Annotated in this window: 49 protein-coding genes (1 of these 49 running past the window's edge); 20 read left to right on the top strand and 29 right to left on the bottom strand. The window is 36.7% G+C overall.

From position 1 onward, the window contains the following. Positions 1-271 precede the first annotated feature (271 nt). The 8 genes from ACL9RH_RS04980 (at position 272) to ACL9RH_RS04945 (ending at position 9499) form a co-directional block, all read left to right on the top strand. Positions 272-790, top strand: coding sequence for a peptidoglycan-binding protein LysM (locus ACL9RH_RS04980; protein WP_422692240.1), 519 nt, complete (start codon positions 272-274; stop codon positions 788-790). Positions 791-976: 186 nt separating this feature from the next. Further along, complete coding sequence (locus ACL9RH_RS04975) at positions 977-1522, top strand: peptidoglycan-binding protein LysM (protein ID WP_422692239.1); 546 nt, start codon at positions 977-979, stop codon at positions 1520-1522. A 338-nt stretch (positions 1523-1860) separates the two neighbouring features. Continuing rightward, on the top strand, positions 1861-2406 hold the full coding sequence (locus ACL9RH_RS04970) for a peptidoglycan-binding protein LysM (RefSeq protein WP_422692238.1): 546 nt from the start codon (positions 1861-1863) through the stop codon (positions 2404-2406). 80 nt (positions 2407-2486) lie between these two features. Further along, on the top strand, positions 2487-3287 hold the full coding sequence (locus ACL9RH_RS04965) for a hypothetical protein (protein WP_422692237.1): 801 nt from the start codon (positions 2487-2489) through the stop codon (positions 3285-3287). Positions 3288-3296: 9 nt separating this feature from the next. After that, positions 3297-6098, top strand: coding sequence for a hypothetical protein (locus ACL9RH_RS04960; RefSeq protein WP_422692236.1), 2802 nt, complete (start codon positions 3297-3299; stop codon positions 6096-6098). A 10-nt stretch (positions 6099-6108) separates the two neighbouring features. Continuing rightward, on the top strand, positions 6109-7542 hold the full coding sequence (locus ACL9RH_RS04955; protein ID WP_422692235.1) for a hypothetical protein: 1434 nt from the start codon (positions 6109-6111) through the stop codon (positions 7540-7542). Between the two features lie 491 nt (positions 7543-8033). Continuing rightward, positions 8034-8855 carry a sensor histidine kinase gene (locus tag ACL9RH_RS04950; RefSeq protein ID WP_422692234.1) on the top strand — a complete coding sequence of 274 codons (822 nt, stop codon included), beginning with the start codon at positions 8034-8036 and terminating at the stop codon, positions 8853-8855. After that, entirely contained in the window at positions 8852-9499 is a 648-nt protein-coding gene (locus ACL9RH_RS04945) for a response regulator (RefSeq protein WP_422692233.1), read from the top strand. Before ACL9RH_RS04950 ends, ACL9RH_RS04945 begins: the two co-directional genes overlap by 4 nt. Positions 9500-9747: 248 nt before the next feature. Here ACL9RH_RS04945 and ACL9RH_RS04940 read toward each other — a convergent pair whose 3' ends face one another. The 8 genes from ACL9RH_RS04940 to ACL9RH_RS04905 form a co-directional block, all read right to left on the bottom strand. Beyond that, positions 9748-13656, bottom strand: a complete 3909-nt coding sequence (locus tag ACL9RH_RS04940) for a response regulator (protein ID WP_422692232.1) — start codon at positions 13654-13656, stop codon at positions 9748-9750. A gap of 476 nt (positions 13657-14132) precedes the next feature. Then, the gene (locus ACL9RH_RS04935; protein ID WP_422692231.1) at positions 14133-14699 is read right to left on the bottom strand and encodes a glutathione peroxidase; all 567 of its coding nucleotides are present in this window, start codon (positions 14697-14699) and stop codon (positions 14133-14135) included. A gap of 37 nt (positions 14700-14736) precedes the next feature. Beyond that, entirely contained in the window at positions 14737-15408 is a 672-nt protein-coding gene (locus ACL9RH_RS04930; protein WP_422692230.1) for a Crp/Fnr family transcriptional regulator, read from the bottom strand. A gap of 143 nt (positions 15409-15551) precedes the next feature. Continuing rightward, on the bottom strand, positions 15552-16319 hold the full coding sequence (locus ACL9RH_RS04925; RefSeq protein WP_422692229.1) for a LytR/AlgR family response regulator transcription factor: 768 nt from the start codon (positions 16317-16319) through the stop codon (positions 15552-15554). Next, the gene (locus ACL9RH_RS04920) at positions 16294-17346 is read right to left on the bottom strand and encodes a sensor histidine kinase (protein ID WP_422692228.1); all 1053 of its coding nucleotides are present in this window, start codon (positions 17344-17346) and stop codon (positions 16294-16296) included. The genes ACL9RH_RS04925 and ACL9RH_RS04920 overlap by 26 nt, the downstream gene beginning before the upstream one ends. 104 nt (positions 17347-17450) lie before the next feature. Continuing rightward, complete coding sequence (locus ACL9RH_RS04915) at positions 17451-18344, bottom strand: hypothetical protein (protein WP_422692227.1); 894 nt, start codon at positions 18342-18344, stop codon at positions 17451-17453. 60 nt (positions 18345-18404) lie between these two features. Beyond that, positions 18405-18878: a hypothetical protein gene (locus tag ACL9RH_RS04910; protein ID WP_422692226.1), complete on the bottom strand. Its 474-nt coding sequence runs from the start codon at positions 18876-18878 to the stop codon at positions 18405-18407. 2 nt (positions 18879-18880) lie between these two features. Next, positions 18881-19837: a heme-binding domain-containing protein gene (locus tag ACL9RH_RS04905; RefSeq protein WP_422692225.1), complete on the bottom strand. Its 957-nt coding sequence runs from the start codon at positions 19835-19837 to the stop codon at positions 18881-18883. Between the two features lie 345 nt (positions 19838-20182). Between ACL9RH_RS04905 and ACL9RH_RS04900 the strand changes: the two genes are divergently transcribed. Next, on the top strand, positions 20183-21004 hold the full coding sequence (locus tag ACL9RH_RS04900) for an alpha/beta fold hydrolase (protein WP_422692224.1): 822 nt from the start codon (positions 20183-20185) through the stop codon (positions 21002-21004). 60 nt (positions 21005-21064) lie between these two features. Here ACL9RH_RS04900 and ACL9RH_RS04895 read toward each other — a convergent pair whose 3' ends face one another. Continuing rightward, entirely contained in the window at positions 21065-22528 is a 1464-nt protein-coding gene (locus ACL9RH_RS04895) for a PLP-dependent aminotransferase family protein (RefSeq protein WP_422692223.1), read from the bottom strand. A gap of 78 nt (positions 22529-22606) precedes the next feature. Between ACL9RH_RS04895 and ACL9RH_RS04890 the strand changes: the two genes are divergently transcribed. The 5 genes from ACL9RH_RS04890 (at position 22607) to ACL9RH_RS04870 (ending at position 26758) form a co-directional block, all read left to right on the top strand. Then, the gene (locus ACL9RH_RS04890) at positions 22607-23032 is read left to right on the top strand and encodes a DoxX family membrane protein (RefSeq protein WP_422692222.1); all 426 of its coding nucleotides are present in this window, start codon (positions 22607-22609) and stop codon (positions 23030-23032) included. A 57-nt stretch (positions 23033-23089) separates the two neighbouring features. Further along, positions 23090-23995 carry a helix-turn-helix domain-containing protein gene (locus tag ACL9RH_RS04885; RefSeq protein ID WP_422692221.1) on the top strand — a complete coding sequence of 302 codons (906 nt, stop codon included), beginning with the start codon at positions 23090-23092 and terminating at the stop codon, positions 23993-23995. A 75-nt stretch (positions 23996-24070) separates the two neighbouring features. Then, positions 24071-24730 (top strand): FadR/GntR family transcriptional regulator, encoded by a 660-nt coding sequence (locus ACL9RH_RS04880; protein ID WP_422692220.1) that lies wholly within the window; start codon positions 24071-24073, stop codon positions 24728-24730. Between the two features lie 52 nt (positions 24731-24782). Then, complete coding sequence (locus ACL9RH_RS04875; RefSeq protein ID WP_422692219.1) at positions 24783-26021, top strand: MFS transporter; 1239 nt, start codon at positions 24783-24785, stop codon at positions 26019-26021. 101 nt (positions 26022-26122) lie between these two features. After that, positions 26123-26758 (top strand): LysE family translocator, encoded by a 636-nt coding sequence (locus ACL9RH_RS04870; RefSeq protein WP_422692218.1) that lies wholly within the window; start codon positions 26123-26125, stop codon positions 26756-26758. A 69-nt stretch (positions 26759-26827) separates the two neighbouring features. On the opposite strand, the gene ACL9RH_RS04865 is transcribed toward ACL9RH_RS04870, so the two are convergent. Genes ACL9RH_RS04865 through ACL9RH_RS04850 form a run of 4 tightly spaced genes read right to left on the bottom strand, consistent with a single transcriptional unit; the run spans position 26828 to position 31058 of the window. Next, on the bottom strand, positions 26828-28417 hold the full coding sequence (locus tag ACL9RH_RS04865; RefSeq protein WP_422692217.1) for an MFS transporter: 1590 nt from the start codon (positions 28415-28417) through the stop codon (positions 26828-26830). A 2-nt stretch (positions 28418-28419) separates the two neighbouring features. Then, positions 28420-29466 (bottom strand): HlyD family secretion protein, encoded by a 1047-nt coding sequence (locus tag ACL9RH_RS04860; protein WP_422692216.1) that lies wholly within the window; start codon positions 29464-29466, stop codon positions 28420-28422. Between the two features lie 13 nt (positions 29467-29479). Further along, positions 29480-30817, bottom strand: a complete 1338-nt coding sequence (locus tag ACL9RH_RS04855) for a TolC family protein (RefSeq protein ID WP_422692215.1) — start codon at positions 30815-30817, stop codon at positions 29480-29482. Then, the gene (locus ACL9RH_RS04850; RefSeq protein ID WP_422692214.1) at positions 30804-31058 is read right to left on the bottom strand and encodes a hypothetical protein; all 255 of its coding nucleotides are present in this window, start codon (positions 31056-31058) and stop codon (positions 30804-30806) included. The genes ACL9RH_RS04855 and ACL9RH_RS04850 overlap by 14 nt, the downstream gene beginning before the upstream one ends. A gap of 96 nt (positions 31059-31154) precedes the next feature. Here ACL9RH_RS04850 and ACL9RH_RS04845 point away from each other — a divergent pair, with 96 nt between their 5' ends. Together ACL9RH_RS04845 and ACL9RH_RS04840 are read left to right on the top strand one after the other, a co-directional pair. Continuing rightward, positions 31155-31937, top strand: a complete 783-nt coding sequence (locus tag ACL9RH_RS04845; protein WP_422692213.1) for an AraC family transcriptional regulator — start codon at positions 31155-31157, stop codon at positions 31935-31937. 415 nt (positions 31938-32352) lie between these two features. After that, complete coding sequence (locus ACL9RH_RS04840; RefSeq protein WP_422692212.1) at positions 32353-33228, top strand: helix-turn-helix domain-containing protein; 876 nt, start codon at positions 32353-32355, stop codon at positions 33226-33228. A 41-nt stretch (positions 33229-33269) separates the two neighbouring features. Here ACL9RH_RS04840 and ACL9RH_RS04835 read toward each other — a convergent pair whose 3' ends face one another. From ACL9RH_RS04835 to ACL9RH_RS04805, 7 genes are all read right to left on the bottom strand, one after another. Beyond that, a complete protein-coding gene (locus ACL9RH_RS04835) occupies positions 33270-34607 on the bottom strand; it encodes an epoxide hydrolase family protein (protein ID WP_422692211.1) in 1338 nt (445 codons plus the stop codon). A 52-nt stretch (positions 34608-34659) separates the two neighbouring features. Next, entirely contained in the window at positions 34660-35874 is a 1215-nt protein-coding gene (locus ACL9RH_RS04830; RefSeq protein WP_422692210.1) for an epoxide hydrolase family protein, read from the bottom strand. Positions 35875-35965: 91 nt separating this feature from the next. Then, entirely contained in the window at positions 35966-37336 is a 1371-nt protein-coding gene (locus ACL9RH_RS04825) for an aldehyde dehydrogenase family protein (RefSeq protein ID WP_422692209.1), read from the bottom strand. A 50-nt stretch (positions 37337-37386) separates the two neighbouring features. Then, complete coding sequence (locus ACL9RH_RS04820; RefSeq protein WP_422692208.1) at positions 37387-38208, bottom strand: SDR family NAD(P)-dependent oxidoreductase; 822 nt, start codon at positions 38206-38208, stop codon at positions 37387-37389. 262 nt (positions 38209-38470) lie between these two features. Next, positions 38471-40111, bottom strand: a complete 1641-nt coding sequence (gene lepB / locus ACL9RH_RS04815; protein WP_422692207.1) for a signal peptidase I — start codon at positions 40109-40111, stop codon at positions 38471-38473. Between the two features lie 192 nt (positions 40112-40303). Continuing rightward, entirely contained in the window at positions 40304-40732 is a 429-nt protein-coding gene (locus ACL9RH_RS04810) for a DoxX family protein (protein WP_422692206.1), read from the bottom strand. A 420-nt stretch (positions 40733-41152) separates the two neighbouring features. Then, positions 41153-42718: a DHA2 family efflux MFS transporter permease subunit gene (locus ACL9RH_RS04805; RefSeq protein ID WP_422692205.1), complete on the bottom strand. Its 1566-nt coding sequence runs from the start codon at positions 42716-42718 to the stop codon at positions 41153-41155. Between the two features lie 602 nt (positions 42719-43320). Here ACL9RH_RS04805 and ACL9RH_RS04800 point away from each other — a divergent pair. After that, the gene (locus ACL9RH_RS04800; protein WP_422692204.1) at positions 43321-43899 is read left to right on the top strand and encodes an ester cyclase; all 579 of its coding nucleotides are present in this window, start codon (positions 43321-43323) and stop codon (positions 43897-43899) included. A 56-nt stretch (positions 43900-43955) separates the two neighbouring features. On the opposite strand, the gene ACL9RH_RS04795 is transcribed toward ACL9RH_RS04800, so the two are convergent. After that, entirely contained in the window at positions 43956-44495 is a 540-nt protein-coding gene (locus ACL9RH_RS04795; protein WP_422692203.1) for a DUF4468 domain-containing protein, read from the bottom strand. Between the two features lie 144 nt (positions 44496-44639). On the opposite strand from ACL9RH_RS04795, the gene ACL9RH_RS04790 reads away from it, so the two are divergent. After that, on the top strand, positions 44640-45224 hold the full coding sequence (locus tag ACL9RH_RS04790; protein WP_422692202.1) for a hypothetical protein: 585 nt from the start codon (positions 44640-44642) through the stop codon (positions 45222-45224). Positions 45225-45260: 36 nt separating this feature from the next. Here the strand turns inward: ACL9RH_RS04790 and ACL9RH_RS04785 are convergent, their stop codons facing one another. The 4 genes from ACL9RH_RS04785 to ACL9RH_RS04770 form a co-directional block, all read right to left on the bottom strand. Further along, positions 45261-46415, bottom strand: a complete 1155-nt coding sequence (locus ACL9RH_RS04785) for an efflux RND transporter periplasmic adaptor subunit (protein ID WP_422692201.1) — start codon at positions 46413-46415, stop codon at positions 45261-45263. Positions 46416-46419: 4 nt separating this feature from the next. Beyond that, positions 46420-50757: a CusA/CzcA family heavy metal efflux RND transporter gene (locus tag ACL9RH_RS04780; protein ID WP_422692200.1), complete on the bottom strand. Its 4338-nt coding sequence runs from the start codon at positions 50755-50757 to the stop codon at positions 46420-46422. A 305-nt stretch (positions 50758-51062) separates the two neighbouring features. Next, positions 51063-51425 carry a hypothetical protein gene (locus ACL9RH_RS04775; protein WP_422692199.1) on the bottom strand — a complete coding sequence of 121 codons (363 nt, stop codon included), beginning with the start codon at positions 51423-51425 and terminating at the stop codon, positions 51063-51065. 58 nt (positions 51426-51483) lie between these two features. Next, on the bottom strand, positions 51484-52395 hold the full coding sequence (locus ACL9RH_RS04770; protein ID WP_422692198.1) for a LysR family transcriptional regulator: 912 nt from the start codon (positions 52393-52395) through the stop codon (positions 51484-51486). A gap of 82 nt (positions 52396-52477) precedes the next feature. Between ACL9RH_RS04770 and ACL9RH_RS04765 the strand changes: the two genes are divergently transcribed. After that, positions 52478-53071, top strand: a complete 594-nt coding sequence (locus ACL9RH_RS04765; protein ID WP_422692197.1) for a LysE family transporter — start codon at positions 52478-52480, stop codon at positions 53069-53071. A gap of 170 nt (positions 53072-53241) precedes the next feature. Here the strand turns inward: ACL9RH_RS04765 and ACL9RH_RS04760 are convergent, their stop codons facing one another. From ACL9RH_RS04760 to ACL9RH_RS04745, 4 genes are all read right to left on the bottom strand, one after another. Beyond that, complete coding sequence (locus tag ACL9RH_RS04760) at positions 53242-53811, bottom strand: Crp/Fnr family transcriptional regulator (RefSeq protein ID WP_422692196.1); 570 nt, start codon at positions 53809-53811, stop codon at positions 53242-53244. Between the two features lie 54 nt (positions 53812-53865). Beyond that, positions 53866-54600 carry a siderophore-interacting protein gene (locus ACL9RH_RS04755; protein WP_422692195.1) on the bottom strand — a complete coding sequence of 245 codons (735 nt, stop codon included), beginning with the start codon at positions 54598-54600 and terminating at the stop codon, positions 53866-53868. Between the two features lie 13 nt (positions 54601-54613). Next, the gene (locus ACL9RH_RS04750) at positions 54614-55789 is read right to left on the bottom strand and encodes an MFS transporter (RefSeq protein ID WP_422692194.1); all 1176 of its coding nucleotides are present in this window, start codon (positions 55787-55789) and stop codon (positions 54614-54616) included. Between the two features lie 617 nt (positions 55790-56406). Next, positions 56407-57201 carry a helix-turn-helix domain-containing protein gene (locus ACL9RH_RS04745; RefSeq protein ID WP_422692193.1) on the bottom strand — a complete coding sequence of 265 codons (795 nt, stop codon included), beginning with the start codon at positions 57199-57201 and terminating at the stop codon, positions 56407-56409. Between the two features lie 71 nt (positions 57202-57272). Here ACL9RH_RS04745 and ACL9RH_RS04740 point away from each other — a divergent pair, with 71 nt between their 5' ends. After that, positions 57273-57671, top strand: partial view of a CynX/NimT family MFS transporter gene (locus ACL9RH_RS04740; RefSeq protein ID WP_422692192.1) — the 5' end (the start) only. 807 nt of this gene lie beyond the right edge of the window; only the first 399 of its 1206 coding nucleotides appear in the window; it begins with the start codon at positions 57273-57275; the stop codon falls past the right edge of the window.

Here is a 57671-nt window from a genome sequence, read left to right as displayed (position 1 = left end):
ATGTAATCGCAATACATAATCAAAAAAACGATGAAATTTTTAAAAAAAATATTGAGCAAATCAGCAGATATCTACGGACGTTCCATTAGGAAATAAAATATCTACAACGACATAGTCGCAATTAGTTAATTAACAATAAAGGCTTTGGCCATGTCAGATAAAGGTGTTAGATTTGATTTAATGATATTTGTAAAGAGAGCTTAATTTTGAATGACAGCATTCTATTACCCTTTAAATTTATTCTATCATGAAAAAACAAATCATTATCGCAGTGTCGTTTCTAGGAGCAATCGCTTTAGAAACTGAACAAGTTTTGGCACAAAATTCTGAGCAAGTTAGCAGCTCTGTCAATATTGTGTTATCAGATGTTATTTCAATGGATATAGGTTCTGTTGCATCAGGAGGCACTGTAGATTTTAATTATGTGAATACAACAGATTATAATTCTTCAAAAAAGGTGACGGTGCCCAATAGTTTAGTCATTATTTCCTCCAAAAATTTCGATGTAAAAGTAAAATCTGAGGGTTCAAACTTTGTAAGTGGCTCCAATGTAATTCCAGTAGATATATTACAGGTAAAAGCAATGCCGGGCGGAAGTTTAATGGGAACAATGAATGAGGTCACCTTATCTGCAACCGATCAGGTCCTGGTAGGTAACGCAAGTTCAGGAGCAAAGCAATCTTTAAATATTGCATATTCTATTTCGGCAGAAAAAGCTTCTAAGGTACTTCTGGGGAAACCTAAGGGAACTTATACGCAAACGCTAACCTATACTGCGACAGCCTTATAATATAAACAAACAGCAATTTTATAGAAGCCCTCAACACTTCCAAGGTGTTGAGGGCTTTTCTATTTACACCCAATACATAATCCTGTAGTGATTTTACTACATGAACTTCCATCTTCCACTACAAAGAAACTTTTATAGCCACTGTAGATTTGCATTATAAATAAACAACAATTAAACATTTCGATCATGAAAAAACAAATCGTAATCGTGACCTTATCTTTTGGAGCAATTATATTAGGAACTAACAATGTTCAGGCTCAAAATACCACTGCAACCACAACTGTAAACATTACTCTGAATGATGTGATCTCCATCGATGCGGGAAGTACTGCCATCGGTAATACGGTTGACTTTAACTATGCTACTGCAGCAGATTATAACTCTGATCAAACAGTTACTAAAGCCAATTCTTTAAAAGTTACTTCAACGAAGAACTTTAATGTAAAAGTAAAAGCAGGAGGTGCTAATTTTCTGAATGGAACCAACTTAATACCTGTTAATGTTTTGACCATCAAAGCAGCTACAGCTTCCGGAACAATGGGCGGAACAAAAAGCGCTGTTGTTTTATCTGCAACAGATCAAACGCTGGTATCAAACGCTCCACTTGGAAGCGCATTAACACTGAATTTGGACTACACTATTCCAGCAGCAAAATCATCATCTTCTGATATTTTAGGTAAACCAGCGGGAACTTATACGCAAACAGTAACTTATACCGCGACTGCTTTATAAATTAATTTTTTCATATTAATATTTTGTGATTTGGTGTTTCGAAGGCTTCCTCAGGAGGCCTTTGATTTTGTATGTATTGTACCGATATAGATAAAATTCAAAATCCGGGAATTTATATTACGACAGCTTTATAATAGAAATAACAGCAATTTATATACGCCCTCAACACTTAGAAAGTCTTGAGGGCTTTACTGTTTATATCAAAATGATAAACCGTGTAGTGATTTTACTACATGAACTTCCTTTTTCCACTACAAAGAAACTTTTAGCACCACTATAAATTTGCAGTATACAAAAGATAACAATTAAGTAAAAAATAAAATTTAAATAGTACGATCATGAAAAAACAAATCGCCATCGCAGCCTTAACTATCGGAGCCGTTATACTTGGAACTAACAATGTTCAGGCTCAAAATACTACGGCAACCACAACTGTAAATATCACCCTGAACGATGTAATCTCTATTGATGCGGGAAGCACTGCCATCGGTAATACGGTTGACTTTAACTATGCTACTGCAGCAGATTATAACTCTGATCAAACGGTTACTAAAGCCAATTCTTTAAAAGTTACTTCAACGAAGAACTTTAATGTAAAAGTAAAAGCAGGAGGTGCTAATTTCATGAATGGAACCAATGTAATCCCTGTCAATGTTTTGACCATTAAAGCAGCTACAGCTTCCGGAACAATGGGCGGAACAAAAAGCGCTGTTGTTTTATCTGCAACAGATCAAACACTGGTATCAAACGCTCCGCTTGGAAGCGCATTAACACTGAATTTGGACTACACTATTCCTGCAGCGAAATCATCTTCGTCTGATATTTTAGGTAAACCAGCCGGAACTTACACGCAAACAGTAACTTATACCGCGACTGCTTTATAATATTTTTTTTAGTTTATAAAGGTTCCTTTTGTGACGTTTTCAGTAGTTTTAGGAATCTTTTATTTTAAACAATTTACAACATGCGCAAGTTTATCCATCTCTTCATTTTCGTTATCCTCACGGGGTCTTCTTCAATACTGGCACAGAGTATTTCTATGTCTCCTACACGTTTGTTTTTTACCGGTAATCCAGGTGAAAAAGTGTCACAGACCGTTACGCTTCAAAACAGTTCGGATAAGGATTATGTTTTTAATCTCAACTATAAAGATTGGGTGAGAGAAGAAGATGGAAATAAGGTGTATCTTGATGCAGGCAGTTCAAAAACATCCAATGCCTCCTGGATATCTACCTTAGAAAACGCTGTTACAGTTCCTGCAAAAAGTACGAAGGAGATTGTAGTGACCATGCAGATTCCTGCAAACGCATCCAGATCTGCCGTTACAAACAGCATGTTGTTTTTCACCCAGCTTCCTCAGCAGGCAGATAAGGCACGTATTCAGAATGGCATTGGTATTATTACTTTATTTGAGGTAGGACTTCACATCTTTTATACACCACCGGGGAACCATGTGAAAAGTCTGGATATTACCAATATTTCAGAGGTGAATAATGACAAGGCAGCGAACAGAAAAGTAGCAGTAAGCATCCACAATGATGGAAACACCATCAATGATGCTACCGTTGCGTTTGAACTTACTGACACCGATAGTGGTAAGGAAATAAAATTACCTTCAATTTCCATCTCCATGCTTCCGGATACCAACCAAACCGTTCAATTTTCTTTACCAGACAACATTTCAGGGAACTTTCTTGGTGTGGCTATTATTAAAATGGCAGAATCCAATGATTTACGTGTAGGCGAAAAAAACTTTAAATTTTAAAATTAAGTCTTGAAAAAGTGTGACATATCGATATCAATCCTAAGAAGAACCATCTTATTTTTTGCATTGGCTCTCCTGCATTTTTCGTTCGCATTTGCGCAGGAAAAGAAGGATATCCAAATTCATTTTGAAAATGAAAATGTAGCTGTTGAGAAAGGTTCTACTTTTACTAATTTTCTGGTTATTGAGAATAAAAGTTCCGAAGAGATTACCATTAAGAATATCATACCTGGGGAACAATATCCGGGATTGCTTTTTTATCCCAAAAATGACTTTACCTTAGGTGCGGGTCAGTCTAAAAACCTTCCTGTGAAACTGATCGCCAATTTGGATTTTATGAAGCTGAGATCTAATGAGATCAAATTCAAGGTTTCGTACACCACCCCAACGGTCACCGCCACTGAAAACGCGTCATTCTTCGTTAAAAAAGACGAGAACAAAAACATCGCAATTTATACAGCCACCTACGAAAATTTTATTAATCCTGGTACTCCTGACTCCTCAATTCTGCTGATTGTAGAAAACCAGGGCTATAGCAAACGAACGGTTAAGATTGATTTGCAGTCAATTCCCGATGGCTTGGAAATGATGCCCAGGCAACAAACCGTATCGCTGGAGGGTTTAGAAAAACAAACGGTTGAGATCAAAATTGCGGTCAGAAAACAGAATACGCTTTATCCTGAATTTAATATCAATGCAACTGCTACAGACCTGCTTGATAATAAAATAGTGGGGAGCAATACGCTCTACCTGGTTATTTTATCACACAACAGACAAATTGCCCGGGGAAACGAAGCGATGAACGGAAGTAATTTTGCGGAAATCAGCTATAATGAAAACAGTTCTGGTTTCGATTATCTTCAATTGAGAGGAAATACAGCTTTTCAGATCAACGAAAATTTGAAATCGCGCTTCAATATAGGTGCCGATTACTATCTTGACGGCCGTTATAACCTGTATGACACCTGGCTGGAAGTAGAGAGAAAAAAGACGGTATTACGGGTAGGAAATGTTAATAGCAACGATTACGATTATCCGGTTTTCGGAAGAGGTGGAAAAGTTTCTACCCAATTTGGTAAAAATAACCAGATTGAAGTTCTTGCGCTGGAAAATAATTATAACCTGTATGGTACTTACTTTCAACAGACGAAAGGATCTACCATGGCGGGAGCAAAATACAGTTTCGGGAATGCCAAATCTTTCAATGGGAAAGTATCTTATATATTCGACCATGATCCTCGCTTCAACGTAGATACACAGGTGGCGAACGGAACAACATCATTTTTAATTAACGATAAACATATCATCCGCACAGAGGTAGGATTAAGCCAAGAAAAAGGTCTTTCGAACAAAGATGAGAACGCAGGTGCTTTAATGGGAGCCAATTACGAAGGAAAAATAGGAAAATGGGATATCCAATCTATTAATTCCTTTGCTACCAAAAGTTATGCAGGGATTAAAAGGGGATCTTTTATCTCAAATCAGCGAATCGGCATCCAATTGTCTAATTCTCAGCGTGCTTTCATACAATATCAGGATTCGCAGGTAGATCCTGAGTTCCTGAGTTTCCAGAATGCTCCCATACAACCTGGGAATACCGCTAATCTGCGTTATTATTTCAATAGTACAGAAGCTTTGGGATTAGGTTACCAGTTTGCTTTAAAGAAGTGGAATTTTCTACTGGCTCCAAAGGTTGAAAAGCAGAAAACAGCCAATTTTTATACTTCGCAGGAACTTTTTTCTTACCGTTTGGAGACCAGCATAAGCGCTGTATTGGGTTCTCACGGATTGAACTGGACAGCGGAATATTCTTATTCAAAAGCCAATAACAGGGAAGAATGGTTCAACAGCCTGAAAACAACTTTGTCTTACAGGTATAAATCTTTCTCCCTTAACGGAACTGCCCAATGGAATGCAACGAGTGTTTTTGATTTAAATTCTTATTACAACGCTGAAGACCGTAATTTCGCCAACTATAATTTATATGCTTCGTATAATTTCCAGATGATGAATAATCATCTGAGCGGATCTTTTTCAGCCGGAGCTTCTTATTCGGAACTTTATAAAAACTTAAATAGTAACGTGAGTGGTAATCTGGAATATAAGATTTCACCTTCCTGGTCCAACACGGGTTATTTTAATTTTTCCGGTTATAAATCTACGGCTGATTATATAAGCAGTGGCGGTTATTATCAGTTTAGAATCGGAATTAAAAAATACTTTACAGCAGCGACCTCCCTGGGAAATCATAAAGTGACATTACAGTTATTTGAAGATAAAAATTTCAATGGACTTTTGGAGACTGGTGAATCGGTATTGGCAAATGAAATAGTAAAACTGGACAATTTTGTTGCATTAACCGATAAAAATGGAAAAGTAGTTTTTCAGAATGTGCCTGAAGGTATGTACACCCTGAAAGTAAACGAAAGTACAGGGGCTCAATTGATGATGGATCCTGTAATTATGGTGAATAAAAACATCAACCGCAAAGTAGGCTTGGTAAAAAATATCAGGATCAAAGGGAAATTAACAGAGATCAGACAAGCATATGATGTGGTGGAAACTGATGTAACGGGAATCCAGGTGTACGCAAAAGGAGAAGATGGTAAGATCTATACCGCAGTGGTTAACCAAAAAAATGAGTTTGAGTTTTTCCTGAAAGACGGAAAATACGATCTCTATATTGAAAATGATAAATATAGCTATACAAAACCCATCCAAACTATTAAGGTAACAAAAGACGGTTATTCAGAAACCGTTATTTTTGAATACAAAAAGAAAGACACAACCATTAAGGTGAAAAAGTTTTAAATTTAGACGTATGAAAAAGATGAAGGCTTTTTTAACAGGAATTTTCATGGTGCTATGCGGGTCTACAGCCACGAAAGCTCAGGATCTGTACCTGTCGATTCCTGAAAATAATATTTTTAACAGAAGTGAATTTACCTCAGTACCTACCAGAGTAATGGTGAACGCCAACAGGACCAACTGGGATTATACTTTTTTCGGATTGGTGCCAACAGCTCCCACATTTACCTCAGTGTCCGGATCCACTTTTACACATACCACTTCCTCATCTACTTTACCCAGTTCCATTCTTCTGTGGCAGTTGGAAAGTATGGGCGGCCAGCTGCCAGCTACTGGATTTTCAGGTTCTTTGCCCGGCTTTCAGTCGTTCAGTACAAGCGCTGTAAAATGGTTTGAACCACCATCGATCAGTATTGCGGGAGGATTTAACAGGGGAAATATTAATTTTACATTTAAAATTCCAGCCGCACAGTTTGCTGCCAATGCTTACCGGGCCGGGAATTACTCCATGGATATCAGTCAAAATTATAATGATTTCACGCCACGTAATTTTAAAACAATTTTAACTATTCCTTCATCAATCAAATGGAATACAACCTCTTTAACAAAATACATAGAAATATCGTCTTTAAATGACTACAGAATTGCAGGCACACGAGTGTTGAGTCTGGATAATGCGGAAATTGCGCATACCGTTGATTTTAGTGTATGGGCGAAAACTGCTGCCGCCAATATTCAGTTCACTTCTTCTAAAGGTGTTCCTGGAACCAGAAATGTATCAGCTATTAAATTGGGCAGCAATGGATCTACACTCACGACCAAAGCTTTATCTGCTGATTTTCAGAATTTTTCCGCTACTAACTTCAGTGTTGTTGCGGGAAACAGAAACAACTTCAGTCCAGAGCTTTATGTGTCTGCCGAAGATTTCAAAACCCTTTTTTTTGAAGCCGGAACTTATACATTTGAATTGAACTTCAATGCCAGAAGTACTGATAACTCCATTAATAGTCTGCAAAATACGGCTGTTCAGCTAAAGGTTCTTCCTCTGTCGGAAATCACCATCCCCAGCTCCGGGCGAAATGTCAATTTCAATTTTAATACAGCTGCTCAGTACACGAATGGTCAGTCACAAATGATTCCTAATCAGATTGTATTGTCCAATAATGAAAATTTTGAACTGTATGTAAAATCGGACGAAAATTATTTCAAGAAAGGCGGCTTGCAGACCGACATCAATTCCAACTTATTACAAATTGGCATAGATGGAAGCTCTGTAAATGCTCCCTTATCCAAAACTCCCCAAAAAATACTTTTTAATGGAACACCAGTTTTGGACCGTGGATTGAACATCAGATATACCATACCAGCGGCGGGTGCTCAAAGTTTGGTAGGTAAGGAAAATACCACCTACTCTATCAATGTATATTATAGCTTTACAGCAATTTAACAATACTCCTCAGAACCATTAGAAAATGAAGATATTATTCACGGCGCTCACCATGTAGCGCCGTGAATTGTTCCTTATCGTTCTTCCGATGGCATTAATTGGCAGGATGCATGTGAACAAATGGAAATAGAGAATCAAATTGTAAAACCATTTGTACATCATAAATATACCAGATGTTGTCTACCTTAAAGAGTTCAGAAAAAGACAAACTGAACCCAAAGTAAAACTTAGCACCTCAAGTGAGTAAGCACTAATAAAAATTTTAATTACTTCTTACAATAATGTTAATTTTACTTCTTCACAAAATATATTCAAATAATATTATTACTAAAAATTTGGTATTCGAAGCAAATTATGGCATTAAAACGACTGAAAAATGCAAAAAAGGAGTCATGATCTTATGACTTCGGAGATTTACAGTCTTATCTAAAAAAGCATGGAAGCAACCAAAACAATAAGAGTTTTGGAAAAATGTACTGAAATACCTATTATTGCAGTGCCAGAAGGGATTCTTACTGGCAAGAGCAGTTTCTGCAAGCCAGAAGGCCGGATTTTTTTTAAGTATTAATACAGAATGTATGAATGACGTGATCAACGAACTACAATTAAAAATCGAAAGACTGGAAAACGAAATCAGTTTTAAGAACGGTCTGATCTCTATATTGTCTCATGATTCAAAAGAAATGTTTGGAAATTTTCTTTGGCTTATAGAAGCGCTGGAAGATAAGATGATCAATGAAGAAGATTTTTCCAACTTGTTGCCGCAGGTAAAAGGCGATGCACGAAAGAATATGCAAACCATTCAGGACAGCACGGCCTGGTTAAAAACACAATACGGAGACTTTAAGATTAAGCCTGTGAAAATGCTGGTGATTGATCTTTTTCACCATTTGGAAGAAAAATATGCCACTCAATTAAAAGAAAAGAATATTAAATTTCATTTTAAAGGCGATCCCAATACCTCTCTTGCTACCGATCGCGTATTACTCGAATATGTTCTAGACAAAATTTTTAATAATGCGGTGAAATACTCTTTTCCCGGGCAAGACATCTATCTCCAGGAAGCTACAGAAGGGGACCAGATCGTAATTTCTGTCATCGATTTTGGAACGGGAATGGCTGAAAAATATGTATCTGCGATTTTCTCTTTTGACAACCCTATATTCCAGGGAACTTCTGGCGAGAAAGGCGTTGGATTAAGTTTGAAAATTGTTAAAAATTTTGTATCCTTGATGCGTGGAAACATCCAAATCATTTCCGCTGAAAATAAAGGCACTACAGTTTCCCTTTTTTTACATAAATTAATAGAATGATGGGTTTAAAAGTAAACGTTCGTATTATTGTCGCAGACGATCATGGCATCGTCCGAATGGGATTGGTACAAGCCATCAAACGCCTCCAGCCTGATGCTGTCATTTCAGAAGTAGAGGATTACAGGTCGCTGTACAAAGAAATTTCGAAAGAAAAATGGGATCTGGCCATTATGGACGTTAATATGCCGAATGGTTCTGTTCAAGAAGCGATCGATTACATAAAAATTCACCAGCCCGACTTAAAAATTCTCATATTCTCTTCTCAGGATGAAGAGCTGTATGCAGTGCGATATTTAAGGATGGGCGCCGGTGGCTATCTAAGCAAACAAAGCTCCACTGCAGTAATTGAAACGGCTTTAACGAAGATGCTAAGTACAGGCCGATATGCAAGTGAGAGCATAAAAGAAGCACTGTTTTTAGAATCATTGAATGGTGAGACAAAAAATTCACCCTTTGAAACACTGTCAGACCGCGAACTGCAAATTGCCAATAAGATTGCAGAAGGTCTGCCCCTCAAAGAAATTTCTAATCAGCTTAATCTCCATTCATCGACAGTCAGCACTTATAAAAACAGACTGTTTGAGAAGCTTAAAATACGATCTGTACCTGAATTGGTGGAGATTCTTAGGCTGTACAATCAGTAAACATTCTATTATTTCCGGCTTTATCATCCCGGGGAATTATGGGATCTTATCTCTCACAACAAGATAGATGATTCACTCCGCTACCTTCAGCGAATTTTTCGTACAATCACTTTATACTGGCAGAACCGAAGGTCGGGAGATTGGCAGAAACCAGACTCACGAAGCTCCTGTGCTATCAAAAATATAATCTCCTCGAATTTGCTTATCGCAACATCAAGGAGATTATATTTTTACATAAATTTTTGATTTTATTTTAGTACACTTTTTATCAGATCCAATCCTATTGTTATTTCTTCTTTTATTTCTTTTTCCATCGCTGAAAAATCTATATTTTCATCAGCTTTTTTCTCCCATTTCAAAGCACAATCTGAAAGTCTGAAAAGGCCAGCAGTTCCGGCGGTTCCTTTAAGCTTATGAAGAATTATTTTGGCATAGGCTGCATCTTTTGCTGCTGCTGTGGCCACAATATTATTCTCAGTCTGTGTAAGCTCGTTAATTACAAGATTTAAAAAGATTTCTTTGAATTCATCATCACCACCAATCTGCTCATTCAGCATATCCATATTGATATATTTTTCGGGTAATATTTCAGCTTCTGCTTCAACATCTTTATCTTTTTTAATAACAATATATTTTTTGAGCATTTCCAAAAGATCTCCCTGTCGCAAAGGTTTAGGCAGAAAATCGGTCATCCCCGATTCCAGACACTTTTCTTTCTCCCCCAAAACGTTTCCGGCTGTTACCCCAATAATAGGTACATTTTTGTATGCAGGCAGGAGACGGATCTGTTGTGTAGCTTCTATACCGTTCATTATCGGCATCTGTACATCCATAAGAATAATTGAGAAATCTTTTTTCTTACATTCTTCCAAAGCTTCGAGGCCATTGACTGCTTCTGTAAGATGCACGCCAGGTATAAGTGATTTCATCATTCTATTATTCAGAACCATATTCACCGGGTTATCATCTACCAGGAGAACTTCCAGCTCATTCATAAAAGAAAACTGATCTTTTTCAGAATGTTGCGAAACAGTTGCTTCTGTCACGGTATTTTGAACTACACGTCTAAGCGTTTTATAAAGATCAGCAGACTTAATAGGCTTCAGAAGAAAATAAGAATTATCTTCTTTACGGAAAGAATTAAGGACATCATGCTCCTCCGAAGAAGTGTGAAGAATGACCAATGGTGAAGTCTCATTCCGTTGACTAAATAACTCTTTGATCTTATCAATTGTTTCCAAACCGGAAATGACCGGCATATGATAATCCATTAAGATCACATCGAAACGTTCCCCTTTAAGCAATATCTGCAAAGCCTCCATTCCGTTGGCAGCCAGCGTAGATTCTATATTTTTATAGGTAAGCATGTGTTGAAGAATGATTCTGTTTGCCTCATTATCATCTACCACAAGCACTTTTTTTATACTGAGATCACCTTCTTCTCTCAATTCAGATATTTCGTAAGGAATTTCAATATCGAAGAAAAAAACAGAACCTTTTTCAGGTATACTGGTCAGCGATAAATGACTTCCCATATATCCAAGAATATTGTTTGAAATGGTAAGACCGAGACCGGTTCCTCCGTAACGCTTACTGATAGAGCTATTTTCCTGAGTAAAAGCATCAAAAATATGTTTCTGCTTTTCCACAGGTATACCAATTCCTGTATCTCTTACAGAAAATCGCAGCACAATGTTTCTATCATCCATGCGGAGTTTTTCCACTTTCAGCTCAATTTCACCCTGCTCGGTGAACTTTACTGCATTACCAAGGAGGTTAATAAGGATTTGCTTTAATCTGGATTCATCAAGTAATAAAGTTTTTGGAAGTCCCTGCTCAATATTAAGAAGAAGTTCAATATCTTTTTTCTGAGACTGATACAGAATCACATTAATAACCTGACTTACCATATCATAAACATCACTTTTCTCTATCAGAAGCTCCATCTTACCTGATTCTATTTTGGAAAAATCCAGAATATCATTAATAATGTTCAAGAGATTTTCCCCCGATTCATTAATATAATTAAGATATTGAGTCTGAATATCGTTAAGAGGCGTTCGCAAAAGAAGATCAGAGAAACCAATCACTCCATTTAAAGGGGTGCGTATCTCATGACTCATATTAGCAAGAAACTCTGATTTTGCCTTGCTTGCGATGTCAGCCATTTTTTTTGCATTTTTAAGCTCTTCATTGATGTGTACAGAATGGGTAATATTCTGTACAGAAACAATTACTCCTCCAATTTCATGATCTGAAAGATACCATGGGCCCACCTTAAGGTCGAAATGCTGAATTTCCTCTTTGCCATCAACACTAATCGCAAAATCTTCATTAATATAAGTTTTACCCTGCAAAGCGGCACGATAAATTTCTTTTCGTTCTTCAGGAACGTTTGGTGATACAACAAAAAGATTCTTTCCGATCATATCAGTCTCTTCCATTCTGAATTCATCTCTCCATCTGCTGCTTACAGAAATATAATTAAGATCTTTATCAAACATCGCCACGGCAACCGGAACATAAGTGACGAACGACTGCATCATTGCCTCCTTTTTAGCAATATCAAGAAACATATTTTTGAATACATCAATATCCTGAATGATCCCATACACCCTGTTGCAAACTCCATTTTCAAATTCCGGGATTCCTTTTACCCTTACCCAGATCGTAACACCATCATTACGTACCAGTTGGAATTCGTCATCATACGGAATTCCTTCTGTTACCGCTCTGTCGAATAAAAATTTTATTCTTTCTCTGCTATCTTCTTTATAAAAACTGATTGTATTTTCTAAATCAGGTTGAAAATCATTACTTATTTTGTGAATTTCTCTGGTACTTTGAGACCATAATACGGTATCTTTTTTCAAATTGACTTCCCAACCTCCAACTTGAGCTACAGAGCTTGTCTGCTCCAGCATTTTTTTGGTATGAATCAGATCTTTCTCTAAAATCATTCTTTCGGTGACATTCAATGCTGTGCTTATGACATAAGATTTTCCTTCTTTATCGATCTCAACAAGATTGTGGTACATCCAGATCTGCTCTACCCCATTCTTTCCCTTAAGAATCATCGTTCCGAAATCTTCCTTGTTTCTATTAATCCTATCAAGGTACTGATATAAAGAAGGCCAATTATGCTCAGGAACAAGATCTTTAAGGTTTAATTTTTTTACCTCATCTGCAGAATAATGAAGTGTTTCTCTTCCTTTTTCGTTAACAGCGATAATATTTCCCTCCATGTCATGCATACTCATCAAACCGATGGCATTTTCAAAGAAACTCCTGAAACGTCTCTCTGAGCTTTCCAGTTGACGTTTTTCTTCAGTCTGCGCAGTAATGTTGATTCCGAAGCAAAAAATTTCAGAAAGTTCGTGATTAGGTTTCAAAACCCATTCTACAATCACAGAACTGCCATCTTGAATTATGGTAGAGGTTGTAAAAGATACTTCCTGGTGAATTTTTGTAAGATTTTTAAGCTTTGAAAGTTCCTCACTCCCTTCACCGAAAACCTGATTGAAACCCAATCCAACGGCTTCTTCTTTCTTTAATGAAAACAATTTTCCGACTACTGGATTGAAATCTTTAAAGTTTAATTCGTCATCTAAAACACAGATCAGATTATTCGATATATTGAAGAGTTGTTGAAAATATTCTGCATAAATTGTTTTTCTCTTTACCATGAGAAGGTTAGAAATAACATCTGAAAGTTTTTTGAGTGCTGCAATCTGCCTGTCTGATATGGTTCGGGGTTCATAATCAATCACACAGATTGTTGCTAATGCAAAACCTTCGTCATCAATAACAGGTATGCCCGCATAGAATCTTATTCCGCCTTCCAAAATTAGGGGATTGTTCATGGTTCTATCATCCAAAAGCGTATCATTAATAACCACTACTTCTCCACTTGCTATTGCATACTGGCAAACCGTATTCTTGCGTTCTACAGAATCGATCTCAAGACCTATACAGCTTTGGATGGTCTGCGTTTCACTTTTCATAATCGCAATTAAAGATGCAGGACAATCGGAAATGAGACATGCAGTCTCTGCAAAAACATCAAATTGAGGATCTTTGCCTAAGTTCAGGAGATCAAAAAATTCTATCTTTTTTAGTCTTCCTGACTCATTATCAGGAATGATATTGTTCATCATATTAATCGCTAAATTATTTAAAAATAAACAAATATCATTATAATATGTATTTAAATAAATTTTCACAAAAGGTTTAGTTAAATACCATAATCCCTACTTACTCAAAAGTAATAATAGAATGATAAAAATCTTGCTCTGAAGTTTATCGATGATAAAATATCATCTGCTTTCATTGGCTCATTTTGCCTATTCAACAAAAAAATTGATGAATTCCAGATTTAAGACAAAACTTTTCCGGATCTAAAATCTACCCTGTAATTTTTTCTGATCTTTTTCATGCTCTTTTTTACCATCAATCTCAAATTCAGATGCATTATGCCAATTAATGGATCATGAAGTACATGAAAACCTCAGAATACTACATTTTCCAAAAGGCTTAATGTTAGGATAACAACAGTTTCCATCATTCTATTCCACAAAAAAATCCAGTAAGTTTACTGGATTTACATTTTTACATGGTATAGATTATTTTCAAACTATTTGAAATAGTGAGTGATTTTTTCACTTTCCGGAACTATTTTAGAATCGAAATGTTCTAATAATTTTCCTTCAGGACTGATTAGAAATTTATTGAAGTTCCAACTTATTTCAGCATCCAATACTCCATTTTTAGATTTGTGAGTAAGGAAATCAAATACTGGGGTTACTTTTGCACCTTTTACGTTAACAGAGGTTGTAAGAGGAAAAGTTACTCCATAATTTTTCTCACAGAAAGACTTAATTTCTACATTATCATGAAATTCCTGGTCTGCAAAATTGTCGGATGGGAAACCTACCACAACCAGTTTATCACCATAATCTTTATACAGCTTCTCCAATCCTTTGTATTGAGGCGTGTATCCGCACTTTGATGCTGTGTTTACGATAAGGATATATTTCCCTTTGTAATCAGAAAAATCAATTTTTCCTCCATCGATGGATTCAATCTTAAAATCATAAATTGATTTCGGAGGTTTTGCATCGGTAGAAGCTTCTGATTTGATAAATGACGAAAGGCTTATAATTCCTACAAGCACCATTCCGATAAAAAGTATTTTTTTCATTTGAAAAAGATTTTAATATTAATTTTATACATATTATTTATTTGTTCAACGACATCATTATCTGATCTGCAGCAAATATTCTGCCTTCTTCATCTTTAAGGATCTTTCCTTCGTTTTCAAGTTTTTTCAGCACTCTACTGATCACTTCCCGCGATGATCCTAAGCTCCCCGCAATTTCTCTGTGTTTACATTTTATAGGTTGATTTCCTGCTACGGTTACTTTCCTTTTGATATAATTCAGAACCCGTGTATCCAAATGATGGAACATGGCTTCGTTGATCATGTCCATCACCGCAGAAAATCTCATTTCATATTCATGAAAAAACATTTTATTAATTTCCGGAAATTCAACCAGCCATCTGCTCATTACGGTTAAGGGAACTAAAAACACTTCAGAATCTTCTTCTGTAACCGCATATACTTTACTTATATTATTATTGAACATTGATGAAAAAGTCATAAGGCAGTTCTCATCGTTACCAATGTAATAATACACAAGCTCCCGGCCATCATTAAGAGAATAAACTTTAATAGCTCCTTTTATCAGGAATAAAACATATTTTACACGGTCACCTTCCTGAATAATTTCCTGCCTGTCCTCTATACGATCATAAATCCCATGAGTTCTCATCTCCTCCATAAAGCCTTCGCCCAAAAAGCCAAATTTACGGCTAATAAACTCGTTTACTTTATTATTTTTTTGATTCATTTTTATTGGTTCCTTATTTCAGTAAGGTTTCTAAATTTTATCTTTGGATATTTCGATTCTGACGATACAAAACATCGTTCCTCCTCCAATTATAACTGGAGGTTTCTTTTTATATATTGCGTTTTTTAAGGGATCTTTTCCTTTTATCGTTCCTCAAGCCACTGAAGAAAACGGGAGGATTTATCTTTGGTAACAAGAGGCTTCTCCGGAGTTGTCACTTTCAAACTGACAAGAAGTTTGCGTGAAAAATAATGCTCCACCTCAACGATAGCTGTAAAATTGATTAAATACTGTCTGTTGATTCTAAAGAATTGAGTCCCTGAAACCAACTGCCCCAAATCATCCAATGACTGTGGAATTGTATATTCTTTCTGATCAAAAGTTACCAATACCGTGCTTCCAAACTGACTATAAAAACAGGCAATTCTATCAACATGAATGTTGTTATACTTATTATTGGAAAACACCAGAAAATTGGTTTTTCCTCTTCCTGTAGTCAGATTATTGAGAATGTCTTCCAGTTTTCTGTCGGGTGACGAAGAGCTTTGGAAGAAGTTCTTTAAATTATTGATTTTTTCAAAAGCACTCTGAATATCTTTTTTTTCAAATGGCTTCAGAATATAATCTACTCCGTTACTTTTGAATGCTTCAACGGCATATTCATCAAATGCTGTACAGAAAATAACAGGCACTTTTACCTTTACCTGACTGAAAATTTCAAAGCAATTTCCGTCTGCCAACTGAATATCCATGAATATTACATCCGGAATTTCATCCCCGGAAAGATATTCCACTGCCATAGCAACACTTTCAATATACCGCACAATGGTAGCTTCCGGCTGTACAGTAGTAATCATCCGCCCAAGAGCCTTAGCGGTTTTTATTTCATCTTCTATTACTAAAACTTTCATCTACTATGGGTAATTTGACAGTGAAACTAGTATCATTATGCAGGATCGTCATTTCCTTTTCTGCAAAGTGCTTATAACGTTCTCTGATATTCTCTATTCCTATTCCTGCAGATTCCTGGGGAATATTTTTGGGTTGAAAATTGTTTTCAATGACAATATATTCCCGATCGCTGTATAATCTTATAATTAAAGGATTAGCCAACGACACCACATTATGTTTAATACAGTTTTCACAAAGTAACTGCAATGTAAACGGAGGAATATAAGAGTTTAATATATCTTCCTGAATGTCTATTTTGAACTCTATTCCATCTTCAAATCTGGATGTCAAAAGAAAAACATAGGCGTCCAATATAGCAAGTTCCTTTTTTAAAGGAATAAGATCCATTTTTCTGTTATCTAAGGTAAAGCGATAAAAATCAGCCAACCTTACGACAAAATCTCCTGAACTTTCATCTTTTATATCAATCATAGACTTCAACGTATTGAGACTATTGAACAGAAAATGAGGATTGATCTGCTGTTTAAGCAATTCATACTGAGCATTGAGATTATCTGTACGAATCTGCTCAAGTTCAAACTTGATCTGTTGAGAATTATACGTCTGATACAAAAGATACAGAAACATATAAATAGTCAGGTTGATCAGTATCCCACGGAATTCATACATTACGACCATCGTATTAAATCCGTATTTGGGAAATAATATGTGATGGATAAGTACTATTGCAGCCATCACCACAATACCGATTGATAAACTGATCCCCAGTTTTTTATTGAAAAACCGGGTTGATATATTCTGAATAGAAAACTTAGGCAGACTATAGATATTAAAGTACCATACAAACAGAGAGAATAAGAAAGATATGGAAAAATCTATCATCAGCTCTCCCAATGTAATATGTATACGGAGTATTTTGGGCACTGAAGCCAGAATCCCCATAAAAAGAGAACTGAAAAGGATGATTCTCGGGTCTATCCTGAAAACTTTTCTTCCGTTCGTATTGATATATTTCGCATAGATCATAAGTGAAAATCAAGCCATTAAGCAGCTACAAATATACAAAAGCTAAATAATGGCACGGCAGCACATCCGTTATTTAGCACTGAGATTTCTATAAAAACACAAAATTAAGGCATAGCTGCTGCCATATTTTTCACAGGAACAGGCCATATACCTCCAGGCGCAGGGTAAGACACCCCTTTATTGGATCCCATCACCATATTGTCCTGACCAAAGTAATAAAGAGGCCATCCTTTATAGGTAAGCTGCTTTTTACCAAACACAGTAATAGATCCGAAAAGCGATTTATCCAAACCGGAAGGAACTACTATCTTATCCGTTTCATAAATAGGCCATACTCCATTATTTGAGAAATCAGCAGCTGTAAAGTTGTTTTTATTTTGTTTGTCATTCTTAAAGGTATATAATGTTACCCCTCTGGCATCAGTAAAATATAATGTTTTTCCTGTTCCTTCAGTATACGTTGATGTATAATTTTTGCCATCATGCCCTACAAGCTGAGCGTTGGTCAGCATAATGGTATAATCCGGCTTAGCGACAAACCATACTCCCCCAATATTTTCACCTCCTGTTTTTCCTGCATCTTCTTTTACATTGGTTCCGTTTACCAAAGGTGCATAATAATAGAGAGGTCTTCCTTTATAAGTAAGTTGTTTTTTTCCGGATCCGGTGGTGATGGATTTAAAATCAGACAGTTCAAGTCCTGACCCCAGTTTTTCGGAAGAAAGATTATCTACATTGAATATAGGCCATACAGGCTCACATCCTCCGGTACAGTTGTTGGTTGCTGTTGCATCATTAGCAAAAGAATAAAGAGTACGACCATCTTTATCGATAAGCACACTTCCAAGAGTTGCATCATTCCTTAGCTGAACTTCTTTGGGCCCAGCATCTGCCACTTCATCCTGATTATCTTTAGAACACGCTACGGAAGTGAAAAGCAATAATGCTGCAGCGAAACATCCTGCCACTAGTCTTGACCTGAATTTGATTTTTTTCATTTCTTAACAATTTTAATGAGTATTATTTTTTTAGTATTTATTTTTTGAAAGTCTTTTATATTAAGGCATAATTGATGGTTTCATACTGAGTATCGTATGTATTCTGTCAGCTCCTTCTGCATCCACTTTTTTCAGGTCTTTCCCTTCATACTTCTGATACAGTATTTCTGAATGTTCGGCAAAGGGCTTTTCACTTTTGATCACCTCAACAGACAGAAGATGATCCGGAATTTTTGCTCCATACCAATAAGGATCACCTTTCTGAGACCAGGTTATCAGGGTTAGGACTCTTTCTTTATTTTCGCCTTTTCCGGAGTTTCCTTTTAACTCATTAATGGCTGAAGGATTTCCGTAAAGAGTCATCATCGTCTGCTTTTTATGATTAATGGAAGAGGTTACGACCTTAAGATTCATCGCATTGAAATCAAACTTTTCGGGAAGGGAAGCGTTTTCGTTTACCGCTTCATATTCTTTTTTAGGGCTGCAGCTTACAATAAAAACGCACAGCATTAGGCAAGTAATAAGATTCTTCATAACTAGTGATTAAGAGGTGAGGTAAATACATAATCATTGTCGTTCATAGGAAGGTGGCATCTGATGCATTCATTGGTAAATTCTGCCGTTTTACCGTAAGGTTCCAGTTTAGGCGATAAAAATCTTGCCCAGCCCCACCCTTTTGTAGAGGCAAACTTCTTACTGTCTTTAATCATATATTCAATCTGCTTGAAGGCTCCTGTAGTGACATTCCCATCACTGTCGATGATCTGGTCCCACGCTACTTTTGCCAAAATGGCCCCGTCCGGCCATGGATTTGTCTTGTGCTCTTTGGCTGCTTTTATAGCGATATCATTACCGAAAATAATTCTCATGGTTCCGTTATCAAATCTTTCGGTAGAGCTGATCGGTTTCCAGTTTTTATAATCTGGAATATAGCTGATGCCGTTCAGGGCTTTGGGTAATGAAGCACTGGAAGGTTTAGCATTCATGGTATTCACCTGTTGATATTGCTTATTGTAAGCGGAAATTTTTGCAGTGTCCGGTTTTTGCTTAGGAGCTAGAGAAGTCACGTATTTTTTCAGCAGATTAATATCTTTTTCAGAGAGTTTAGCTTCAGGATGCAGCATTTCATAACTTTTCAGTGGCATCGCTCCCAAATGAATCTGATTGAAAGCTTCCCAAAGTTTTGCATTTTGGGCCGGAGTTGGCAATTGATCCCATTCTGAAAAATTGAGGCCTTCTTTTCCTTTTTTGATGTGATCTGCTACAAGCCAATAAGCGGGAGCAATCTGATCAAACCATTTCAGATTCGTCTGGTTAGAATGGCAGTCAAAACACGATCGTTCCAAAACTGCTCTAACATCACTTGGAACATGAATTTCACCGGTTACCGGTTCATGGGTAATGCTGGGTCTGTAGAACTGAATTCCTACAAAAGCAATGAGAACAAGTACCAGTATGTTTTTACCTTTGAGCTTTTTCAAAAAATCCTTCATATCTGTTTATTTTTATTCAAATTTCCTAACTTTTTGAATTAGTTGAGTAAATAATTTTAACCAATCGGACAAATTTTACTTTGAATATGACATTTGTAATTATGAATTTTTCCAACGTGGAAAATAAGATGGGAAATACAGAACTTAATGATAGATTATATAATCTCTATGAAAGCTTTATAATCAGCTCTCAATTCCATATTTTAAGTTATAGAATGATTTTAACAAAAAATTTTCGCCATAATGAACGAAATTAAACTAGATTAATTTCTATGAAGCCCAGCTGTCCTACATTTGCTAAAGAATTAAAACAACAAACAATAACAACATTAAAAATTTAAAACAATGAGCACACTACAATTAAAAGACGGAACTGAAATTTTTTATAAAGACCAAGGAGAAGGACCGGTACTAATGTTTCACCACGGATGGCCTTTATCATCAGATGATTGGGACGCACAGGTGATCTTTTTCCTACAGAGAGGATACAGAGTCATTTCGCATGACAGAAGAGGCCACGGACGCTCAAGCCAAAATATCTACAACCATACGATTGAGCAATATGCTTCTGATGCTGCGGAACTTGTAGATTTTCTTAATCTGAAAGATGTGGTGCATATAGGACATTCTACAGGTGGTGGCGAAGTTATCCGCTATGTACACAAATATGCGAAGGGCCGTGCAAAAAAAGCCGTATTAATAAGCGCAGTTCCACCAATAATGGTAAAAAGTGAAACTAATCCGGATGGAGTTCCAATAGAAGTTTTTGATAATATCAGAGAGCAGACACTCCATAACAGACAACAGTTTTATTTTGACCTTACATTTCCTTTCTATGGTTACAACAGAGAAGGTGCAAATGTAAAAGAAGGTATTCAGAGAAACTGGTGGAGACAGGGTATGATGGGTGGAATTGTTGCACATTATGATGGTATTAAAGCTTTTTCTGAAACCGATTTTACAGAAGACCTGAAAGCAGTTGATATACCTGTTCTTGTAATGCACGGTGATGATGATCAGATTGTTCCTATTGAAAATTCTGCTATCAAATCTGCGAAATTATTAAAGAACGGTAAACTGATTACCTATCCTGGCTTCCCTCATGGTATGCCAACAACAGAGCATGAAACAATCAATAAGGATCTTTTGGAGTTTATCCAGTCTTAACTGAACCTATATTCTATAAAAAGGTGGACTATTTCGGTTCACCTTTTTTAGTAAAATGGCTCAAAGGCAGGTTTTCAAAATTTCAATAGCCTTTGTCTGCTCTGTATAATTTAAACTGGCAAAACCCAGCCGCAGAGCATCACAGGGATTTCCGATACTGTCATATTTTGAACCGTCACTTATTTCAAGTCCTTTGGAACGTGCTTTTTCTGATAATTTTTTCAGATCTATATTCTCAAATTTCACCCATACAGACATTCCTCCATTAGGAACTGTAAATTGTACTTTCTCTCCCAATTCTTTTTTAAGAAGCTCACAAAAGTGATCCCTCCTTTCCCTGTAGGTTTTTACTGACTTTTTAATATGTCTTACCATGGTTCCATCGCGGTACAGCTCTGCGATAGCTACCTCCAGAAAACCGTCTCCTTGAAAATCGATCAGATGTCTGTAAGAAGCCGCGTGTTCCACAAAATCCTCATGAGCAGATAAAAATCCGATTCTAATTGAGGGAACTAAAGTTTTTGTTAAAGTCCCGATATAAATTACTTTCCCATTTGTATCGATACTTGCCATGGGCATTATAGGATTGCTGGCATAATGAAAATCGTAATCATAATCATCTTCGATAATCACAAAGTTATACTGATGCGAGAGTTCTAACAGCCGAATTCTCCTATCCAGCGAAAGTGTAACAGTCGTTGGAAAATGATGATGAGGGACGACATATATAAAACTAATCTTTTTTGTTTTGCAGATCTTTTCAATACGTTCCACGTCTATTCCTTGTTCATCTACAGGAACTTTATTGATGTTGAGTTCCAGTTGTTCAAATATTTTTCGGGCCAAATGAAAACCGGGTTCACTCATAATCATCTCATCGCCAGGCTTCGCGATTATTCTTGCTGTCAGATAAATTCCCATTGTTGCACCTCGGGTTACCAACACATTATTTTCTGTTACCGGTAAGCCTCTTGTATCATTCAAATGAGCAGCCAGCGATCTTCTCAAAACATCACTGCCTTTTGTGGAGCCATAATTAAGGTATTTGATATATCCCGGTCGCTTAAAGACCATCTTCATTGCTCGGGTGAGCTCTTCAATGGGTGCTAAACGTGGATCTGGAAAACCATCATCGATAACCAATTGCCCGGTTTTAATATCACCATCGTGATAAGACTCTACCAAATTATTGTTAAAAGAAAAAGTATTGGTTTCTGAAGAAATAGGGATTTCACCTGTTTCAGCGATCAGCTTGGGTTGCAATAATGGCAAATCATTATGTACAAAGCTGCCTTTTCTGGAATGTTGTATCATCCAGCCCTGAGCCTCAAGTTCGTTATAGGCTGCTACAACAGTCATTCTATTAACTGCCAAAAGATTTGCTAATTGGCGTGATCCCGGCATTTTTCTTCCTTCCCGCAACCTTCCAAGTTTTATCTGTTGAATAATGGCATCGGTAATCTGCAAATAAACAGGTGTATCTGATGATTTATCTATAATAACGAAATCTTGAAAATCTTTCATCTGGATTAGCAATTGTATTAAAACTGGATTACATTGATCATCCAACAAAGATATACATTTACAGAAAATTTTTAAATAATGGATTCAAAATTAGGATTAGCACCTTTTCTATTAAGATTAGGACTCGGTATTACATTTTTATCAGCTGTTGCCGGAAGGCTTGGTTTATGGAATGACGGCTCCGGATGGAATGATTTTCTGGAATATACAGCCTCTGTCAATTCTTTTGCAGATAAAGGAATGATTCCCTTTTTAGCCATCACGGCAACTGGTATTGAAATTGGTATCGGAATTCTGCTGATTATAGGATTCAAAATCAGATGGGTTGCTTTGGCTGCTTCTTTATTAACTTTATTGTTTGCGTTATCTATGGCCTATTCTTTTGGATTAAAGAGTCCTCTTGATTACAGCGTATTTGTAGATAGTACTGCTGCATTTTTACTGGCGGCTATTTCAAATCACCAATGGAGTCTGGATGAATTTCTCGCCAGAAATAAATCTTAAACTTTGTATTTCAACCCAATAAGCACAACACCCCCCAAGTCTCTTCTATTTAAAAAGATGAATACAATTTCAACAGAAAATTTTTCTCCCTATTGCAGTCCTGCCATTCTTCCGCAAGAGCCATTTAATATTTATAAAAAAGAAAACCCTGGGTCTACCGTTACATTTTTCAATGATTCTGAGCGTGATTTCTATAAGATGATACTCATTAGGAATGGTGAAGGTATTCTTTCCGTTTCCCATAAAGAAATTCCTATACAGGGTAATGTTCTCTTGTTCATTAGTCCAAAAGTGGAATGTGTGTGGCGTCCTTTATTGGAAACTCAAATAGTATATTACTGCTCATTCAATCGCGAGTTTATGGATCTTTCTTTAAAAAATCATCGATTAGCTCCCAGTCCTTTTCTTGAGATCGGGAATAATCAGGTTTTGGATGTCACAGAAGAACAAATATTTTATTTACAGGCCGTTTTCGAACATATGCATCGCGAAGTACAATCAGACTATGTGAAAAAATATGACGTATTGAGGAATTACATTGAAATTATACTTCATGAAACATTGAAAATCAATCCGCAGCCTCCAACTTTAAAATTGTCTAATTCGGCCGAAAGGATCTGTGCATCATTCCATAATTTACTGGAGCAGCAATACAAAATTGATATTCCCGATCATATAATAACACTGAGATGCCCTCAGGACTACGCTGACCGACTGATGATACACGTTAATCATCTTAATAAAACCCTGAAGAAGGCATTGGGGAAAAACACAACGGCTTTAATAGCAGACCGTACAGCAATAGAAGCCAAATCTCTTTTACTGTCAACCCATTGGGATATCAGTCAGATCGCTTACTGCCTGGGGTTTGAGCATCTTTCTAACTTTAACCGATTTTTCAAGAAATACTATCATATGCCACCATGCGAGCTGCGTTCAAGAAGCTTTCATCATGCTAAGTAATGTATTTCCTATAATTCAAAAGATTATTTATTACAATTAAGAAAAAGAATGTACCTTTGTAATTCATCAGATGATATGACGAAATTAATACAAAAAGAATCACTTGCTGAACGTCTTTCTAATCTTCTTAAACAAGAAATTACAGAAGGGAAATATAGCGTTGGGCAAAAGCTACCTACTGAACCGGAACTGGTAAATATATATGGCGTTGGGCGTTCAACTGTACGGGAGGCTGTCAGAATTCTTTCCAATATAGGGCTTCTCAATGTACAGCAAGGAAGAGGTACTTATGTTCAGAAGCAGTTTATTAATGATGAAAGCATGGAGCATCGTATGGCACGTGCTACGATTAAGGAACTCAATGAAGTAAGAGAAATTATTGAATTAAAGATCGCGGAAAAAGCTGCTTTAAATAGAACTCCAGATGATCTAGAAAATATTAGAAAAAGTCTTGAACAAAGACTACATTTCGCGCAATCTGGTGATCTTCCTAATTGTATTGAAGCAGATATACACTTTCATTTGGCAGTAGCAAAAGCATCACACAATGAAATGCTGTATGATATTTATAAAGCGGCATCGGAGCATTTGAAAAAATGGTTTCAGGATACCTATAAAGATACATCTTCCCTGGCCGAGTCTCATGAAAGGCATGTCAATCTTTTTAAATGTATTGAAGCAAAAGACCCTCTGAATGCCTGGAAAGCGACAGAATTAATAATAAGTTTGGTATAAACTTATTATTTATCAAAATTCATCTGATGATATGACGAATTATTAAAATAGTATGGAAATAACGAAAACAACAGGTGATTTGTCACCACAGAAAATTGCTCAGAAAACAGTGTATCCTATATTATTGATGATCTGTTTTTCACATCTGCTTAATGATCTTATGCAATCTGTTATCCCCTCTGTATATCCGCTTATTAAGGATAAGTACAATTTCAGTTTCTCTCAAATAGGGATCATTACTTTTACTTATCAGATCACAGCCTCTCTTTTACAACCTTTGATAGGATTCTATACAGACCGGAAGCCACAACCCTATTCACTTCCTTTGGCGATGATCTTTACGATGGGAGGAATTATTGCATTATCTTTTGCTGACAATTTTTATTTCTTTCTTGGGGCGGTAGCTTTAATCGGGCTCGGTTCCTCAATATTCCATCCTGAATCGTCACGAGTGGCTTATCTGGCATCAGGAGGAAGAAAAGGTTTAGCACAGTCTATATTCCAGCTTGGGGGCCATGCGGGAACAGCCATTGGGCCATTGTTAGCAGCATTGATTGTTATTCCTTTTGGGCAGTTTTCTCTCATTTACTTTTGTATTGCAGCCTGTATAGGAATGTTGATCTTAAGCCGTATCGGAAAATGGTATGAGGAGCATCTTCAATTCCGTAAGAAGTATTCCAGTGATAATAGCCAAGCACACGTTGAGGGAATTTCTAAAAACCGGGTGATGATCTCTATGGCAATTTTGTTGATACTGCTTTTTTCCAAATATATCTACATGGCATCTATGACGAGTTATTTTACCTTTTATCTGATTGATAAATTTAACATTAGCGTTGAGTATTCCCAGTATTATTTATTTGCCTTTCTCGCCTCAGTAGCAGTAGGAACTATGATAGGAGGTCCTGTGGGTGACTTTATAGGGAGAAAATATGTCATCTGGATTTCTATTTTGGGGGTTGCTCCCTTCACATGGTTGTTACCTCATATGAATTTGGAATGGACAGTAATTTTTGCAATACTGATTGGGCTTATTCTTTCTTCCGCATTTTCAGCGATTATGTTGTATGCAACAGATCTTGTCCCGGGTAAAATTGGTACTATTGCAGGCTTATTTTATGGTTTAATGTTCGGGATAGCCGGAATTGGTTCTGCTGCTTTGGGTTGGATTGCCGACAGAACCAGTATAGAATATGTATTTACCATTTGTTCCTATCTCCCTTTTATAGGCATTATCGCCATATTCTTACCTAACATCAGAAATCCACAGTCAGAATCCTCTAGAAAATAATAGTCCATAATTATTTTGAAACTCTAAAAAGGAATATCAAACTGACTATAATTTATTAATTAACACTAGAAATATCAATCTAAAACAAAAATTTATCTATTATGATTCCTATTCATGAAATCTTATTTTTTGCATTGGCTGCACTTGTATTGGTCATAAGTCCGGGACCGAATATGATATATCTAATATCCAGAACCTTAACGCAAGGCAGAAAGGCAGGCATGACATCTCTTACCGGTGTCATTTGTGGATTCTTGTTTCATATTATTATGGTATCCTTTGGACTGACCGCCGTATTATTTGCAGTGCCGTTTGCCTACATCGTCTTAAAAACTTTAGGAACTGTATACCTTTTATATCTGGCATTCCAGGCTATAAAACCGAATAGTAAGAATATTTTTGAAGTAGAAAAAAACAGTCAAGTGGATGGACGCAAAAAGTTATTTGCAGTCGGATTTTTTACGAATGTTCTTAATCCCAAAGTTGCCGTTTTCTATTTATCATTTTTTCCTCAGTTTATAAAACCTGAATATGGATCCATTTTTACCCAAAGTTTGGAACTTGGAGTGATTCAAGTCTGTGTAAGTCTAACGGTGAATTTTGTTATTGTATTATCAGCCGCTAAAGCAGCCGTTTTTTTTGCAGCGAACCCTACATGGATCAAAATTCAGAAATGGTTTATGGCTAGTGTTTTAACATTTCTTGCCATAAAAATGGCCATTTCAAGGGCAAAGTAAAAAAACCATCGGAATTTCCGATGGTTTTTCAGTAATAGCATCATTTATTCCTGATATTATTGTTATACATTAATAAGGAATTTGTCCTTTCCTTAGTTTAAGCACCACTCCCTGAATATGGGGCAATATCAGAAGAAGGATGATAACGCAAAGAACTCCGGTAAGCATCCAATCATAATAATCACGGGTTGCCCTTGCCAGTATCTGTTCTTTGACGAGATTGTTGATATATCCGGCAGAAGAACTCTTGGCGGTATACATATCGTTTCCTGTATTCATATAGGTAAGGTAGGCATCCTGTAATCTGAGAGAAAGCTGTGGATTGGTATCATTCATTGATTCACGTATCTTTTCTCTCACCGCCGCTTTTACATAAAGTTGAATTTCATTATTAAAAGCCATACTTGCTGTAAAGCCTGTAAATCTTGCAAAAATTCCAAGCAATGAGGCGTTCACTGCAATCTGTGGAGGGGCTGCTGAAGTGGTAAAAGATACAATAGGGACAAACAATATCCCTGTAGCAAAACCATAGATAAACAAAGCAGGAATAAAATCAATAGTTTCTCCCTGAACTGATACAAAAAGGAGCATATAAATATAGAATAAAGCCATCATCCCGAAGCCTGCAATGATTATTCTTATCAAATTGTACCCCATTAAAACAAAGCGGGAAATAACAAACATACCGGTAACAGTTCCAGTAATAACAGCGATCCATACGGGAATTGTGTTGAGCGGATCGTTTCCGAGAACAGCTTCCAGATATCCATAAGCAAGGCCTGTGCTTCCTTTAAAGATATAAAAAGTAAAAAGCAGCAACAATCCGATAACAAAATTCTTTGCTTTGAGAATCTGTAAATTAATGAGAGGACGTTTTAATTTCAGTTCTCTGTTTACAAAAACACACATTATCATAGTGTTGAAGATCATCAAACAAACAATCAAAGAACTGCCAAACCATCCCAATTGTCTTCCGTACACCAAAATATAGCCTAATACGAGAATAAAAGTGATATAAAACAGATAACCGATCCAGTCTACTTGATAAAGCGGCACTTTTTTATGAAACCTTGCTTTCCCATTCATGGTGGTAAGTACCGTCACAGTTAAAACAAGCAGTACCACAAGCAATCCGTAAAACAACCAATTAAAATCGAAGAAATACATCATGATGCTGTAATAAATCGAGTATAAAGGAACTGATATCTGTATTCCTCCGTACAAAATAGTATAGCCAATCACTCTTGCCCGTGTAGATTCCAAACGGGGAAATATCATATTCAAAACAATTCCTGACATCAACGCACAGACAATGCCCTGAATGAACTGTACGATCATAAAAATAGTCCAGTTTCTGGTATAGAAACATAACAGCGAACATCCTGCATTCACAGCAATAGCACCAAGAAGATATTTTCGCGGGGTAAAATACTTTACAATACGAAAGTCTAATGCCAAAAAAGCTACCGTAGAACCATAAATCACCACCATTCCATATTGAATATCCGTAGATTCCACCCCATAAAATCCCATGATTGTTACCGGGCTAGAGTAAAAAGCAAAGCTATAGAGACAAACCATCAGGATAAAAAATATAACGGTTCGGGCCCCCCATTCTGTTACCCATGTTTTAAAAACAGGAATTTTATGTGCTTGCATCATTAGTCATTTATAATATCAACATTGGCATTCATTCCTGCAGAGAGATGGATTAATTTCTTAGGACTGTCCGTCAGTTTTATCCGAACCGGAATTCGCTGTGTAATTTTCACAAAATTCCCTGTAGCATTATCAGGAGGTAAAATAGAAAATCTGGAGCCGGTAGTTGGAGATAAAGACTCTATGGTTCCTGTGAATTTTTCACCTGGAAAAGCATCTACTTCCACCACTACTTTCTGCCCCGGTTTACAATTGCTGATTTGGGTTTCTTTGAAGTTAGCAATCACCCATTTCTCTTCAGAATCGTTGACCATGAAAGCCAGAGTTTGACCAGGTTGTACCAATTGTCCTTCCTGAATGGTCTTCTTTCCGATCTGCCCATCAAAAGGAGCAGTAATTACCGTATATTTAATATCCAACTGCTGTCTTCCCAATAACGCTTCTTTAATTTTTATTTCAGCGTTGATTGCAGCACGCTGTGCCTTGATATCATTCAGTTTAGATACAGCCACCTGCAATGAGGCCTTCGTCTGCTGGTAATCAGACTGATTAACAGCGAGTGAAGCAGTCACATTATCAAACTTCTGCTGGGTTGTAGATTCATCAGACAGCAGGTTTTTATAACGTTGATATTCCCGCTGCTGCTGTTCAAGTTTTGCCTGTGCTCCTGAGAGTTGAGCCTTAATCACTTCTATGCTTTTCGTCTGAGTTTCTTCATTAGCCGCAAGAATAGGCAATTTTGCTTCGGAGCTCATCAGTTCTGCCAGTGCGGCATCTTTCTTTAAGCTGTATTCATCCCTCTCAATAAGAACAAGTGTGTCGCCTTTTCTGACATACTGATTATCTTTATAATAAATTTTACTGATATACCCTCCTACTTTTACGTTTAAAGGGGATAAATAGGCATCAATCTGCGCATCGTTGGTATGCTGATAATGGTACGCTTTCCAAAAGTAAATACCTCCCCATATCGTTAATGCTAATAATAAAACGATTCCCAACCATTGGGTTATAAGTACAATTATTTTATCGGTTCTATTTTTGTTCATATTTTTAAGTATATTAAAGAATTCCTGTAATTGCCAGTAATCTGATATGACTTAGTTTCAGATTGGCTTGCGCTGTAGTTAAATTAAATTTTGCTTCAAGAAGGACGCTTTCTGCATCCAGCAGATCGGTTAAAAGGGATTCCTGATTCATATAGCTGTTTCGGATTACCCGAACGGTTTCAGTACTTTTTACGATATTTTTCTCTGCCATTTCTACACTTTCAGAAGCCTGTTGTTCTTGTAGGTAGGCCTCATTAACCTGAATGGTAATTTCATCTTTTTTGATTCTCGCTTTCTCCTTTTGCTGTTCAGATATATTTTGTGCACGGGCGATAGATTTTCTGCTTTTATACAAATTATCTATAGAAAACTGCACTTTGATTCCCGTTTGTCCAAATCCCCACAAATCATTAGAATAAGGATAGAAAGAAATCTGAGGAAAGGTATAATTGTAGTTGGAATACAAAGACACTTTTGGCAACAAAGTAGACTGTATCTGCTTGGTATTCATATCACTCAGCGCAATCTGACTATCAGTAATCTTGAATTGCGGAGATTTCTTTAAGGCAATATCAATATAATCAACAGATTGCGGTTCTGTTATTGCTTCAGACCCTGAACTGTTTTCATCAGCAATATCAAAAGGTGCCGAATGATTACGACCCATCAAAATATTAATCCTTTGCTTGGCAATGTCTATTTTCTTTTCAATATCTGACAGACTTAGCTCTAGCTGTGAGAGTTTTACTGAGATTCTCAATACATCACTTTTCATCACTACCCCATTTTTAAACAGGTTTTCTATAAGGGAAAGCTGTTTTCTCTGTGTAGAAATTTCAACCGATATAAACTCCCGAAACTGTAAAAATTTATACAGATCATAGTAAGCAACTGCTGCACTGTATTTTATATTATTCTTTTCCAGTTCAAATTCATATTGCTTTACAATCTCTTCTTCCTTCTTTATTTTAATGTTTCTTTTTTCTCTTCCACCACTGTACAGATTAAAATTTACATTATACCCCACAGCGTATCCATAGCTTGAAACAGGAACGTCTTGAGGCGACGAAAACAAGCCATTATCATAAATAAGAAATTTTGAATTGAGTCTGACATCTCCCCCAACAGAAACTTCAGGTAAAATTCGGTTTCGGGCTTCATCAACGCTTAGCTGACTTTCTTTTCGGTATAAATCTGATAATTTCAACTGCCTGCTATTGAGCTCCGTAAGACTCCATATCTTTTCAAGGGTCAAAACTTTTACAGTGTCGGAATTCTGTGCTTTGAGCGGTTGAGAAATTAAAAGAATACCTATTATAACTGGCCAAAGGACCAATTTATACGGTTTCATATGATCTTTTATTTAGCTGTTTTTGATTGATTTTTCTTTGCTTAAAATGCTTTATAAGAGCTTTCAGTTCATCTACAATAAATGATAAATCTGTTACAGGATTAAATGCATTGATGTAGGCAGAATGCAATAAAAACTCAAATTGATTTTCCGCTTTTTCAGTAAATTTCTCTCGCGCATTGGCTCTTTCTATGATATATTTATTCAGCTTTTTCATCTTAATTTTGATATTTTTTTTCATAACTGATCTTATTAATAAAAACTTTGATACAAAATTATTGGAAGCCCACTCACGTCTTTTTATATAATTAGCCTAATTTTTGTTTATTTTAGCCATATGAGTTTTTTAGAAGAGCTTAACAGAATTGTAGACCAGTATCATGATTCAATCTTAGTCGTTCGGCAACAGACCGAACAACGCCTTCCTGCACATCAGCATAAAAAAGGACAGCTGCTTTTAGTATTGGGAGGAATTGCCTACCTGAAAACTGGTGAGAAAGAATATTATATCCCTTCCAACCATTATATATGGATTCCACAGAATTATCCGCACAATTTGATGTATAACGCCCAAGATCTACACATTATCAATATTTATTTCCCCGAAAGTATCAGGGATGATTTTTACAATGAGCTGGGCATCTATCCTGTAAGTAAACTCCTTTCTGAGATGCTTTCTTTCAGTGAAAAATGGCAGGGAGATTTTTTTCCGGGAGATTGGGAGTACGAATTTTTATATACTTTATGGAGTCTTCTTTCCAAAGAGAATCTGAGAAAATTTTCGATCCAGCTTCCTACGACAGACGATGTACGCCTTAATGATATCACATCCGATCTGCGGAAAAGAATCAGTGAACCTCTTACCCTGGAAGAAACCGCAAGTCAATTTGGCATCAGCGTAAGGAGCCTGACAAGGTTATTTCAAACAAAGCTGCATATATCATTTATCCAATATGTTAAAATGCTTCGTGTTATCCGGGCTATGGAACTTATCAAAAATACCAACTTAACGGTTACAGAGCTCGCGTATGAAGTGGGATACTCCAATATATCTGCATTTAGCAATACTTTTTTCCAGCTTACCAACATGCGGCCCACCGAATTTAAAGCAATGTTGTAAATTATAATACATTTTTTGCTCTTCAATCATAAAATTTTAAAATAATTACGTTTTATAGCGTCATGAAAATCAACAACATAAAAATAAATTTAATTTATAATACTACTTATAGACGCTGTGAATAGGAAATTAGTATTAATTGTTTTAAATTTGCACGTGATTCTCATAGTTAATTTGAGTTTTCATGGTTATTAGTTTTTTATCCCCGTTCATTCGGGGATTTTGTATTTCTACCCTATTCGGTTGGAGATAAACTTCTTAAAAAAATCAATTTTCCACTTTTCTTTGGCTCTTAGACTTATTTAATACAAAATATGATCATACTTGAAGGACTTTATTGAAAAGCTCAATACATTTGATATTCTAGCTCAATTTTCTTTTATATCGTTAACTTTGCAGCATCAATTTCACGTTTATGAAAGCTACTGTTGTTCCTGAAGAACTCATTGGTGCTCCTTATTATAGAAATTATCTTTCTATAGATTCCATCAATCTTGTTGAATCATGTTCTCATAATATTGCCGAACAGAAAGGTGGTATGTTTTTGAAAGACCATATGCTTCTTTTTGTACTGCAAGGCACCAACTGCATCACCCATGGAAAGCAGCAATATATCGTTAATAAGAACGAGATGGTTCTTTTGAAGAAAAACATCAGCATTACCTATGATAAAACAGGTTCTTCAGAAAAGGGAGAGATATATGACAGTATCATGTTTTTTCTGAAAGAAGAGTTTATTTCGGATTTTATTAAAATGGCGGGAATAAAAACCATGAAGACAGAGAGACTCGCCAATGTGAGTGTAAAGCCTGTACATGAACCTCTATCATCTTTTGTTGCTTCTATAAAGGCCCATTTCAATGCGCCTGAAAAGGTAGATAAGCGATTGGTAAAGATGAAAATAATGGAGCTTCTTTTTGATCTGGCGCAGGTAGATCATAATTTGCTGTTACAACTTATTCAGCTTAAAAAACAATTCACAACGGATATCACTTCTGTTGTAGAAGAAAACTTCATGAGCCCTTTGAAATTAGAGGATATGGCTTATTTATCCGGTAGAAGTCTGGCCAGTTTTAAAAGAGATTTCAATACCATATACAAAGTTTCTCCTGCTCAATATATAAAAGAAAAGAGGCTCAATAAAGCTAAGGAGCTGCTTGTTTCAACCGATTGGCCCATCACTGAAATATGTTATGCTACAGGTTTTGAAAACATTTCTCATTTCTCAAGAGCATTCAAAGTTTTTTCAGGAAAATCTCCTGTTGATTTTCGAAAAGAACAGATAAAATAAAGATACAGTTCTTGTACAACTGTATCCTTATCTCAAAGAAGTTATCTGAATGATTGAAATACTTTCCACATTTCTTTTGCGAAGATATCAGGTTCTTCAAACGCAGCGAAGTGGCCACCTTTATCAACATGATTCCAGTAAAATATATCAGACCATGCGGCCTCTGCCCATTTCTTTGGAGGCGCAAAGGTTTCTGCCGGAAATAATGTGGCAGCCATCGGTATTTTGATGATCCCTGTTTCAGCTGAAAAAAACTTATGATTACGAATCGTATTTCCTACACTTTCCCAGTATAAACGGGAAGCCGATGTTCCGGTTTTAGTAAACCAGTATAGCGAAATGTCATTAAGCATCTGATCGAGAGTTAGAGCATCCTCCGGTTTTCCTTTGTTGTCTGTCCATTCAGCGAATTTCTCATAGATAAAAGTAGCTAAAGCTAGCGGTGAATCGTCCAGCGCATATCCAATGGTTTGCGGTCTGGTATTCATGATATCTGCATATGCTGCCTTTTTATTAATATATCTTTCGATATTTTCTATAGCTTTCTGTTCTTCATGGGTTGGGTTTTCCGGATAGGTCTCAGGAACCACAAAAGGGAGATTAACATGGACTGCAAGCAATCCTTTAGGCTGCATATCGGCCAAAACATGCGTAACGGAAGAGCCAAAGTCACCTCCTTGCGCTACCCAATTCTGACACCCCAACTTCTCCTCCATAAGATGAGCATACGCTTTGGCAATACGAGGTATATTCCATCCTAAATCCCTAGGGTTTTCAGAAAATCCGAATCCCGGCATGGAGGGTACTATTACATGAAATGCCTCTTCTGCTTTTCCGCCAAACCTTGGAGGATCCGTCAAACGCTCAATGACGTCTATAAATTCTACAATTGACCCGGGCCAGCCATGGCACAACAGAATAGGCAAAGCATTTTTATGGGGAGATTTAGCATGGATAAAGTGAATATCAACATCATCAATCCTGGTTTTATATTGAGGAAAACGATTCAGTTGATTCTCAAATTTTCGCCAGTCATAATTTTCTTTCCAATACTTAACAAGCTTTTTCGTAGCTTCCAGAGGAACGCCCTGAGACCAGTCTCCAACCAGTTCTTTATCTGGCCAACGAATATTTCCCAGCCGTTTTCTCAGATCCGAAATATCACTTTCAGGTACATTTACTTTAAAAGGTATTACTCCCGGTATAGCTTGGGGAAATAGAAAACTTCTTCTGTCTTTCTGTAAAAAATCTCCCGACTTCTGTATGATATCTTCACTGGACTTCCCTAGTAAAGTAAGGGGAGCCGGCAATATGAGCCCAATAGCAGCCCAAGTGCTGTTTGTCAGAAATTCCCGTCTGCCTATATCTTTATTTTTCATATGTTTTAAAAGGTCAGTTTACATTGTTTCCCATCTTCTTATCAATGGTTTGTTATCTGAAATTTTTGAATACCTTCCCCATTTCCTCTGCGAAAATATCAGGTTCTTCAAATGCTGCGAAATGTCCTCCTTTCTCAACATGATTCCAATAAAATATATTAGACCATGCTGCTTCTGCCCATTTCTTTGGAGGCGTAAAAGTTTCGGAAGGGAATAATGTAGCAGCCATCGGCAGGTTGATGATACCGGTAGCAGCTCTTGATGCCGCAAAGAAAAGATGCGTTCGTATCGTACTTCCTATTCCTTCCCAATAGAGGCGTGCCGCAGAAGTTCCGGTACCGGTAAACCAGTATAGCGAAATATCATTGAGCATTTGTTCCATTGAAAGAGCATCTTCAGGATTTCCATTGTTATCAGTCCATTCCCAGAATTTTTCATAAATAAAAGTAGCAAGCGCCAATGGTGAATCGTCTAATGCATAGCCAATGGTTTGAGGACGCGTATTCATCATATCTGCATATCCTGATTTTTTATTTAGATAGGCTTCAATTCCATCTATTGCTTTTTGTTCTTCTGCAGTGGGATTTTCGGGATATTGGTCTGGAACCACAAAAAGTAAATTAACGTGGGCTGCAAGAAGACCTTCAGGCTGCATATCTGCCAAAGAATGGGTTACTGCCGATCCAAAGTCTCCTCCCTGTGCTACCCATTTTTTATATCCTAATTTTTTTGTCATAAGTTGAGCGTAAGCCTTTGCAATACGTCCGGGGTTCCAGCCCAGTTCTCTTGGCTTGTCTGAAAAGCTAAAACCAGGCATTGCAGGAATCACTACATGAAATGCATCTTCTGCTTTTCCTCCAAATTTAGTGGGATCTGTTAAGCGTTCAATTACATCCATAAATTCAATAATAGAACCTGGCCAACCGTGGCTCAATAATAACGGTAAGGCATTAGCATGAGGTGATTGGGCATGAATAAAATAAATCCCGACTCCATCGATCAGGGTTCTGTATTGTGGAAACTGATTGAGACGGGTTTCAAATTTTCTCCAGTCATACTCGTTTTCCCAAGAGTTTACCAGTTTTTTAGCACCTTCCAGCGGAACTCCCTGAGACCAATCATCTACAAGTTCCTGATCTGGCCATCGTATTTGTTGCAGACGCTGTTTCAGATCAATAATAGCTTCTTCCGGAATATGTACGGTAAATGGTGTGATTTCTTCGGTTGCTTCCGGCAACACAAAATATGATTGATTTTGTTGTGACATTTTTTTATTTTCTAGTATGATATTTTAAATTTCGCAGAATTTTGTTGAAAACTCTTTACTCCTATATGTTGAAGGATTTCAAATGGTAAGATTATTCTGCAACCCGAACCATTTTACGGTTGACGAATTCACCAATACCCAGTTCTGAAAGTTCTCTTCCAAAACCAGAATTTTTAATGCCTCCAAATGGCAGATAAGGAGCATCTGCAAAACAGGAATTGATATACACCATCCCGGACTCAATTTTTGTTGCGACCTGTTTAGCATGTACTGTATCTTCATCAAATATGTAAGCTCCCAACCCGTAATCTATATCATTGGCAAGATTGATCGCTTCCTCTTCCGTATCTACGATATAGAATGAAAGTACCGGACCGAATGCTTCCTGTTTGTAGAGTGGATTGTCTTTAGCTATGTCAGTGAAAATTGTGGGTTCCAGATAAAATCCTGGCCGGTTTACCCTCTTGCCTCCCATCACCAGACTTCCGCCGGCAAGTTCAGCGTCTTCTATTTGTTTCAATAACCCATTCAGAGCTCTTTCGCTGGCTAACGGACCAAGAGCGGTTGATTCCTCATTGGGATCACCTACTTTAATTTTGGCAAAACGCTCCTTCAGAAGTTCGAGCATTTTTTGACCACGTTCCTGCCCTACAACAATTACCCGTTTTATATTAACACAGCCTTGCCCTGAGTTATAAGTTCTTCCCATCACTATTTGCTCTGCGGCATAGTCCAGAGAAGCTCCTTTTAGAACAAGTGCCGGATCGCTGCCACCTAATTCCAGGATCACTTTTTTAAGATTTCTTCCTGCGCGTTCGCCTACAGAGATTCCTGCACGTTCGCTTCCTGTAAGAGCTACTCCTCTCACTCGGAAATCGTCAATAAGCTGACCAATTTGTTCTATACTGCAAAATAAATTGGTGTATACTCCATCGGGGATTCGTGCTTCTGCGAACAATTCAGCGAAGGCCAATGCGCACTGAGGAACGTTTTCAGCATGTTTTATCAAGACTACATTTCCTGCAATAATTTGCGGTATTGCAACTCTAGCCAACTGATAGTAAGGGAAATTCCAAGGTTCGATTGCGAGAATTACGCCCAATGGCTCGGAAAGAATAAAGGCATCTTTTTCTTCTTCAATCTTCTTGGGAGCTAGCATTTTTTCTGCATTGGCTATATAATAATCAAAGATTCCGATAACCAGATCAACTTCAAGATCGCTGAAACGAGAAATTTTTCCCATTTCCAATGTGGCAAGTTTTGCAAAATAGTCTCTTTTGCTTTTTAGAATTTCGCCTGCTTTTTTTACCATAGAGATTCTCTCGGAAATCGGACGCCATTTCCAATCTTGTTGAAAACGGATATGTGCAGTGTGAAGCAGTTCAGACACTTCGGTATCTGTCTGGTTGGGGAATTCTTTTATAAATTCACCCGTTGCGGGATTAATTGTATGAAATTTCATTGTTAAATTTTGAATGTTTGGATATATAAATTGTTTATCTGAAAGAAAATCTAGCCTTGTGCTGCCACCGCTACATCATTCCATTCTTCCCAGATTCTGATCTTCTCAGCATATTCTTTTTTGGTCTTTTGAAAGCCTATTTTTCCAAGAAACAGACGAAGAGGTGGTTCTGAGGAGTCTATTAACTGCAGAATGGCAGGAATTGTTGCTTCAGGATCTCCGTAATCATGTGGTGCTACTCCAGGAATCTCATGAAGTTTGGATTTCACATGGTCATATGCTGGAATATTTTTACCAACTACCGCTGACTGTCCTCCAAATTCTGTGTTATACCCGTTAGGTTCTACTAAAGTCAGGTTAATTCCCAGTTCTTTAACTTCCCCTGCTAATGCTTCACTGAATCCTTCAACGGCATACTTTGTTGCATTGTAGATTCCTAATGTTGGAATACTATAAATCCCTAATACACTGGATAATTGTATGATATGACCATAACCCTGTTCTCTAAGGATAGGCAGTGCTGCCTGGGTTACCCATAATGTCCCGAAAACATTGGCTTCAAATACATCTTTAACTGCTTCTTCTGAGATTTCTTCTATTGCACCAAAAACACCATACCCTGCATTGTTGATAAAAACATCGATATGACCAAAATGATTTTTTGCATCCTGCACTGCCTGGAAGACGGCATTTCTATCAATAATATCAAGAGTAACAGCCAAGAGCTGATCTTTATATTGTTGTACTAAATCACCTAAGTTTTTAGCATCTCTGGAGGTGGCTATTACATTGTCTCCTCTTTTAAGAAACGCTTCTGTCCATAGTTTTCCAAAGCCTTTGGAAACACCGGTTATAAATATTGTTTTACTCATTTTTTATCAATTTTAAGCAATACAAATGTATAGAGTGTTTAGAAGTTAGCTTTTTTGAATTGGCTCATATATTTTGATATAACGGCTCATTTTACACATAAAAGCATACGGCTTCCATGATGCCATAGAAACCGTATGTTTTCAATATTTAAATCCTGAGAAAAATTTAAAGTACGAAAATAAAAAAATCAACAAACTGAAAATTAAATCATTACAAAACATCCATTCATCATATGTATTCTATAATGATGGGTACTTTCAGTTAGCTTCTTATTTTTTTAATTAATCGAATGATATTTTCCCAACCAAAAAGCACGACCAAGATGATGACTCCCACCCACCAATAGGATGTTTTATTGGTTTCTCCGGTATTGGCAAGCTTAAACATCCGGTCCCATCTGATTTTCAAGGGAGCCTGATATGTAGAGCTATCATTTTTGAAAAGTCCCTGAATGCTTAACCACGTTAATATGGGTTTTCCTATAATATTTTCTTCAGGAACAAATCCAAAAAACCTTCCATCTAAAGAAGCGTCTCTATTGTCTCCGATCATCATGTAATAATCTTGCTGAATCGTGTAGCGCGTAGTTTCCTTTCCATTAATGAAGATTTTTCCATTTTTACGTTCTAAACTATTATGCTCATACTCTTTAATAATCCATTCGTACATTGGTAATGATTCCTGATTCAGCGTCACGATATCATTTTTTTTAGGGATTCTTACCGGACCGTACCAATGAGGATTCCATTTCTTGTTGATGGGAAAGATAGATTGTGAAGTATCTATACTTTTGGTGTACGCAGAATGATCAGCATTTAATTGATAGGCAACAGCCGCAGAATCCTTTGGCCATGAATTCTGTAATATGCTTTGTATATTATCATCTTTTCTGAGATCAGAGGCGACCTTTTCTGTTAAACCCTGAAATGTATAGGTAAAACCGCTGTTGGTCTGAACCTCATTCAGAGGCAAGTAGCCATATGCTTTATACAGTGAGGAAATATTCATTGGAGCTGAGGTTCTGACGGTAAATGAATGCTGCAAAAATTGATCTCCAATAGTATGTTCGGATTTACCGTTAATGAAAAACTTACCGTTTCTAATTTCAAATATATCTCCTGCTACGGCCACATTCCTTTTAACATAAGGATCCATCCGGTCAATAGCTTTATGTACCGAATCTCTCGGATAGTTGATCACTGCCAGCTCATTCCTTTTGGGTTTCTGAAACTGAAAAATTCTTTCATACGGGAGCTTTACCGATTCTATATAGGATTTGGGATCGTCTTTTGGATTTCCTTTCTTTCCTGTATCCATAATGGTTCCCTGTAGAAATGGTATTGAGAGAGGACGCATGGGTAATCGGTATCCGTAGCTCCATTTGTTAACAAACAAAAAATCCCCCACCAGCATTGTATTTTCCATAGATCCTGTGGGAATTCCGAAAGGCTGAGCCACAAAAACGTGAATAACCGTAGCAAAAACAACTGCAAATGTAAGAGAACCTGCAAAAGAATCTTTTTTTGTGCTGTTTTCACTGAAAATATCTTCATCTGAAGGTGATTCCTGAAGTATTTTGTTTTTCGAATAGTTAACAATTCCTATATAAATAAAAGGAAGCAAAACAGTGAGAATCTGATCTTTTAATCCCTCTTTCCCAAACTTTTTCATAAGATAAAGATGGAAAACAGATAACATAATTGGTCCTACTACAGGTAAGTAAGCCAGAATGACCCACCACTTTGGATGTTGGGTTTCCTTTTGGATGATATAATAATTGTAAAAAGGAATGCAGCTAATCAGCGGATGGTATCCCATGATTTTATACAATCTCCAGCTAGAAACTCCCATTAACAGGGATAGAATGAGCACATACCCGGTGTAAATTAAAAAATAGTTCATATAACGGCAGAGTTAATATTACATTTGATTCGATCTCATCTGATGAAAGATCTATTGTTTTTTCACAAAAAAAAGAGAAACTATTATCCCGCAATCTGCTTGATATAATATTGCAGCAAATTGTTGGGTAATAAATTTCTCTTCGAAGCATAAAATAGAAATAATGATTAGTTATGATTGTTGAATAATACCTTAGTCATATTGAGTTTTTGTTGTTAAAGCATACTTCCCGCCTCCCGTGATGATGAGCAGCACCGCTCCTGAAAAGTATAGGAAAATCAGTTCTATCTGCCATCCTCCATTGGTTGGATTGGTGGACAAGAAATCTGATGTATGCATCAATATAAAGGCATTAAGCAAAGTTGCTGCTAAAACTGCCGATGCTATACGTGTTTTAATACCCAAAATAATCATGATAGGAGCTACTATTTCCCCTATATAAGAGCCATAAGCAATAAAACCGGGAAGTCCTTTTGATGCTAATATTTCTATGATCCAATTCACGCCGTTTGAGAGTTTGTAAAAGCCGTGAAATAACATCAAAACGCCTATAGATACACGCTGGATGAGTATAGCTAAACTGTGTTTGTTTATACTATGTAAAGAAGTAATTGTATTCATTTTATCAACGAAGTTTTATATATTTTTATTGAAGACATATAGTATGACAGATGCATAAAAACAGTGATGAGCAGAGTCTGGCCGCATTGTAGAAATTTTGGTTTTCTTCAATTCCACATTCTAATCATTTTTACTGTTTTTGTTGAGGACAAAGTTAAAGTGACGTATCCCTACTGAAGTTATCCCTATCAAACCAAGATTTGGCCAATCCAATCCATTGTATTGAATCATTTAAAAAGTGACCCTATATTGAATGGATGGATGAAGTCTGTACAGAAATAAGGTTCTAATACCAACAAGAAAGACTGCTCATAAGAACAGCCTTTCTTTATAAAAATATAATAGTAAAAATAAATTATTGCAGATATTAATTACTTTCAGACTCATTTTTTTAATGAGCTTATTTCACTTAAAAAATAGTTAATGATCAGAAACAGGAATGACAGTATTCGTATTTCGCTTCTTTCTTAAAAATATAAGAAGTAACGGTAACGAAAATGTAAATGCAAGTCCAATAAAGATATAAGAATCCAGGTAGCTTAAAAGTGCGGTCTGTTTTACAACTGTTTTTTCGAGTACTCCTAGAGCTCTCTGCTGTGCATCATACAGCCCAAACCCTTTACTTTGAAATAACGTCGTATAACTTTGCAATCGCTGGGTAACGCTCAGATTCTCAGGAGTAAGATGTGAAAGTAAGTCCATTCTGTGCTGGGCCATCTGTCTCGCAATATAAGTATTGATAATGGATATTCCGAACGATCCTCCAAGCTGCCTCATCATATTGTTGATTGCCGTTCCCTGAGCCATATCTTTTGCTTCTAAAGAAGATACAGCAAGGGTTGATAAAGGTACTGTAAGCAATGCCATTCCAATTGCTCTATAAATCAGATTGATAGAAATAGCGGTGAAAGAAACATCCAGATCTACCCGCGACATACTGTAATTAAAGAAGATAAAACTGGCGAACCCCAATAAAACAATGAGTGCGGGAGGAACACCTTTTTGCAGTAATTTTCCGGTAATGATTAATGCAAATACCGCAACAATAGAACCTGGTAACAGCATCTGGCCGGCAAGAGATGGCGTAAACCCCAACAACCGCTGCACAAAAACAGGTGTAAGATATATGGACGTGAACATTCCGACTCCTGTAATAAATGTTAATATCGCAGAGATACTTAATGAAGGATTTTTCAACAGTGAAATTTTTACAACAGGATAAGGTGTTGTAAGTTCCCGATACACAAACAGGACAAGGGAAATAACCGCTGCAACGGTAAGCCAGATAATATATCTTGTTGCAAACCAATCTTCTGTTTCACCACGCTCGAGCAGGGTTTGTAATGAACCGACTCCAATGATCAGCAAGATAATTCCAGGCCAATCTATTTGTTTCACTTTTTGTCTGGTGGGAGATTCTGGCAGTAACTTAAAGCATGAAATTGCCGCAAGAATACCTACTGGAATATTTATATAAAAAATCCAGTTCCAGGAATAATTATCGGTAATATAGCCTCCTAAAGTAGGGCCAATGGTAGGGCCAATGAAAACTCCTATCCCAAACAAGGCACTTGCGATATTCTGCTTTTCTTTAGGAAAACATTCATAAACCACCATCGCAGAAACAGATAGCAATGCTCCTCCACCTATTCCCTGCAAAAAACGAAAAGCAACCAGTTCCCAGATATTAGTGGCATTTCCACACATAAAAGAGCACAACGTAAACAGAATGATGGAACCAATATAATAATTCCTCCGCCCCAAATTATTGGTAAGGAAACTCGTCATAGGAATGATAATTACATTGGCAATCCCGTAAGAGGTGATCACCCACGAAGTGTCCTCCAACGTAGCACCTAGATTACCACTCATGTGGTTGAGGGCAACATTTACAATTGAAGTATCTATTAGCTCCATTATAGCGGCCGAAATAACCGTTATAATCAGTATGAGTCTTTTCCAGCTGTTTTCTGTTTCAGATTTCATGATATTAAATTTAAAATATACCAATCGGTATTATAATGTTTAAAAATTTTATGCTATTGAATTATCAATTTTAAGCAACAGAAAATGATGGGAATATGTTCAAACCCATTTCAGCACTGATCTTGTAATTCATGTTTGCATAATAAACGTATTGGGTTTTAAAATCACCAATTCTTAACCTATTCATAGTATTTACTTTTAATAGTTGATAAACTTAATGACTAAATAATTTATACCGATCGGTATTTTCATAAGCAAAAAAAATCGGAGATTTCTATTTCTTTAGCCTTATATAAAATTTAAGGATACAAAAATAGAAAAAAAATATACCGTTTAGTATATTTTAATTAAAAAAATTATTCCTCTATTTTTTTGACCAAAGCTATTTCATCAAAACTCATTCAAGAAGAGAAGAAAAAATAGTCAATAAGATGTTGTTTGATAGCAGCAATCCAATGATCAAGAGGATTGGATATAGTAAATTTTGCTTTGATAGGGATAACTACAGAATTTCAAGGCTACTGTACATTTGCTGAAGAAGATCGGGTAAGAATTACTCAACAGCTTCTTGTAGAAAATAGATAACGTAAATTTTTAACAAAATGAAAAAATCAATCATCAAAAAAGTATTGTTTTTAGGTTTATTAGTAGTGAGCATCAGCTATTACGCTCAAAACACCAAACAAAATGAAGTAGAAAAAGCCCTTAAAAAGATTAAAGAATTAGCAGCTGCCGATCAGATTGTCTCTAAAAATCTGGAAACCTTTCAGACATTGGATTTTGTCGTTTTCAGCAACAAAGAATGGTCAAGGTTACAGGAGAGCCATGCCAAAGATATTGTAGTACACTTTCCCGACGGGCATATTGAAAAAGGAATCGATCAGCACATCAAAACCTTACAGGCAATGTTTGTGTATGCTCCGGATACAAAAATCAAGGAACAGCCTTTTAGATTGGGAAAAGAAAATCTTACAGCTGTAATGGGTTTTATGGAAGGTACATTTACAAAACCAATGCCTCTTCCTGATGGAACATTCATTCAGCCTACGGGAAAAAAATTCAAATTACCGATGGCCACCATTGGGGTTTGGAATAAACAAGGGACCATGAGTGAGGAATATCTCTTCTGGGATAATCAGGCATTTATGAATCAGATTATGGACCGCAAAAGTACATGGTAAATTATACAAAACGGGAAGCCTTTCAAGTTTCCCGTTTTGTATTTTAAGCAACTATATTACAGCTCATTCTTCGTTTCAATCTTTTTTGACATCGCTTGTTTAAGATCTGAAATAATGGTCATTATTTTTTCATTTGACTTTACTTTAATATCTTTCCATACTTTGTCATTAGCTCCTCCTCTACTAGGTTGTGGAGCTTTTTCATTTGTAGTAAGAAGTCCGTAACTTATAGGCATATTTCCATTAAAATATGAACCTTCATGTGTCAGAGAATGAATGGCATAACCATATTCACCATCAGCTGTAAAAATGTCTATTTTGAAATGCACATTCCCCACAATACACCATAATCCGAAGAATAGCTTATTGGTTTTATACTTAAAAACTCCGTCTGCGGTTATTCCTTCAATACCCTTATCATTTGTATTGAATTTTTCCCCTACTCTGAAATTATCTGAAAGCCACATTTTCGCTCTATCATAAAGTTCCTGTTTCGTCACAGAAGAATCCACTTGAATAGCTTCTTCATAGGTCAACTCCTGGCAGAATAATAAAGAATTCAATAATAAAAATGTTAATAGGATGATCTTTTTCATGTTCTATTTCTCTTTGTTTATAACCTTAATTTGTTTGGCAAATATAGTATCACAAGGCATTTGAAGGATACGGATATCCGTAAAGCCCATATTATAATCAATATTTTTTATGCTATATTTATCACTTAAACTTTTAGCCCTATCATGATAAAAAATAAAGGATCGCTGGCTGGTAAAACCGCTGCAATCATCCGCAAAATTTTCATCGTCAGCTTTATTGCACAATCAATATTCCTTTTCTCTCAAAATCTCAATGAAGATTTGGCCCATTATCTACAAGATGCAGACAGTATTGTATTGACAAGCCATGCAGACCTTATATTAGAAACTGAAAGACCGGGGAAAAGTACAGTAAGAATAAAGCGATCTTTACTAAAAGACGGAATTCCGAACAGCGAAATCATAAGAAAAAAAGCCCTCCTCACTTTGGAGGCAAAACAGGAGCTCATTAATATTATAACAGGACAGAAAAAAAATAAACCATGGGACGGAAACTATTGTTTTGAACCTCATAATACATTGTTTATCTATAAAGCTAGTCAGTGGTCATATATTGATTTCTGCTTCGGCTGTGATCATTATTATTTCTCAAAAGAAATTCCGGTAAACAAAGAAGAATTTCTGATGACTTATGAAGACTGGAGAACGCTGGATGCATTTTTCCAGAAACAGGGAGTGCATTGGGATGGTCCTATGAAAGATATCAGAATTGATCGCTCCGGAAAGTAATCAATTCTGATGTAGTAAAATGATCTTTTTAAAGAATTATTCTGCTTTATTTTTCAGCATCATCAAAAGGTTGTACGCTCCTTTCTTTACAATTTTTTTATCCTTTAAAAAATCAGCTTTTGTAATCTCGGTAAACTGATCATCAGAAATTCCGGTTACCACTGGAATCATTTTATAACCTGACTTCCCGAGATCTTCGAAAACATAATTTTTATTTTCATAGGAAACAACGGCTTCGTTGGGAAGTCCCAGCGTATAACGGCTGCTGATATTCACTTCAGCATTTACATACATTCCTTTTACAAAATCTGTATTTACAGAGGAAAGTTTGGCTACAGCAGTTGCAGAACCTCCATTTTCAATACTTGGAACTACGCTGACAATCTTCGCATTGGATTTTACATCCGGTTTCTGATTATTGTACACCATAATTTCGTCGCCTACCTTTACATCATTCACATCATTTTCAAAAACCTGCAATTCCAAAAGTAATCCGGCAGGGTTAATCAGTTCAAACAAAGTATTGGCAGGGTTGATATACTGCCCGTTATTTACCAGAATCTTGCTTACAAAACCTGTAAACGGAGCATAAATATTAATTCTACTTCGGATATTTCCTGTGGTTAAACCTTTCGCATTAATCCCAATGATACGAAGCTTTTCTTCCAGTCCTTTTAAAGTTGCATTTAAGGTAGAATAATCTGCCTGAGCGGTCTGCATGGTTTTGTCACTGCTGGCTTTGCTTGTATTAAGGTCTTTCTGGCGGTTGAAATTCAATCTTGCAGCTTCCAATTGGGCTTTTGTCACCAGGTAATCCTGCTGAAGCTGTATAAACTGAGGATCTTCAACAACAGCCAGTACCTGACCTTTATTGAAATGGCTCCCATTGATGATATTGATAGATTTGATATGACCACCCATAATACTTGAAAGAGAGCTGATATGAGAAGGCGCAATGACTGCTTTACCATTCAGACGAACCCGTTTCTCCATATTTCTGTTCTGAATGAAAGTCGTCGTTATACCAGTCGACTGAAGCTGCTGTTCTGTAAGACGAACCGTATTTTCGGTGCTCTTACTGAATTTTTTGTTTTCATAAACCGTTTTCTCCTCTTCTTTTTTTCCTGAACAAGAAGATAAAACAAGAACTAAAGTAAGGCTGTATATTGATATTTTTTTGAATTGCATCATGATGTTATTTTGAAATTAAGAAATTAAGTTCGGCTCCGATCTGATTCAGTTTTTCCAATTGATCAATGTAGTCTGCTTTTGTTTTAACCGCCTGATTCACCAATATTACCCAGTTGAGATAATCTATCTCGCCGACTTCCATTTGTTTTTGAGCCGTTTTTAAAATGGTTTCAGACTTTGGAAGTTGTTTTTGTTCGTAGTTTTCAATGATTTTCTGCTGATTCATATAATTGCTGATCTGCTGATTTAATCTGTTTTTAAGTTCAATCTCTTTTCTCTGATACTGATTTTCTGTAACGGCAATCTTCGCCTGTGCCGCTTTTGCCAATGCTCTCTGCCCTTTTGTAAACAAAGGAATTCCAACACCCACCTGCACCGAATTGAACCGGTTATTGTTGATATTTTTCATACTTTGATTGGTATATCCTACCAAAAGATCAGGAAGCAGTCTGCTCTTTTCCAACTGTATTTCTGCCTCTCCCACTTTAATCTGCTGTTGAAGGTATTGAAGTTCCGGATGTTGTTTTACACGATCATCAGAAATCTGAAGAGCAATATCCATAATCGGTTTTTCTGCTACAGGCAGATAGGTTTGTTCAGACTGAAGAAGCAATTGAAGTTGTAATTTTGAAATATTCAGATCATTTTCAAGGCTGTTCAGCTGTACTTTTATCTGTTCGTTCTGAATTTCTGCGGTAGATTCTTCCAAAATATTGGCTTCTCCTTTTTTTAATCTCAAAGAGGCTTTTTCAGCAAAATTGTGATACAGTTTGCTGATGTATTCCAATACTTTTTTCTTTTCCTGAAGTACTAAAATTTTATAGAAAACATCCGTCACTTCTTTGGTAAGCTGAGTTTTTGTGAGATTTTGGTTGATTACACTCGCAGTCCATTCCGCATTCAGCATCTGCTTTCTTTTAGAATAAACCGTGGGAAAACTGAATCTTTGAGATATTCCGAATGAATTATCTGTTTCCTCCCCCTGAATCTGCCCAAAACCTCCAGTTAATTCCAACTGAGGAATATCCAGATAGCTTGCTTTTAATTTCTCCTGATATTCAGAAATTAATTTAGAGTTTCTCAATATTCCGTTCTGCTGAAAAGCTTTTTCCAAAGCCTGATCATAAGTAATATTCTCTTGGGCACTGATACTTCCGAAAGAAATCAGCAACAAGAAAACAGACAGTTTTTTATAATTATTTTTTTTAGAGAATTTCATTTTATCTTTATTAATATGTTCAAACAAAACGTAGAGAATAGGAAGTACAAATAAGGTTAGAAGAGTGGCCAACATCAAACCACCAATCACAACGGTAGCCAATGGCCTCTGAACTTCTGCGCCCGCTCCGCTGCTTATTGCCATAGGAAGGAATCCGAGAGACGCTACAAAAGCCGTCATCAAAACCGGACGAAGCCTGATTCTTGTTCCCATCAGTACAATTCTGCTGGTATTGTTGAGTCCGTTCATTTTCAATCGGTTAAATTCTGATATCAAAACAATTCCATTAAGCACTGCCACCCCGAATAAGGCTATAAATCCTACTCCCGCACTGATACTGAAAGGCATTCCTCTCAAGGCAAGAAAATATACTCCTCCAATAGCTGATAAAGGAATGGCGGTGTAGATCAAAAGGCTGTGTTTTACGGATCCGAAAGCAAAGAATAGCAATAGGAAAATCATCACTAAAGAAATAGGAACGGCAACTCCCAGTCTTGCTTTTGCTTCATTCAGGTTTTCAAATGTTCCTCCGTAAGAAATGGTATATCCGGGAGAAAACTTAAGATTTTTGCCTGCTTTTTGCTGAAGTTCTTCTACAATGCTCTGTACATCTTTTCCTCTGGCATTAAATCCAACAATGATCCTTCTTTTGGTATCTTCTCTCTGAATCTGGTTCGGACTGTTTTTAAGTTCTACTTTAGCCAACTGAGACAAAGGAACCTGCTCTCCTGAGGCCGTAGGAACCAATAAATTCTGAATACTTGTAAGATCTTTTTTATATTCATTATCCATTCTGACAACGATATCAAACTTTTTCTCTCCTTCATACAAAGAACCCGCAGTTTGGCCTGCAAAAGCCATATTAATCACTCTGTTGATTTCTGCTACAGAAATATGATGACGGGAAAGCTCTGAACGGTTATAATCAATCACTACCTGTGGCGCTCCTACTACTGGTTCTATATAAAGATCCTGCGCTCCTTTTACTGTATTGATAATGCTTCCCAGCTTTTTGGCATACACCGTAAGGCTGTCCAGGTTTTCACCATAAATTTTACAGACTACATCCTGTCTGGCTCCTGTCATCAGCTCATTAAAACGCATTTGTACAGGGAACTGAAAACTGGTCGTTAACCCTGGAATAATTTTTAATGCTTTACTCATTTTATCAGACAGTTCCGGGAATGATTTTGCAGAGGTCCATTCTTTTTTAGACTTCAAAACAATGATCATATCTCCTGCATCCATAGGCATTGGCTCTGTAGGGATTTCTGCACTACCGATCTTCACCACAATTTTCTGTATTTCCGGGAACTGTTTCAAAAGGATACTGGAAGCCTGCGTCGTTACTTTTTTGGTTTCGTTGATGTTGCTTCCCTGCAGAATTCTCATTTCCACTGCAAAATCTCCTTCTTCTAGGGATGGAATAAATTCACCGCCCATTTTCGATAAGGTATAAACAGCTCCGACGAAAAGTATCAACACAGTAATGATGATCGTTTTTCTGAATTTAAGAGCTTTCATCAACAGTTTTTGATGTCCTGTTTCCACTTTTGCCATCACCCTGTCTGAAATATTGTCTTTTTCTTTTTTCTTTCTGCTCAACACCAGAGAACTCATCATCGGAATATAGGTAAGTGAAAGGATAAAAGCTCCTATTAAAGCAAATGCAACAGTCTGTGCCATAGGTTTAAACATTTTACCTTCAATTCCCTGAAGGGTAAAAATCGGAAGGTAAACAATCAAAATAATGATTTGCCCAAAAACAGCACTGTTGACCATTTTTGTTGCTGAACTGGAAACCTGCTCATCCATTTCATTTTTGCTGAGCATATTATCTTTTCCGAAATGCTTTTTATGGGCCAACTGATGCAGTACTGCTTCCACAATAATAACGGCTCCATCTACAATAAGACCGAAATCCAAAGCACCAAGACTCATCAGATTTCCTCCTACCCCAAAGATGTTCATCATAATAATAGCAAAAAGCATTGCTAAAGGAATGACAGAAGCAACCAATAAACCTGCTCTGAAGTTGCCTAAGAAAAGAACAAGAATAAAGACAACAATCAGAGCTCCTTCCATCAGGTTGGTCTTTACGGTACTGATGGTATTGTTCACCATTTTAGCGCGGTCAAGGAAAGGCTCAATAACCACGCCTTCTGGTAGAGATTCCTGTATTTTTTCAAGTCGCTGCTTGATATTTCCAATGACCTCATTCGCATTTTCTCCTTTAAGCATCAGAACAATAGCGCCTGAAACTTCTCCTGTATCATTAAAAGTCATCGCCCCATATCTTGTGGCGTATCCTATCTTGACAGATGCTACATCTTTGATATGAATCGGAATTCCTTCTTTGGTTTCTGCCACCTGAATGCTTCCGATATCATCTGTACTGCCCAAAAGCCCTTCGCTGCGGATAAAAAGAACGGTTTCTTTTTTCTCAATATAAGCCCCACCTGTATTTTGGTTATTCTTTTCCAATGCTGCAAAAACATCGTTGATATTGATATTGAATGCCTGAAGTTTATTGGGATTGATGGCGATTTCGTACTGTTTCAGCTTACCACCGAAGCTGCTGACATCTGCGACTCCTTTCGTTCCCAACAGCTGGCGTCTTACCACCCAATCCTGAATGGTTCTCAGCTCTGTTTCGTCATATACATTTTCGTATCCTTTTTTAGCTCTTACCACGTATTGAAAAATTTCCCCCAGCCCGGTTGATATAGGTCCTAGTTCTGGTTTCCCGATCCCTTCGGGAATGTTATCCTGAACAAGTTGCAGACGTTCTTGAACCTGCTGACGGGCCCAATAGACATCTGTTTTATCGTCGAAAACAACCGTTACCAGAGAAAGCCCGAAACGTGAAAGACTTCTCAGCTCGGTAATCCCACTGATATTACTGGTAGCTTGTTCAATAGGAAAGGTAACCAGCCGTTCTATGTCTGCGGCTCCGTAAGAAGGTGCTGTGGTAATGATCTGAACCTGATTATTGGTGATATCAGGCTGTGCATCAATAGGAAGTTTAGTGGTTTCGTACACTCCAAAAAGGACGAGAGCTGCTGTAAACAGAGCAATGATGAGTTTATTCTTTACAGAAAACTCAATAATTTTATTTAACATGAAAAAACTATTAATTAATCATTCGGAATGCCTATGATCATAAAGTATCGTATAGAAATACAAAAGCAGTTTGTACAAAATCTAAGCGCCAATTTTCAACTTTAAAAAGAAGAAAAATGTGCATGCGTTTTCATCTTGAAAGTTTAGGATTTCCCAGCTGTTTCAATAGTGAATACAAAGCTTTTTTTGATTTCTATAGTACCATATAAAAACGATTACAAGACATGGCGAACTTATTGATATGTAACAAGAATTGACTACTTTATATCTAAAACATAAAGCGCAAGTTTTCAGTTCGAAATCAATTAAGAAATCCGTGGTGGCTGGAAAATTCGGGAAAGGTAAAGGTTTGAAAAATCTTTTTCCTGATAGATACTGTTTTTCTGAGGAACAGGTTCTTCTTTAGGTTTTTTAATCTCGAAAGTAAGTTCAGGAAGTTGTGCGTGTACAGTAAGTACAATAGGTGGATTAATGAAAGGTAGCTTTTGATCAGCATCCCAATCCGCATCTTTTTTATGATTGTCATAATGCTCCATGACAAATTCTGAAAAACTTCCCTGGTATTCTACAAAATGCTGCACAAACATAGGCACTTTAAGTACTTCCCCCGCATTGGTGGTAGCCAGCACATACATCATCGAGCATAATATGGAGAACCATTTTATCATTCCTGCAAATATAGGGCTTAAATTTTTGTCTGAAAAGCCCTTCAGTATTAATTTTATTTTAATTGCTATAGCCCGGAACAGGCTCATACATCATCTGATCATTAAGAATTTTCAGGAACAGGCTCATTGCCGGACTGATCCATTTATTGGAATGATAAGCTGTGATCATTGTCACCGTACACTGAAATCCTTTGATGTTAATTTCCTTAATCTCTCCTTTTTTAATCTCTTCATCTACTACAAAATGCGGCAGACAGGCTATTCCCAGATTATTTATAATGCTTTTTTTAATGGCTTCTATGCTCCAGAGTTCGATACTTTGCCCTGTCCGGATATTTTTTTTCTTAAGATATTCTTCAAAATGCTGTTGATAAATCCCATTCACGTCATTGTTGATGATAGAACATGATTTTATCTGATCTTTCTTATCAAAGTTTTTTTCCTGTTCGGAAAATTGTGGCGAGGCCATCACTCCAACGGTAAAAGAACTCAGTTCCGTGACTTTGATCTGATCATCATATCCATGTACCTGATAGTGAATACCTAAGTCGATATCATTTCGGATAATCTCTTTCTGTACTTCGTAGCAGTTTCTCACTTTTAATTTCAGTTTTACATCGGGAGCCATTTCTACAAACTTTTTAAGTACAGGCTGTAAAATATAGGTTAACAAACTGTCCGAAACCGACATGGTGAGATTTCCTTCTACTTTCTGATCCTTTGAATTCAGTTGTTTGATCTGCTCTATTTCCTCTTCTATTTTTTTAATGTGCGGGATCAGTTTTAAAGATTGTGCAGTAGGCAGCATTCTTCTTCCTATTTTTTCAAACAGGGGAAATTTAACCTCATTTTCAAGCTGCTGAATCTGATAACTGATTGCAGACAGAGAATAGTTGAGCTCTTTTGCAGCATCCTGAAAATTTCCTTTTTCTACAATTGTTTTAAAACTTTTGAGCTGATGAAAGTCCATACTTCAATTTTTTCGAAGTAAAAGTATGAATAATTCCGATTGTCTGAAGTATTTTAGCTGATTAATTTTGCTAAAAAAAGATATGTGGTTTTCATTTTTTATTTACAGTGTGCTCACAGCACTTCTTCCCGGCCCCAATAATATTCTGGCCTTAAACAGTACGATGAAATCAGGATATAAGAACAGTAAAGCACTCCTGGTCGGGATATACTCAGGATTTACCCTTGTAATGATACTGGCAGCTGTTTTTACCAGTTTCCTTCTCAATTCCTATGGTTTTCTGCTTAATTATCTGAAATATATCGGAGCTGCCTATCTTGTTTATCTTGCCTGGTCGGTGGCTTCAGGAAAACCGGCAGAACTGGATCATCACAAAGAAGAATATACCTCTAAAAAATCCGAATACTTTTGGAAGGGATTTCTGTTGCAGTTGGTGAATGTTAAAATTATTATTTACGGAATTACGGCATTCAGCAGTTTTATTTTTCCTCAGTTCAAGGAACAGTGGATCATCCTTATTTTTGCTTTCCTTCTTTCTTTTATTGGTAGTTCAGCTACCTGGATCTGGGCAGTGGCAGGCCAAAGACTTCATCAGTTTTTAAACCGTCATTACAAAATCGTCAATACAGTGATGGGAATTCTTCTGTTATACTGTGCGGTAAGTTTATTCTTATAAGAAGTTTGACTGTTGTGGTTTTCTAAAAAACAAAAAGTACTTTCAACATAATGAGTGAAGGAAAATTAACGATACGAGTCATAGATGCCTCAGATCTCTCTTTTGTATCATGAACTCTGGTTTCTTCAAAAAACATATTGCAGACAAAAAACTACAGCAGAAATAAACTTTTAGAGTCTTGATTTTAATCGGCTTAACGTTTCCTGAGAAATATTAAGGTATGAAGCCACCATTTTATTGGAAAGCCTTCTTACAATGATTGGATTTTCATCCAAAAGCTGACGGTATTTATCAAGAGCATCCTGAACAAGAAAAGACATCAGTCTCTTTGTATTGTTCACGTAAGCGGTTTCCAGATATATTCTATAGAATTTTTCCCATTGAGGGATAATATTCAAAAGATGATAAAAATTTTTATGGGTAATATAATATACTTCTGAATCTTCCACCGCCTGAATACATTCGTCAGAAGGTTCAGAAGTGATAAAACTGGTTAAAGCCGTAGCAAATTGGTTTTCAAAAGCAAAATATCGTGTAGAATCCTGACCTTCTTCATTGATGAAAAATATACGGAGACAGCCGGAGACTACAAAAAAAGTTCTCTGGCTGTTCTGCCCGCTGTTAAGGAGCATTTCATTCTTTTTTAACTGAATAGGTTGAAAATAAGAAAGAATCGTTTTCAGTTCTTCATCTGTGGTAGATATTCTCTTATTAATGTATGTAGTTAAAAGTTCCTGCATGTAAGCAAAAGTAGTGATAAATGGCTTTGCTTACAATTTCCTAAGCTTTTTTCATTAGCTCTCTGCCTGCCCGGATCTCCAATATGAACAGGCGTAAAGTCCGTGAGAATCCCATTCCAATATTTTTTTGAAATAGTCGCGCAGATCATGAACCGTATGATATTCAGCAGCAATAAATACGTATTTCTTGGATATTCCAGATGGAAATTCAATTTGTCGCGTAATATCCGCCAGCATACTTCCGTTTTCGGGAGATGAATTATAAAGCCATTTCACAGTAAGATCTGCAGCAGAACATAGAATGAGTTCATCTTCTTTACCATGCACTTCTAAAAGTACTTTTGCTGTTACATATGATGGCAATTGTTCTACAATAGCACAGATTACCGGCAATGCAGTAGCGTCTCCTACAAAAAGATAAAAATCCACCTCTGGAACCAATGGTTTTGAGCTTTCTTTCATTCCTATTTCCAATGAATCTCCGATTTTGGCTTTTGATGCCCATGCAGAAGCGGGTCCATTATCTCCGTGGGATACAAAATCAATCGTTAGCTCTCTTTTTATCAAGTCAATTTTACGATTTGTATAAGTACGAATCAGGGGTTCTCCATTTTCCGCGGATGGAATGAAGATCTTATTATTAGATCCTGATTGCACATGAGCCAACAGTTCAGCCTGAGCATCATCAATATTGAACACCACACGGATAAGATGCGGAGTGAAAAACGTCTTACTTTTCACATTGAATACAGACCGTATCTTCTTTGTTGTCATTACATTTGTTATCATCAATTTTTTGTATTTATTTTTTGTTAAATAATAGAATAATAATGGACAGGATGCAGCTTATTCCTCCAAATAAATAGACCGACTGATAATCCAGCCAACCAGCTACCAATCCTGCAATAGGACCGGCAAGTCCTAATGAAAGGTCAACAAATGCGACATAAGCCCCTAAAGCCGTTCCCCTCATCTGAGGTTTTACTTTCTGAATCGCCATCACTCCCAAGGCAGGAAAAACGAGTGAAAATCCAATTCCGGTTAACCCACAACCCAAAATGGCCATCGCTTTGGAAGCAGAAGTCCAGATCAGAATCTGTCCTATTACCTCGATGATTAAAGAAACAGATGCAATTTTGAACCCTCCGTATCTATCGGGAAAAGAAGCGAAGAAAATCCTTGTCAACACATAACATATCCCAAAAATCATAAAGGCCAGTGAAGCGTCTCCCCAATTTTTTTCAGTGAAAAACAGAGATATAAAGGAAGCAATACAACCAAAAGCCATAGAAGAAAATGCAAGACTGAGTCCCTGTCCCGATATGGCACCAATAACTTTATAAAAAGGAGTTCTGATATGTTCTTTATCTACTGGAATAGATGGTAATTTTGCTGTAGACAGCCAGCTTACAAGCGGAAGTAATGCCATAAGAACAAAAGCAGGCAATATACTGTAATCTTTGTTCAACCAAATGCTTAAAGGAGCTCCAATGGCAATTCCTGCGTACATGGCAATTCCGTTCCATGTCATTACTTTACCGGAACATGAAGGACCTACAAGACCTATTCCCCAGGTTAATGCTCCTGTTACAAGAAAACTTTCTCCCACTCCATGAATGATTCTTGCTATCAGTAAAAAACCAAGCGCCCAGAATCGATCTGCCTGTAATAATATGGCTAAAATATAGGCTATCCCGGCAATTACCGCCAGAATAATCCCCAACATTTTACTGTTTTTTGCCCCTTTGGTATCCGTCATCTTTCCGGAATAAGCACGGGTAACGAGGGTTGCCAGAGATTGAAGTCCGATAACCAATCCTATCATAACACTATCAAATCCCAAATTTTTCTGAACAAAAGCAGGAAGCACTCCCAACGCAATTCCTATAGTAAGATACACTGCAAATACCGAAACGATAATAGGAGCAGTTGCTTTATAGAAGTTGATGGTTTGCCCTCTTTCTAATGTAATACTCATAATTCTTTAATTTTTAATGATCGGGTGCAAAGGTCTTTCTAAGTCGGGTACGAAACTTTGACCTAGATCAAAAAAGGAAAAAAACATTCGGTATGTACAGGAAAGGTTTTAGAAAGGATAAAAATTCAATTCATGCAATAAAACAAAAGACCGTTATACATTAAAATTAATTATTTATAGAAAAATTTAAATTAATTATCTTTTCTTTTCAAAAGAATAGAAGCAATCAAAAACAGGCAATATAGGGTTTGTGATAAACGTAAGCCCGAATTTCGAAATCTTAAAGAAAAACCCCATCAATTGAAGGATAATTATTTTTACTTAAAATAAATAATATTTAAAAAAAATCCCCATATAATGCACTACATAATATAAATTTTGCTTATATTTGTGAATCGAAATAATTTTTTTTCATCATTTGTGTTTTTTTAAGGTCTCCACTCTTGGGGACCTTTTTGTTTTTATCGACTCTATAATGAAGAATTTGATGCTTATCTGAAAAAACAAGAAAACGTGAAATATCGAAGCCATAAAAACACTGCAAATACCTTTACGAAGCCCATTACATAGAATTTCAAATTCATATAAGTCCCTTTTACAGGTTTAAATTTTACCTTTTATTCGTTATATCGCTTTATATTTTTTATAAAATCCGTAGGACGGAACTGCATTACCGACTGAAAGCTTCTTGTATAAGCCTGTATGCTCTTATACCCTACTTCATAAGCGGTTTCAGAAATGGTGAAATTTCCCGAACTCAGGAGTTCAAGACTTTTGATGATGCGAAGCATTTGCTGATATTTGATCAACGTCAACCCTGTTTCTTTTTTAAAAATACGTTCCAGTGTGCGTAATGATAGCAAAGCTGTATCTCCCAGCTCTTCAATTCTGATCTCTTCACGGTAATGATGATGAAGATATTCAATGACTTTGGTAAGACGTTTATCTTTGGGAAGACAGATATGGAGTTTGAGCGAATGTTCCACAAACTGAGGAAGTTCATTAAAAAGAGCCTTTAAAAAAAGAGTTTCACTCTTATCTTTAGTAAAGAGTTTTGACCATTTTTCAGCATATTTTATCATTTCTTTCAGAACCGGCGGAACAGAAAACACACTCACTTCGTTGTAGAAAGGAGCTTTTCCATCTGTATCGGCAAACATGATCATCAGCTTGATCTTTTCAGAATGCGAATTGGTTTTATGAACAGCATTGGGCGGAATCCATACCGCATGATTCTGCGGAAGAAGATAAATTCTTTCCTCAATGGTAATATACTGAAAACCGCTTTCTACATATACCAGTTGACCTTTTTGATGATGATGAAGTACGTCATCATGAACCCAGTTTTCTTCAAACCAAACAAAATAAGGTTTATTCAATTCATCAACTTCGATATTGCTGTGGGTATTCATGTCGTTTTAGGTTAAAACTTTGGCAAAATTAAACAAAATTACTGTACTAATTTTGCACAAAAGTTTTTATCATGATGAAGAATGAAGTAAAAAAAGATGCTTCGTATGTTTTATTAATCATTAATGTTCTGGTTGTTATCCTTATTTCAAGCAACCTCCGTTCTCCTATTGTTGCTGTAGCACCGGTACTCGGAGAAGTAAGGGATACGTTGAAACTGGATAATTTTCAGGTCAGTTTGCTTACCTCTATTCCACTTTTTATGTTTGCGGTGTGTTCTGTTCTGGTAAGCAGATTTTCAAGTAAATTGGGAATCAGCAAGCTGTTGTTATATTCTTTGATCATTTTAAGCTTTGGTCTGTTTCTGAGAATTACCGGTTCTCTTTGGCTATTATTTTTAGGTTCTATCTTTATTGGGCTAGGAATATGTATAGGAAACGTTGTAACTCCAGGATATGTTAAGAATAATTTT

Source organism: Chryseobacterium sp. Mn2064, from assembly GCF_049319685.1.
Classification (GTDB): domain Bacteria; phylum Bacteroidota; class Bacteroidia; order Flavobacteriales; family Weeksellaceae; genus Chryseobacterium.
This window is presented reverse-complemented; position numbering and strand designations above follow the sequence as displayed.

Bases quoted from the DNA above. Each gene is read 5' to 3' on its own strand.
- ACL9RH_RS04945 (WP_422692233.1), top strand. From the start codon at position 8,852: ATGATGGGTTTAAAAGTAAACGTTCGTATTATTGTCGCAGACGATCAT.
- ACL9RH_RS04930 (WP_422692230.1), bottom strand. From the start codon at position 15,408: ATGAATCAAAAAAATAATAAAGTAAACGAGTTTATTAGCCGTAAATTT.
- ACL9RH_RS04925 (WP_422692229.1), bottom strand. From the start codon at position 16,319: ATGAAAGTTTTAGTAATAGAAGATGAAATAAAAACCGCTAAGGCTCTT.
- ACL9RH_RS04935 (WP_422692231.1), bottom strand. From the start codon at position 14,699: ATGAAAAAAATACTTTTTATCGGAATGGTGCTTGTAGGAATTATAAGC.
- ACL9RH_RS04860 (WP_422692216.1), bottom strand. From the start codon at position 29,466: ATGAACAAAAATAGAACCGATAAAATAATTGTACTTATAACCCAATGG.
- ACL9RH_RS04820 (WP_422692208.1), bottom strand. From the start codon at position 38,208: ATGAGTAAAACAATATTTATAACCGGTGTTTCCAAAGGCTTTGGAAAA.
- ACL9RH_RS04885 (WP_422692221.1), top strand. From the start codon at position 23,090: ATGAATACAATTTCAACAGAAAATTTTTCTCCCTATTGCAGTCCTGCC.
- ACL9RH_RS04870 (WP_422692218.1), top strand. From the start codon at position 26,123: ATGATTCCTATTCATGAAATCTTATTTTTTGCATTGGCTGCACTTGTA.
- ACL9RH_RS04745 (WP_422692193.1), bottom strand. From the start codon at position 57,201: ATGAATACCCACAGCAATATCGAAGTTGATGAATTGAATAAACCTTAT.
- ACL9RH_RS04800 (WP_422692204.1), top strand. From the start codon at position 43,321: ATGAAAAAATCAATCATCAAAAAAGTATTGTTTTTAGGTTTATTAGTA.
- ACL9RH_RS04920 (WP_422692228.1), bottom strand. From the start codon at position 17,346: ATGATCTATGCGAAATATATCAATACGAACGGAAGAAAAGTTTTCAGG.
- ACL9RH_RS04865 (WP_422692217.1), bottom strand. From the start codon at position 28,417: ATGCAAGCACATAAAATTCCTGTTTTTAAAACATGGGTAACAGAATGG.
- ACL9RH_RS04970 (WP_422692238.1), top strand. From the start codon at position 1,861: ATGAAAAAACAAATCGCCATCGCAGCCTTAACTATCGGAGCCGTTATA.
- ACL9RH_RS04890 (WP_422692222.1), top strand. From the start codon at position 22,607: ATGGATTCAAAATTAGGATTAGCACCTTTTCTATTAAGATTAGGACTC.
- ACL9RH_RS04910 (WP_422692226.1), bottom strand. From the start codon at position 18,878: ATGAAGAATCTTATTACTTGCCTAATGCTGTGCGTTTTTATTGTAAGC.
- ACL9RH_RS04940 (WP_422692232.1), bottom strand. From the start codon at position 13,656: ATGATGAACAATATCATTCCTGATAATGAGTCAGGAAGACTAAAAAAG.
- ACL9RH_RS04895 (WP_422692223.1), bottom strand. From the start codon at position 22,528: ATGAAAGATTTTCAAGATTTCGTTATTATAGATAAATCATCAGATACA.
- ACL9RH_RS04880 (WP_422692220.1), top strand. From the start codon at position 24,071: ATGACGAAATTAATACAAAAAGAATCACTTGCTGAACGTCTTTCTAAT.
- ACL9RH_RS04825 (WP_422692209.1), bottom strand. From the start codon at position 37,336: ATGAAATTTCATACAATTAATCCCGCAACGGGTGAATTTATAAAAGAA.
- ACL9RH_RS04905 (WP_422692225.1), bottom strand. From the start codon at position 19,837: ATGAAGGATTTTTTGAAAAAGCTCAAAGGTAAAAACATACTGGTACTT.
- ACL9RH_RS04830 (WP_422692210.1), bottom strand. From the start codon at position 35,874: ATGTCACAACAAAATCAATCATATTTTGTGTTGCCGGAAGCAACCGAA.
- ACL9RH_RS04855 (WP_422692215.1), bottom strand. From the start codon at position 30,817: ATGAAACCGTATAAATTGGTCCTTTGGCCAGTTATAATAGGTATTCTT.
- ACL9RH_RS04770 (WP_422692198.1), bottom strand. From the start codon at position 52,395: ATGGACTTTCATCAGCTCAAAAGTTTTAAAACAATTGTAGAAAAAGGA.
- ACL9RH_RS04900 (WP_422692224.1), top strand. From the start codon at position 20,183: ATGAGCACACTACAATTAAAAGACGGAACTGAAATTTTTTATAAAGAC.
- ACL9RH_RS04750 (WP_422692194.1), bottom strand. From the start codon at position 55,789: ATGAGTATTACATTAGAAAGAGGGCAAACCATCAACTTCTATAAAGCA.
- ACL9RH_RS04795 (WP_422692203.1), bottom strand. From the start codon at position 44,495: ATGAAAAAGATCATCCTATTAACATTTTTATTATTGAATTCTTTATTA.
- lepB (WP_422692207.1), bottom strand. From the start codon at position 40,111: ATGAACTATTTTTTAATTTACACCGGGTATGTGCTCATTCTATCCCTG.
- ACL9RH_RS04850 (WP_422692214.1), bottom strand. From the start codon at position 31,058: ATGAAAAAAAATATCAAAATTAAGATGAAAAAGCTGAATAAATATATC.
- ACL9RH_RS04915 (WP_422692227.1), bottom strand. From the start codon at position 18,344: ATGAAAAAAATCAAATTCAGGTCAAGACTAGTGGCAGGATGTTTCGCT.
- ACL9RH_RS04790 (WP_422692202.1), top strand. From the start codon at position 44,640: ATGATAAAAAATAAAGGATCGCTGGCTGGTAAAACCGCTGCAATCATC.
- ACL9RH_RS04975 (WP_422692239.1), top strand. From the start codon at position 977: ATGAAAAAACAAATCGTAATCGTGACCTTATCTTTTGGAGCAATTATA.
- ACL9RH_RS04780 (WP_422692200.1), bottom strand. From the start codon at position 50,757: ATGTTAAATAAAATTATTGAGTTTTCTGTAAAGAATAAACTCATCATT.
- ACL9RH_RS04955 (WP_422692235.1), top strand. From the start codon at position 6,109: ATGAAAAAGATGAAGGCTTTTTTAACAGGAATTTTCATGGTGCTATGC.
- ACL9RH_RS04785 (WP_422692201.1), bottom strand. From the start codon at position 46,415: ATGATGCAATTCAAAAAAATATCAATATACAGCCTTACTTTAGTTCTT.
- ACL9RH_RS04805 (WP_422692205.1), bottom strand. From the start codon at position 42,718: ATGAAATCTGAAACAGAAAACAGCTGGAAAAGACTCATACTGATTATA.
- ACL9RH_RS04810 (WP_422692206.1), bottom strand. From the start codon at position 40,732: ATGAATACAATTACTTCTTTACATAGTATAAACAAACACAGTTTAGCT.
- ACL9RH_RS04760 (WP_422692196.1), bottom strand. From the start codon at position 53,811: ATGCAGGAACTTTTAACTACATACATTAATAAGAGAATATCTACCACA.
- ACL9RH_RS04875 (WP_422692219.1), top strand. From the start codon at position 24,783: ATGGAAATAACGAAAACAACAGGTGATTTGTCACCACAGAAAATTGCT.
- ACL9RH_RS04965 (WP_422692237.1), top strand. From the start codon at position 2,487: ATGCGCAAGTTTATCCATCTCTTCATTTTCGTTATCCTCACGGGGTCT.
- ACL9RH_RS04775 (WP_422692199.1), bottom strand. From the start codon at position 51,425: ATGATAAAATGGTTCTCCATATTATGCTCGATGATGTATGTGCTGGCT.
- ACL9RH_RS04840 (WP_422692212.1), top strand. From the start codon at position 32,353: ATGAAAGCTACTGTTGTTCCTGAAGAACTCATTGGTGCTCCTTATTAT.
- ACL9RH_RS04845 (WP_422692213.1), top strand. From the start codon at position 31,155: ATGAGTTTTTTAGAAGAGCTTAACAGAATTGTAGACCAGTATCATGAT.
- ACL9RH_RS04755 (WP_422692195.1), bottom strand. From the start codon at position 54,600: ATGATAACAAATGTAATGACAACAAAGAAGATACGGTCTGTATTCAAT.
- ACL9RH_RS04835 (WP_422692211.1), bottom strand. From the start codon at position 34,607: ATGAAAAATAAAGATATAGGCAGACGGGAATTTCTGACAAACAGCACT.
- ACL9RH_RS04765 (WP_422692197.1), top strand. From the start codon at position 52,478: ATGTGGTTTTCATTTTTTATTTACAGTGTGCTCACAGCACTTCTTCCC.